The organism is Paenibacillus phyllosphaerae, assembly GCF_014192105.1.
Lineage (GTDB): Bacteria > Bacillota > Bacilli > Paenibacillales > Paenibacillaceae > Paenibacillus_Z > Paenibacillus_Z phyllosphaerae.
This window is the reverse complement of record NZ_JACHXK010000019.1, coordinates 115343-160456: the sequence shown is the minus strand read 5'-3', so window position 1 is coordinate 160456 and position 45114 is coordinate 115343. Positions and strand designations below refer to the sequence as shown.

The window sequence follows — 45114 nt, the reverse complement described above, 5'->3', positions numbered from 1 at the left end:
GAGGTGGAAGTGCAGCAATGCATGCAGCTGACGAATACTAATCGGTCGAGGGCTTATCCTAAGAACATTCGGAGAATGTTCACTTCGGAAGCATAAGCTTGCTTCGGAGGAATATCTTCGGACCCCGGTGTGAAAACCAGGGACAAGATAAAACACAGCTAAAGGTGTTAGTTTCATATCCAGTTTTCAGTGTGCAAACACTGTATATGCCGCTGTAGCTCAACTGGTAGAGCAACTGACTTGTAATCAGTAGGTTGGGGGTTCAAGTCCTCTCGGCGGCACCACCATCAAGATCAGAGACCACACGGGTGGTCTTTTTTTTGTTAACTACGCTCTGTTTTTTTGATCACCTCTTGCCTCAGCGTACACTTGAAGTTTTAACCTAAGCGGCTAAATGATACAATCAGTAAATCCTCCACTAAACGCACATTCTAATTGAGGCTCGTCCAAGAGCCAAAAATGAAGGTGGAGGGATATCATTTGAATCAGAAAGCGTGCTTGTTAGCGTGTGGTCTTTCTTTAACTGCCATGTTGTTTACGGGCTGTGCGAATGACACGAATGATAACAACAACGTCACAACCAAGAACACCGGTCGTGGGCGAATGATTACCCACAACGTAGACAACAACAACAATTATAATGGCGGCAACTACACGACAAGAAGCACCGGATATCGCTCCTACGGCGTAACGACGCGTGACAATATGGATAACGGTCGTACGCTTGGTGAGGCCACGCGTGATTTAGGACGAGGCATTGCCAATACGACACGTAATGTAGGTGACGATATCGGCGAGGCTGCTCGTGATCTGACAGGCATGGACAACCGCAATAATACGCGTTATGGAGCGCGAAACGGTTATGGCAATGACATGAACAATGCAGGAGACAACATGCGTCAGGCAGGCCGTGACCTGGGCGACGCCGCACGTAACGTTGGCCGCGGGACGGTCAATGCGACACGGGACATTGGCAACAACCTCGGCCAAGCTGCGCGTGATTTGACGGGGATTGGTGAGAACGGCCGAAACACAACTCGCAGTTATGGCATGAATGGCACGGGGACTGGAACGGGGCTCGGCACATTGGGAACCGATATGGGTAACCGTGCAGGCGCCAACAGAGGGACTACCGGCACGACGATGAATGGCGCCACGAATCAAGATGCGCTTGTTCTGGGCAACCTCGTCATCTATGCGGGTAAGGGCAACAAAGGCACCGGTACAGGGACGACAGGCGGCACCGCGGCTGGCAATGGCAACTTGACTGGCGGCAACGGCGGACAAGTAACGATGACGGTAACGGATCAGAAGTCCATTGATGCTATTCACCGCGTGAACAAAAGCCTAAGCGGCAACAATGCTAAAGCAAAAGCAAGCACAATCGCGTCCGACATTCGCTATATCCTGAAACATGCGAAACCAGCGACGCGCTAATCTCAAGAAGAGCCATGACATGATCATGGCTCTTTCCTTACATAGGTGATGGCGAATGAATACATATACATTTAGAACGCTTGTCGAAGAAGACGAGATCTGGTGGCCGAACGCATGGGCAATCTATTGGGAGGCCTTCGGGTAACACGGGGGCAAAAACGATGCAATTATACACCGCATGTTCAAACGCAAACTTTGCTTCGTACAGCTATTGATCGATGGCGATGAAGTTATCGCGATGTCGCTCTCGGGTTATTCCCATGATCGTGAGTCCGTCATTATCGATTATTTGACGTTGAAAGCGGAGCGGCGAGGCCAGCACATCGGCAGCTTATTCATGGATCAGATCAAGTTATGGTGCCAGGATCAGTGCTTGAAATCCATCATTATTGAGGTGGAAGCGGACCCTACGCCCGAAAATCTGGCCCGCATTCGTTTCTGGGAACGTTGCGGCTTCCAACTGACGAGTTACGTTCATCATTACATATGGGTGCCTGAGCCATACCAAGCGATGCAGGCCATCCTCGATCCGTCCACTATACTTGCCGATGGTGAAGCTTTGTTCCGCCATATCACCACATTTCATCGAAAAGCTTATCGCAAATAGTCTAAGTCGTTCTATTGGAAAAATGTTATTGGGATGAAACTGGTGAACCTTGAAGGATTTTAGCGAAATATGAAGAATGTTGTAAGCAGACGAAATCATCCGAAAGGGCCGGTAGCATGAAACCTTATTTAGAATTCTTTTTTGAACGGCTGAAAAAGGGCGAGTTCATCAATCATCCCAATGTTTGCGCATTGCATCAAGGTCTAGCTTACACGTGGAAAGATCAGGAGCGCGGCGCACACTTGCTGTTCTTGCCGTTCGAATATACGGGACTCGCCTATATAGAGCCTAATCCGAATCCAGGGAATATCGTGAATATTGCTCCCTATTATATGGGCGAAATTATGTCGGACATCTTTATCCTGAGAGGTACGGATCTCCATAAACCGAAGACCGAAGAAGATACGCTAGCAGTCATGTATAAGAATGCCTATGAAATTAATCAGAAGGCAGAAGAGCTCGGTGGAAGTTTCGAAGATTATATATGGAAATTTAAGCAGTTGTGCGCATTCTTCCGGTATTATAATTCCGTCGTTTCCGTTCCTGTCCGCAGAGTTAAATCATAGTTTTTAACTTCCCCGTGAGCCTAGCGTTCACGGGTTTATTTTTTGGACGCTTCATCATCATGGCGAAAGGGACTTCGGCTGCTCATTATGTACCAAATCATAACCGGCATAGCGAAGTTAAGGCCGAGCAAGGTCCAAGCGATGCCCCACATAAACCAGCTTGTATTGATGATATGCGTGTAAATCCACCAGTGGTAGAACATCCTCTACACGCCTCCTTTCCCTGCAATTCCACCTTACTTACTATCCCCAATTGCTCCCAACTTACCCCGCCTCGCCGAATAGCACTGCCCTCGATTGGAAATAACAAGGAGAAATTGCGCTCGCATAGGTGGTAAAGATGACCGAACAGAAGAAGAAGGACGCTGTATTCACCAGCCAGCTGCAGGATAATACCGAGACTCTTGATGGCATTCTGGAGTTCAGCACCGATTTATTAAGACGTGAATTCGTGATTCATGCCGATTCCAACCGACATGGCATATGCTACTTAACTGACGGCCTCGTCAGCAATACAGATATTCAGCTCATTCTCAAAACGCTCTTGTTATATGGCCAGGCGATCAATGGAAATTGGCAGCAGTCGCTGGATTCATTCGAGCAGATCAAGCAACAGCTCATGGTCAATTGCTCAATCCGGACCGTTACGAAGCTCGACGATGGCATTAACGGTATTCTAAGCGGCGAGACCTTGGTTCTTCTTGATGGCTACGCTGAAGGGCTGCTTATCACGACGAAGGCCTGGGAATCCCGCAGTATTACAGAACCGGCGACGGATACGGTCGTCCGCGGGCCTCGCGATGGATTTACCGAAAACATTCGAACGAATACATCGCTCGTACGCAAGCGAATCAAGGATCCGCAGTTCCGCTTGGAAGCGATGGTCGTCGGGAACAAGACGAGGACGGACATCAATATCGCGTATATGAAAGGCACGGTCAAAGATGGACTGGTCGAAGAAGTGAGACAACGTTTGCAAAAAATCGATATCGACGGTGTGCTGGAGAGCGGCTATATTGAGGAGCTTATCGAGGATGCGCCGTTGTCGGTCTTCTCGACGATTGCGAGTACGGAACGGCCGGACAAAGTGGCCTCTGCGCTTCTCGAAGGCAGGGTGGCGATCTTCGTCGATAATACGCCGTTCGTATTGCTGCTTCCGACGTTCTTCTGGCAGTTCTTCCAGGCGTCAGACGACTACTACTCCCGTTACTGGGTAGGAAGCTTCTTCCGCATCGTACGTTACATTGCGTTCTTGATCAGCTTAATGCTGCCTTCGCTCTATGTAATGCTGGTCTCATTCCACCAGGAAATGATCCCGTCCATGCTCGCCTTCACGATAGCGTCCGGCCGGGAAGTCGTTCCATTTCCCGTGCTCGTCGAGGCGATAATGATGGAGCTTGCCTTCGAGCTCATGCGCGAGGCGGGGCTCCGGATGCCGAAACCAGTCGGTCAGGCGGTTAGCATCGTCGGCTCGCTCATTATCGGACAAGCCGCCGTACAGGCCGGCTTGGTGTCCCCGTTCATGGTCATCGTCGTGGCGGTAACGGGCATCGCCTCCTTCGCGATTCCGAATTATTCCGCTTCTATTGCGATCCGGCTGCTCCGTTTCCCGCTGTTGATTGCATCGGGCATGCTCGGACTGCTCGGGTTTGCCGCTGTATTTTTCATGGTGGTCATTCACGCCTTATCGATCCGTTCGTTCGGTGAATCGTATTTGGCGCCTGCAGCGCCGTTCCGGCCTTCGGATCAGAAGGATATCGTGCTGCGCTTCCCGTGGTGGAGCATTAAACGGCCGCCATCCTTCTCCAAGGAGCAACGTCGCCAGGGGAAGAATACAATGCCCAAGCCTTCAGGCGGCCAGAGCGGCGGGCCGGAACGAGGCTAGACAGGCAACGGTTGTGAGCGTTGGATTTTCTGCTTAGAAGGAGAAATGTACATGATCAATCGTACGATGCTGCTGGCTGTAAGTTTGCTCATGCTCATCATGTCGTCAGGATGTTTGGGGAAGCAAGAGATCAATGATCTGGCTATCGTAACTGCAGTCGGAATCGACAACGGAGAGAATAATCATGTCAAACTTAGCGTCCAGATCGTGCGTCCCGCTGACGCAAGGGGACAAACAGGCGCCCCATCAGGCGGAACCGGAGAACCGATCTATTCCATTCAGGCGACAGGGAGGACCATCTTCGAAGCTGCCCGCAACCTTGCCCGATTCTCTTCGAGGCGCGTCTATTGGGCCCACAATTTTGTCATTGTGCTAGGAGAAGGCTATGCCCGCAAAGGAATCGCCGATATGATCGATTTCTTCACTCGCAATCATGAACTGCGCATGACGACTTGGGTGGTCGTTACGCCGGAAGAGGCTGGCCAGGTAATCGCTACAATCACCGGGATGGAGGTCGTCCCGGGCGAAGCGATCGATAAGCTGTTCCGGTATAACCAGATTGTCGCGGAAGCGCCGGGAACGAATATGATGCGGCTGCAAGAGTCATTCCTGGCGGAAGGAACCGAGCCTGTTCTTGCCAAAGTTCAGCTGAGGCCGCGCGGGATATCGAACAAGAATCCCGATCAATTCGGGTCGCTGGATCAGGTCGTATTGTCCGGCGCTGCGGTTTTCGAAGGGGATAAAATGAAGGGATGGCTATCTCCCTCGGAGGCAAAGGGACTGCTGCCTTTTATAGAGGAAGTGGATTCGGAAATCATGGTCATTAATTGCCCGGACGACTCGAACAATCACGCCACGCTTGAGATCAAGTCGTTAGAGCAGCGCGTTAAGACGCGGTTCGTCAACAACCAAGTGAAAGTTCAAGTGGCTCAAACCGCTAACGCCAATCTGGTCGAGATGGGCTGTGAACAGCCATTCACGGAAATCAAGGACCAAATGACGCTAGCCTTGAAGCAGAAGCTCGAGAATCAGGTGCTGAAGACCGCCTCGGCCGCACAAAAGAAATACAAGTCGGATATTATGAAGATCGGCCAGGTCTTTCACAATACCTATCCGCTCGAATGGAAGCAGATACACTCCGAATGGAACCGCTATTTCGAGAAGGCTGAAATTACCGTCAGCGCAGATGCGAAAATATCGAGCCCTGTGCTGAAAATTCAGCGTTTTGTGAAGGGAGATGGCCTCTCATTAAAGTCCAAATAACGAACGGCATGTTGATGGCGCTCATCATGAATGTGATGTATGCGAAAGCAATCGGCATCACGCAGGGCATAATCGGACGCGAAGTAAACTCGGATATGTGGTTGTCGACCGTACTGGGCATTCTTCAGGGCGTAGCCGTAGCTTATATCGTGGCGAAGTTGATGCAATATGCGCCGGAATTCAGCATGGTGGAGATGGCAGGCAAGCTGATCGGGACTTGGGCCGGCAAAGGGATTGCAGTCCTGATATTTCTGTTCTTTCTTGGCACGTTTGCAACCGTTATGGTGACATTCGTTTATCATTTGATGGATTACTTCCTGCCTGAAGCGCCGACGATCCTGTTCGTCGTGGCTGCCTTGATGGTCGGCTTATATGGTGCCTACCATGGTTTAGAGGTAATGAGTCGCATGGCCTTCGTCGGCGTGTTCTCTATGCTTACCTTGAACATTCTCGTGCTCTTCGGATCTGTGCGCGAGATGGACGTTCGTAACATATTGCCGGTGATGGACAGCGGCCTTGTGCCAACTTTATGGGCCAGCCGTCACTTCGATACGGACTGGGCGTTCGCGGTCATGCTCATTGCGTTGCTGCTGCCACATGTCAAGCGCAGCGCCCGCTTAGCGCGCGTCAGCGCTGTTAGCGTGGGACTCGCCGGCATATCGATCGTGATGTGGCCGATAATGGAGTCGACTGTCTTGTCGGCAGAAGCGACGAGCCAATATATCGTGGCGTGTATGCAACTGGCACGCAGCGCGCATATCGGGTTATTCCTTCATCGGTATGAAATGATCATGATCGCTTTTTTCGCGACTTCCTCTTTAATTCAGGTTATGATGTGCCTGTTCTGCGCTTCCCTCTCAGCTTCCAAATTGCTAGGTTTAAAAGACTACCGTCCCATGCTGCTTCCGACCGGAGCGATTCTTGGCGCATTCGCGTACTGGATTGTAGCTGATCATATGAGAGCGATGGAGTTCACGGCACACCAATGGCCGTTAATATCCTTGCCGATCGTATTAGGACTGCCGCTCGTGATTGGCATCTTGTACTTATTCTTCAAGGACAAGCTTAAGGCGAACCAGACGCCGTCTTAATGCTGGAACCGGTTTGACCGGGAGCGGCAAGTTGTACCATAATGATGGAAGGGTAGAAATGCCTGAAGAAGGCAGGTGGTCAATTCATGCGAAAAGGTTGGAAGCTTGCGGCGGCGTTCATTATCTTCATCTTAGCCGCATGCGGCGGGCTGATCTGGTACATCGCTCCGGACGAGGAGCTGAATTTGGCATATGAACAAGTTCCGCTGCTCGAACGCGCGCTGGACATGGTGAAGCGGCAATCAACGGAATTGATTCTAACGAGCGGCGATCTGAATAATCTCGCCAAACGCGCATTGACGGCTCATTCGGATGTCAGTCCGGATACTCAGATCACCGGAGCGGACTTCGAGCTTGTGGGTGACGAGCTGTTCGCTGACGTCCATGTGATGTATAAGAAGTTGATTCCAGCCGGCGTCAAAGTCGTCTACAGGTTCGAATGGCAAGACCCGAATCTGATCGGTACCGTCGTGGAAGCGAAGGTCAAGTCGCTGCCTATTCCAAGCGAACGGTTCGAGCGCATCACGATACCGCTTGGCGAGCAGTTGCCCAAGCTGATCCATGTGAGCGATATCGCGATCCAGAACGGACAACTTCATATTCGATTCCGGAAGCCCAAATTATCGGACTTATTATAATTGGAGGAACGTGCAATGCATACATGGGAGATACCCAATTTAGACAAAACCTACATACTGGGCGTATTAGAACGGCTGCTGCAGACGCCAAGCCCGAGCGGTTACTGCATGGAAGCGATGAAGGTGGTCGAGGAAGAAGCCGCTAAACTCGGCTATACCGTTGCTTCGACGCCTAAGGGCAACGGCATCATTACGATCGAGGGCGAGTCTGCCGAAGGCGGGACGCTCGGCCTGTCCGCGCATGTCGATACGCTCGGCGCGATGGTTCGGTCGATCAAAGGAAGCGGCATGATCCGCTTTACGCCCGTAGGCGGCTACATGATGCATTCGGTGGAAGGGGAATACTGCCGCATCCATACGCGCGACGGGAGAAGCTACGAAGGAACGGTCCTGTCTTCCAAGCCTTCCGTCCATGTCTATACGGATGCGAGAGACTTCAAGCGCGAAGAGGCGAACATGGAAATTCGCATTGACGAGGTCGTGAAGTCGAAGGAAGACGTCGAGAAGCTCGGCATCGCGGTGGGCGACTTTATCTCTTGGGATCCGCGTACCCGCATTTTTCCGAACGGACTCGTGAAGTCTCGCCATCTGGATGACAAAGCGAGCGTGGCCGCGCTGTTCGGCGTGCTCGAGTGGCTGAAGCGGGAAGGGAAGAAGCCGAGCCGCACGGTGAAGATCATTATTTCGACTTATGAAGAAGTGGGCCATGGCTCGTCGCATATCCCTTCCGATATTACGGAGATGCTGGCGATCGATATGGGCGCGCTCGGGGACGATCTGTCCGCCACTGAATACGATGTCTCCATCTGTGCCAAGGACTCCTCCGGCCCGTATGATTACAATATGACGACGAAGCTGATTGAATTGGCCCGGAAAGCGCAAATTCCATACGCGGTCGATATTTACCCGCACTATGGCTCGGATGCCTCGGCTGCGCTGCATGGGGGCAGCAATATCCGCGCGGCGTTAATCGGTCCAGGGGTGCATGCTTCCCACAGCATGGAGCGCACGCATGCCGATGCCATCGTCAATACGGGCGCCTTAATCGCGCTCTATATGCGGGAAGCGTAAAATTCAAGTGCGCACAGGATAGACTTGAGGTATAATAGCTCGTATCGAGGCGGATTGCTCTGTCCTAGTCTGGCGGTTAACGTCGGCAAGGCGAGCATTCCGCTACTTCATTTTTCATGGGGGCGTAACAGTTGGCTCAGCTTTATTACAAGTATGGCACGATGAACAGCGGCAAGTCATTCGAGATTATTAAAGTGGCTCATAACTATGAAGAGCAGGGGAAGCAAGTATTGATCTTCTCGCCTTCGCTCGACACGAGAAGCGGATCCGAGCAGGTAGGCTCGCGGGTAGGCTTCCAGCGTCCGGCCATCCCGGTGCACGACGATACGGACTTGTTCGAGAGCGTGAAGGCGTATCAGCCGGATTCGGCGAAGAAGCAGATCTATTGCGTGCTGATCGATGAAGCGCAATTCCTGAAGAAGCACCATGTGCTGGAGCTGACGCGCGTGGTGGACGAGCTTAACGTGCCGGTGATGGCGTTCGGGCTCAAGAATGATTTTCAGAACCAACTGTTCGAGGGCAGCTACTATCTTCTCGTGCAGGCGGACAAAATCGAAGAGATCAAGACGATCTGCTGGCATTGCGACCGCAAAGCCACGATGGTCATCCGCTACCGCGACGGACAGCCCGTGAACGAGGGCGAGCAAATCCATATCGGCGGCAATGAAGATTATAAGCCGGTCTGCCGGCGTTGCTATAACCTGGCATTCGTCAATAACTAATACGAAGAGGGCTGAATCAACCATCGTCAGGATGGAAGGTTCAGCCCTTATTTTTTTATTGAGCAGCCAAGATGCTCTGGGCAATCCAGACGCCAGCAGCGCCTGCCTGCGCGAGACCTCGCGTGATGCCGGCACCGTCGCCGCCGCAATACAGACCTTTAATCTCGGTCTCGAGGGACTCGGTCAGCTTCGGCCGGGCGGAATAGAATTTGGCTTCTACGCCATAGAAGAGCGTGTGCTCGGAAGCGATACCCGGGGTCACCTTCTCCAGGGCTTCGACCATCTCGATTAAGCTCTTCATCGTGTTGTACGGAAGCACCAGACCAAGATCGCCCGGCACCGCTTCTTTCAAAGTCGGCTCCAGGAACCCTTCGCGGATCCGGCTCTCCGTGGAGCGGCGGCCGCGGATGATATCGCCGTACTTCTGCACGATTACGCCGCCGCTCGACAGGTCATTCGCCCGCTTGCAGATCTCGCGCGCATATTCGTTCGGCTTATCGAACGGCTCGGTGAATTTGTGCGAGACGAGCAGGGCGAAGTTCGTATTCTTGGAACCGAGTGCAGGGTCCTTGTAGGAATGCCCGTTGGCCGCCATAACGCCGCTATGGTTCTCGACGACGACGTGTCCCGACGGATTGCTGCAGAAGGTACGAACGCGCGTGCCGACCGACGTGTTGAAGATGAATTTGCCTTCATACAGATGCTCGTTGATCTCGCGCATCACGACATCGGACGTCTCTACGCGCACGCCGACGTCGACTTGGTTGTTGTACATCTTAAGCCGGCGCTTCTTCAGCACGGCGGTGAGCCAAGCGGAGCCGTCGCGGCCGGGAGCGATCATAACGCGATTCGCTTCATAGATCTCGCCGTTCTTCAGCTGAATGCCGGTAATGCGGAGCGCGCCGTCTTCTTTCACCGTCACGATGTCTTCGACTTCCGTCTTAAAGGCCATGTCGATACGGGTCTTCAAATATTCGAAGATTGATTTGAGAATTTCCAGGTTCTGCTCCGTGCCCAGATGGCGTACTTGCGCGCGCAGCAGCTTCAGTCCGGCCGCATATCCGCGTTGTTCGATATTCCGGATCGTTTCCGTCGTCGGGTCGGTAATGTTCGGCGTAGCGCCGTGCTCGAGATTGATATGGTCGACATATTGGATGAGCTCCAATACTTTGGAAGGGGCGAGATAATCGGTTAACCAGCCGCCGAATTCCGTTGTAATGTTGAATTTGCCGTCGCTATAGGCACCTGCGCCGCCAAAACCTGCCGTAATCGAGCAAGCGGGCAGACACCCTGCGAAATCCTTCTTGCCCGCAGGAGGAGGACAGAGCGTGATCTTCTCCTCGAGAATCGGGCAGCTTCTCCGATAGATGTCATGACCCTTATCTACGAGTAGTACCTTCAGATGAGGCGCTTTCAACGTCAATTCATAACATGCGAAAATTCCGGCAGGACCGGCCCCAACTACGATTACATCATATTTACTCACTGTTCATCGTCCTCCATAGCAATGGTTGTGTGGGTCTATTGTTCCTTCACGCATATCACCAATGGCTAGGTAAAACAGCACAAAAAAACCTGGCGCGTAACGGGTATGCGAAGGGCAACCCGTTCGTAGCCAGGAATTTGTGGTTCCTTGTAGAGACCCTCGGACCTTATCTCCGAGGTTATACGAACAGTCGATATGAGCTTGCTGCATGTTTGAGTTTAGCCTAATATGGCGAACGTGTCAACGATAAACCTTGAGAACATTCGTCTATTTAAGTGATAATCCATTATATCAAGAAGTATAATGCATATGATTCTATAAAAACCGAACATTATACTATTGTTTGATGAAGGCCATTTCGATGCTGATCGTATCGTTCCTGAACTTTCGGCTGTTCATAATTCAGCTATTACTGTTCAAAAATCCGGCACCTCATCAATTATTTTCTCGCCCAGGACAATTCCCCGTTATAATGGACATAGAGTCGATCAGCGTTTTAATTCGCCATGAGCGCAAATAAGGGAGTGGAACTTAACGATGAAAACAGGCGTACTTGCTCATCTCTTCGGCTGTCTGCCGCATCGGGAGCTAGCCAGGCAGATTGGCGCCGCAGGATATAACCATGTGCAGCTAGCCGTATGGAAAGCGATCAGCGACGTTGACAGCAGCGCGCCCGGCCAGTTAACGGCTGAAGCCGCGCAATCGGTCCGGGATGCTTTCGCGGCCGAGAATGTCCAAGTTGCGATACTCGGCTGTTACCTGCATATGTTCGATCGCAATGAGGAGCAGCGGAAGGTGAACATTGCCCGATTTAAGGAGTTGCTTCGTTTTGCGCCTGATTTCGGCTGCGGCATCGTTGCCTTCGAGACCGGGGTCAATCCGGGGCAGGATTACACGGATGCGGATTGGTCCGTCATGCGAAGCACGCTTGCCGAGCTGGCGGAGGAAGCGGGCCGCTATGGCGTCAAAGTAGGCTTGGAAGCCGCGGATCGGCACTTGGTCGGGAACGCGCAACAGCTGGATCAGATGCTCCGGGAGGTGGGCTCTCCGCATATCGGCGTCGTGCTTGACCCTGGCAACCTAATGAACGAGACAAACTTCAACAACCAGGATGAGGTGATCGATGAAGCGTTCCGCTTGCTGGGCAGCCGGATCATTGCCTGCCACGCCAAAGACCGTCTCTGGTCCGACAATGGACAATTGCTTGCGACGCCGGCGGGTTTCGGACAGATGAACTATGACCGCTACGCCAAGCATCTGGTCGATCTCGGTCTGGATGTGCCGATTATTATGGAGGAAGCGGCCATCTCCCAGATGGAGCAAACCCGCAGCTTCATCGAGGGCAAGATTCGCCAAGCAGCAGAAGCTCAGCAATCCCAAGTTTGACGATAGAGAGCAATATGATGGCGTTTGAGAGAATAGGATCCTCGACCTGAGGCCATCTTAAAATACGTGTCGATTAAGACGAGTCGGTGTAATAAATAGGGTAAATCTCTATGACGGTAGAGAGTTACCCTATTTGTCTTGAGATAGAAGATGCGTATCGTTCCCCGGAGTGAAGCGCGACTACGACGCGTTGACCGCGATAACGGGTTTACCTCGGGGCATGAACAAGGATCAGGGAGGGAAGGTCAATGGCCATGGAGCAAACCGCACACAAGCCCTCGTTATGGGCAATGATCAAGAAAGGCAACACATCCTCCGCAACAGCAGCGCTGGGCAACACTGGCCTCGCCATTCTCAAAGGAATCGCGGCCGCAGTGAGCGGCAGCGGGGCTATGTTCGCCTCTGCGATGCATTCGGTCGCGGATGCCGTCAATCAAGCCTTCGTCTTCGGCGGCAGCGTGCTTGCGGAACGCAAACCGACGGCCCGGTTCCCAACCGGCTTCGGGCGCGTCATTAATATTTTTTGCATGATCGCAGTAATCGTGGTGACGATTATGGCTTATGAGACGGTGCTCGAAGGCTTTCACCTGCTGCAGCATCCCGCGCACGCGTCCAACTTCTGGCTGAATTTCGCGGTACTAGTAGTTGCGATCGGCGTAGACGGTTTCGTGCTTATTAAGGCGATGAAGGAGATCGTCCGCGAAACCCATACCCAGCAATCCGGCTCGCTGTTCAGCGCTGCGCTTAAAAATGTCGGGCGGGCCGCGCCGCCGACCCGTCTTGTTTTCTACGAAGACGTTGTGGCGACTAGCGGAGCGCTTCTTGCCCTCATCGCGGTTGTGGTCGCGGAGTTCAGTTCGTTCCAGTTATTCGACGGGATAGCTACCATTATTATCGGAATCCTGATGGTCGGCGTTGCATTCAAGGTTGGCTATGACAACATGGTCGGACTGATCGGCGTAGCCGCACCCCAAGCGATCGAAGATAAAGTGGCTTCCGTCATTCTGAACGCTCCCGACGTGACGGATATCAATAAACTGCGTATTACGCAGGAAGGGCGCTTCTATCACGTGGACGGCTATATCGAGCTTCGCAAAGGTTTAACTTTGGCGGTAGCGGACGATATTAAGTTCCGTGTACGGGATCAATTGCTCGCAACTCCGGATATAACGGATGTCACGCTCGGCATCATCGAAGACAATGGCGTTCGGGATTGGCGCAGGGACTCGCAAGCTCAAATTACGCGTTCATGAGGGAAAGGCGGAAAGAAGATGAGTCAGGAGAAGGATCATAAGCTGGAGCAGGAATTGGCTGAACAATTGGAGCACGGTCCTATGAAGGACGGCACGGATCAGGCAGAGCTTACGAAGGACAAGCTGTCGCCCAAATATGAGGTGCGGATCCAAGCCGATTACGATCCGATCGTAGAGGAGACGGCCAAGTTCCGGGAGATGGCCAAAGAAGTGGATGATCGTTACGATGGGTATATGAATCGTGCTGAAGCAGCTCGGAAACCGAAGCAAGACTAAGCGGTTATGACGAGAGTAGTAACGCACAATACGCAGAACAAGGCTGCCGACTAGGGCAGCCTTGTTTGTCTTACGGGCGAAGCTTGGGCAGAAGCGGGCGCAGAATCGGGATCAGGATCAAAGCCACGACGGCTTTGACGGTATCGCCCGGCAGGAATGGATAACATGCGCCCACAAGCGCCTGCTGCAAAGACATATTGTCGCTCGTATGCGCGTACCACGGCACGCCTGTCACGTAGACCAGCGCAACGCCGAATACCATAAGAGCGGCGAATAACGTTATGTATTTCGTAAGATTGAATTTCGATCCGTTCCGGAACAAGCGATCGCTTACGAATCCGATAAACAGGGCCGCGAAGGGATACATCCAGATGAAGCCGCCCGTCTTGCCGAGCAGCAAGGATATACCGCCGTTACCGTGGAAGAGCGGCAGACCCGTCGCGGTTAACAAGACGACGATCGCGATGCTCCAAAAACCGTAGAACGCGCCGAGTAGGCCGCCTGCCAGCATAATTGCAAGCGTCTGCAGCGTGATCGGAACGGCAGTGAAGCCGAGCGGCACGCGCAGCCAGCTGAACGCGATGAATACGGCCGCGAACAGCGCAGTGAATACAATCCCTCGAATGCTGTAGACGGAGCGATTCGCCGTTGTGTACGATGGTGATGACGAGGTTGACATTGTCAAATCTCCTTTCGAATGTTAACCTATTATTTGGTTAATGGTTAACAATTCGGATTCTATCATGGTCTTCACAACTTGGGAAGAGGGAATTTTGGAATGAATGTTACTCAAGCTAACACCAACATAGATTCTGCGATATGCCTTGAAGGCGTCAAGGTTATAAGCGGTAACGATCGCGAGAGCGCCGTGGCAAGCCGCCTCGACATCAACCAGCTTGCTATAACGCGAGGGGAATGGGTCTATCTGGCCGGCATTAACGGCAGCGGAAAATCCACGCTGGCACGCTTGTTGGCCGGCTTAAGCATGGAGGGCGTGCATGGCGTGATCGATCGCGGCTTCGCAGGTGAGTTCCCCGCACCTTATGTGATGCAGCAGCCGGACAGCCAATTGTTCGGGCAGACGCCGCGCGAGGAGCTGTCGTTCGTACTGGAATGGCTTGGCCTTGCGCCTGATGAGGTCGAAAGGCAGGCGGCAGCCGTACTGCACCGGTTTCGGCTTGCTGCATTGGCCGATGAGCCGTGGGAGCATCTATCGGGCGGCCAGCGTCAGTTGACAGCGGTAGCGGCTGCCGTTGCCGGCAACGCTCCGCTTATTGTCTTGGACGAGGCGACTTCCATGTTGGATGATCATGCCCGAGAGCTAGTACGCGAAGTGGCGTTCGAGCTTCATCGTGAAGGAACCGCGATCGTATGGGTAACGCAGCGTCTCGAGGAACTGGAACCGGATCGCCGGGTGATTGCTATGCATCATGGGCGCATTGCATATGACGGGGAGACGAGGCAATTCCTCTATGGGACTGGCGATGGCGTGTCCCCATGCCTGGCATGCGGCTTGAGGCTGCCGTATATGGCAGCCGTCGCGATGGAGATGTTCCGGCAGAATAAGCTTGCTTATCCGCTTCCCATGTCCATGACGGAGTGGAGGGGAGCGTTGGGATGACGTCCGCACTAGGTGAAGATTTAGACATCCATGGATTAACGGTCGAAAGGAATGGCGAGAAGCTGAATGGGCTGCAGCTTCCGTGCGGAACGATTACCGTTCTAATCGGCGCGAACGGATCCGGCAAAACGAGCCTGATGGATAAAATAGCCGGGCTTCGCGCCGCCGAGGGAGTAGAAGTTCGTTATGGACAAGCGCCGCTGTGGTTGGTTAGTGGCCGCGGCCGGGTATTGAATGAGACGGCATTGCGTGCATACGCCTATGCCGGCCAGTCCGCCGAAGATCAATTGACGATGCGGTCCGTTCGAGATGAGCTCGTCCGTACATTGAAGCCTTACCCGCTGAACCAGGAGGACAAGGAAGCCCGCATGTTAAACGCGTTGACGGCAGTCGGATTCGATGCAGGCTGGATGGGCCGAATTCCGCTGCAAATAAGCGGAGGCGAGCGCCGGAGAGCGGCGCTGGCATGCGCATTGGCTGCACCGACTTCATGGCTCTTCCTGGACGAGCCGACCGCGGGATTGGACGCTAAGGCGCATGAACTGCTCAGCTCCTCCTTGTCCGGCTGCCGCGAAGCAGGTCAAGGCATATTCTTAATTTCGCACGATACGGATTGGTCGCTGCCGCTAGCCGATCAGATTTTAGTCATGCGGTTGGACGGATCACTGCGGATGTGCAGCAAGCTTGACTTGTTGGCGCATCCGGAGCATTTGCAGGAAGCGGGTATGGCTGTGCCCGAATGGCTTCAGTTTGCTCACGCCATGTACAGGTCCGGCGTCCCTGCAGAAGCCGTATGGGATCCGATCTCATTGGCGGGTGGACTGAACGGACAGCGAGCGGAATGCAGTGTAACGGAGCAGGCGGCAAGCTTGATCCCGACCGCCGTCACCACCTTGACCCAGGAAGCGCATTCTCCAAACCGACATCGCGTGGACACGCAGTCTTCGCCGCTAACGGCATTCGATCCCAAATCGGTCTGGGCGGGATACGTGCTCATGTCCGCCGGCATCATGCTGCAAGGGAAGTGGTCGGGCATCGCGATCGGGGCGCTAGCTACTGTATTGGTGCTTGTTATCGGCCGGATCCCGCTCGCCCGTTGGCGCGCGCCGATTCAGAGCATCACTTTATTCACGCTCATAACCGCTGTCTTCGCCGGTCTGCAATTTTCCAATTCGGCGGTCTCATGGGACTGGTCTTCGTTCACGGGCACGATACGCTCGCTCACGAAACCGTGGCTTGCGATGCTTATCGGATTCGGCTTGCCGCTCATTATTACGCCGCTTCGCTTGCGGAAGTCACTGGAGCAACTGCTTGCATACAAGGGACGATTATCCCGTTGGGCGCAAAACCTGATCCTGATCGTTACGCTGCTGCTCCGCTTCGTTCCGGTCTTCATCGCGGAGTGGGAACGATTCGACAAGCTCGCCGCCGCTAGAGGCAAGCAGTCCCGATTAACGTGGCGCCAAGCGCCTGGACGAATCCGTGACACCGCATTGCCGTTCATGCTCGCGTTGTTCCGGGTAGCGGAAGATGCCGCAGCCGCGTTAGAAAGCCGAGGCGTCGGCCGTCGACCCTATCCGATTATCCGCAAGACGCAGCGTTGGCAGCGGCGGGACTATGTGCTGGCTTGCTGTTCGATCGTATTTTTCATCGGCATGTGGTTATGGGATCGAGGCTAACGCCGTCGAAGATGGACAAAAATGTGCTGTCAAGATGGCGAAATGTCGAGCTAGCTGATAAAATGGGAGAAGCAAACAGGCAGTCGCATAGTACGGACAGCAGCGGCAAGGGGAAAGGAAGCGAATTTCGAGATGGCGGATAATCATGATCATGCCCATTCACATCGCCATAACCATTTGGTCGAGGATATGCTCGCGACCATGTCCAGGAATGGCTGGCGCATTACGGAGCAGCGCAAGACGCTGGCCAAGATTTTTGCGGAACAGGACGGCTACTTATCGCCGAAGGACGTCTATGACCAGATGAGCGCCGAATATCCGAGCGTCAGCTTCGATACGGTCTATCGGAATCTTCGGATGTTAAGCGAGATGGGCGTGCTGGAGCAATTTTATTTTATGGAGGGCGGCTTGAAGTTCAAAGGCAGCTGCTTATCCCATCATCACCATCATTTGATCTGCGTCAATTGCGAGAAGACGATGACGTTCGATTATTGCCCAATGGAGCAGTCGCTGGAGCTACCGGGTAACTATAAAATTCTGAATCACCGATTCGAGATCTATGGCGTCTGCGATCAGTGCCAGAATCAGAGCTAATGCGTAAGAAGGTGCCGGGAATGCTTGTGAATCAGACAAGCTATGCCCGGCTTTTCGTATTCCTGAAGGGTACATTGTTAGGAAACTTAATATAGAAAGTTGAGTCTCTTACTTCGGTGATGTAAACTTTAGAGGTCGAAGTATTAGGGAGAATCTTATACATTCCAATAGGTGTACTACGTCATCAAAGGAGTCCTGACTACAATGGCAGTGAATGAACGAATTCTTATTGTAACTTCCGTGGAAGCGGAACGGGAAGCGATTCGAAGGGGAATCGGGGACACGGAGCGATTCGAGGTGGCTGTTGTCGGCGTCGGTTCCGCATCGGCGGCGGCAGGAACAGCCGCGGCGCTGGCCAATGGTTCGTACCGGCTGGTGATCAACGCGGGAATCGGCGGCGGATTCGCGGGACAAGCCGATATCGGCACGCTTGTAATCGCAAGCGAGTGCGTGGCGGCTGACCTCGGAGCCGAGACGGCCGACGGCTTCGTGTTGATCGATGAACTGGGCTTCGGTTCGGCCCGGATACAGACCGAAAGTCAGCTATCCGATTCTTGGCAGATGAAGCTGGGGCAAGCGGGAATAACATCGATCGTTGCGCCGATCGTGACGGTTACGACGGTTACCGGTACGGCAAGCACGGCAAGCAAGCTGGAGACGCTCGTCCCAGGCGCTGCCGCCGAAGCGATGGAGGGCTTTGGCGCCGCGACGGCTGCCAAGCTGTTCGCTACGCCTTTTATCGAAATCCGCGCGATCTCCAATGCGGTCGGGCCTCGTAATCGCGAGGACTGGCGGATCAAAGACGCGCTTATGGCGCTGGAAGCTGCAAGCAAAGTACTCGTGGAGGTGGTCTAATATGGATATAGCATTCTCGCCATGTCCGAATGATACATTCGTATTCCATGCGCTGGTTCATGGTTTGATCCCAGGCGCGCCGAAGTTCGATGTAACCTACGCCGATATTGATATTACGAACCGGCTGGCAACCGGACCGGACGGTCTCGACGTGATGAAAATTTCTTATGCGGCGTTGCCATGGGTGCTCGATCAATACCGTCTGCTCCCGTGCGGCGGAGCGCTCGGCCGCGGCTGCGGACCGCTCGTACTGACCAAGGGCGGAACCGACGACCCTAAGACGCTGGCAGGCAAAAGGGTAGCTGTACCTAGCGATCGCTCGACGGCCTATCTGCTGTTCCGTCTATGGGCAGCGCAACAGGTTCCGGGAGGCGTGGGCGAGATCATCGTCATGCCATTCCATGAGATTATGCCTGCCGTTCGCGACGGGTTGATCGATGCCGGTCTTGTCATTCACGAAGCGCGCTTCACTTACCCGGAATACGGCCTGACCCTGATGACCGATCTTGGTAGCTGGTGGGAGTCCGATACGGGCCTGCCGATTCCGCTTGGGGCTATTATTGCCAAGCGCTCGCTTGACAATCATGAGGAAATATCCCAGTGGATCCGCGCTTCCGTAGACTATGCATGGACGCATGTTGAGCTATCTCAAGGCTATGTGATGGAACATGCGCAGGAGATGTCCACGGATGTAGCGAAGCAGCATATCGAGTTATACGTCAATTCGTTCACCGCGGATTTGGGCGATGACGGCTATGCGGCGATTGAAGCGCTTCTCGGGCGTGCCGCGCGCGAAGGCTTGGTGCCAGTGTTTGACCTTAGCCAGCTTCGTTAACCGTTGAGTGATAAGAAGTACGCGATAAGCTTCCTTGCCCATATGGGGTGAGGAGGCTTATTTGCGTGCTCAGGAATGGTCGCTGGAATGAGGAATTGTAAATTCGCGTCATCTTTTCAATACATGCCGCCATATACCTGTAATAAAAGCACGACGCAAGCAATCCCATTCCATCGCTACAGGAGGCGGCTCATGGAGCATATTACACGCGCTCAAGTGGATTCGATTCATCATGACGGTTGCAGAGTAGTGGACGTTACGCAATCCAAGGATGGGAAGACGGTCATCCTCTATACGGACAATGGTTTGCATCTGTTTGCCCGAATCGTCCATGAGTCCGGCACCGCGACCCGAAGATACATAAACGACCTGGCGATGTACGTTCAGCAGAAAAGAGATGAGAACGCATACAAAATTCAATATATCCGCATTCTCGGCGATAAGATTAATCAAGGCTTCGGTACGCTGATGATGAATCAGCTGCTGCGCACCGCAAGGGACAACAAGATCGATTACATCGACGGGCGGATGCAGGACGCCGGTACGGAGGAGCATGAGGCAAGGCTCCGACACTTCTATCATAAATTCGGCTTCCTGATCGACGAAGACCGACAGCTGCTATGGCGGCGCGGGGACGAACAGTAGGCTACGTGTCATAAGCAAGCATATGAAAAAGCCTCAGCGGCCCATTAAGCGGGCTGCTGAGGCTTCGTGCATTTGTAAAGTGACTGCGATTACTGCGAAGACGCTACATCGTCCTCTGTCTTGCGCGTCCCCAGATGGTCGTGCAAATCATCCGTATCGAGCGGCGCAAGGTTCAGCTTGCCGCGCACTTTCTCGAGCTTCGTCTCGAGTTCCGATTCGGAGACGTAGATATACGGACTGTCCCAGATGCCTTCGAATCCCATCAGTTCGACCGACTGCGGCTTCATGGATCGATAATGGATGATCCAATCGACGAGTTTGTCTTTCTCGATGTCGGTCTTGATGTGGTCGCCGACGATATCGAGGATTTTACCCCACTGCGTAATGCCGGATAGGGAACTCATCTTCTCCATGAGCTGGCCCAATACTTGCTGCTGACGTTCGTTGCGGGCCGTATCGGAGGATTCCTGCGTACCGTGATTCGACTTGCGATAGCGGACGAAATCGAGCACCTGCTTGCCATTGAGCTGCTGTTGGCCTTGCTTCAGGTCGATATTCGTGCCGTCCGCGGAATCCGTGTAACGCATATCCATATCGACATAGAGATCGAGGCCGCCCAGCGCGTCTACAATATCGCGCAAGCCTTCGAAATCGATGACGACCATGTAATCGATCGGGGTCTGCATCAGATCGCCGTAGAACTCCTTCATGTTCGGGATTACGGTATCTTTGTCCTTATTATAATAATAGGCAAAATAATAATTCGCCTTATGGGTGCCGTGATCGTCCGAGGCTACCTTCAAGTCGCGCGGGATGGACAGAAGCGAAGCCGACTTGGTCGCCGGATCGTAGCTGGCCAGCATCAGCACGTCGGAATTCATGGTACCGCCGCTGCCTTCCCGGTTATCGACGCCGGACAGCAGGAAGGAGATAGGCCTGTCGATCTGAGGCTCTTCCTGTGCAACAGGCGTGATCGAGTCCGTGACGGGACCCGTCGTCGTTGTCTCAGGTACCGAAATATTGTCCAAAGTCTGGTTCGCTTTGTAATACAGATAGCCAGCATATGCGCCCGTACCTATCAGAAAGGTAGTGGACGCGATCGCGACGGAAATGATCACTTTGCGCCACATCTTGCCTTTACCCTTCAATTGGGGGATAGGCGCAGCCGGATTCGTGTTAGGGGTTGAATTGGATTTGTGGTCTTGATCGTGCATAGCTCCTAGCGTTCCTCCATCGTTAAGATCAATATGAGTTGCAAGAAATTTCGTCAAAACATCCTATAATCATATCATATCTATCGGTTATTGGCTTACGGAAAGAAAGCAAGTTTGTGAACATTTTAATGGCAATGCTGCCAAGTCAAGCCTCTACGAGCTGCATGCCCATGAATAAGACGATAATTATGGTTATAATGGTTTATTTCTTGTAAGATTATGTAACTTACACATATTCCCACTCGAGATTAAAGGAGGAGAGACAGTGGCGATTCGCGGCGTATTGTTTGACTTGGACAATACCTTATTGAACCGGAAGCAGGCATTCGAACGGTATGCGCGATACCTGATCGAACAGTATGCCCATGTGAACAACGACGATGAGCTTGAGGCCTATGTTGCATCGATGATCCGCGCGGATCAGAACGGTTACCGCAGCAAGAAGGAGTTGTATACGGAGCTTCGCGACACGCTGCCGTTGAAGGATGCTGCGACGACTGTAGAGCAGCTGCTCCAAACCTGGTTTACGCAGTTCTCGAGCTTCACGGTACATATGGACGGGGCGCTGGATATACTCGAAGCGCTGCGCAATGACGGGTATCGCCTTGGGTTAATTACGAATGGATCCAGCGGATCGCAGCATGGCAAGATCGATCGGGCCGGGATACGACATTATTTCGATGCGCTTATCGTATCCGACGATGTCGGGGTGAAAAAGCCACAGCCGGCCATCTACGCGATAGCGCTGGAACGGCTCGGGCTGACGCCGGAGGAGTCGATCTATATCGGCGATCATCCGATTAACGATATCCAAGGCGCCAACGCGGCAGGTCTGCGTGCCGTCTGGCTGGAAGGATTCATGCAATGGCCGCAGGGGGGTGCCGCGCATCCTCACGTTATCTACCATTTGAGCGAACTCCGTTCTCTTCTCATGGAACTCAACCGAGGCGCATAACGCAAACGAGCGATCCGAATACAGCGGATCGCTCGTTTGACGTCTACGACGAATATTACGCGGATTGTTTCTTCACGTCCGACGACTCGTACACGCGTCCAGGCCAGAAGGCTTTGCGGCCGAGCAGGACGGTAATCGCCGGCACCAGGAACGGTCGGACGACGAAGGTATCCAGCAGGACGCCGATCGCGGTAATGATACCGAACTGCACGAGCACCTGGATCGGGAGCGTTGCCAGCACCGCGAAGGTCGCGGCAAGAATGAGACCGGCCGACGTAATAACGCCGCCCGTTTCGCTGACGCCTTCCTTGATCGCCTGCAGGAGCGGCATCGTTTTGCGTTTCTGCCAAATGCTCGAGACCATGAAGATGTTGTAGTCCTCGCCTAGGGCAACGAGGAACACGAATGCATAGAGCGGGATGGCGCCTTGAATGCCCTCTACGCCCATGAAGTAATGCAGGATGATCCAGCCAAGGCCAAGCGCCGCGCCATAAGAGAGCAGCACCGTTCCCATCAGGTACAGCATCGCGACGATGGAGCGCAGATAAGCGAGCAGTACGAGGGCGATAAGGACGATGACGGCAGGAATGATCATATTCCGGTCGCGGTCGCCGACGGTCTTCGTATCATGCTGTTCGGCCGTTTGACCGCCGATCCATACTTGCGGCGAGCCGATGCCGCCTTTGTCGCTCAAGAAGGTGCTGACTTGATCCTCCAATTCAGGAATGAAGCTCATCGCTTCCAAGGAGTAAGGATTCATGCTAAGCGTGATTTCGTAGGATTGCAGATTCGCATCCTTGGTCCCCGCGATCGGCTCCGTGACGCTGGCCACTTGCGGCAAGGATTGCAGGTACTCACGTAATCCGGTTTCCTTGCCTTCCGAATCGATGACCACCGTGACGGGCGCAAGCGAACCGGACGAGAAGGACTTGGCAATAATATCGAAACCTTCACGGGATTCCATCGTCTTCGGGAAGGAGGACAAGATATCGTAATTGTACTTGACCTGCGGAGCAAAGGCGGCCAATATGGCTAGCACCGCCACCGAGACGACGGTAACCGCAACCGGCTTGCGCGTAACCAGGTTGCCGATCCGCATGCCGAACGTTGTTTTGGCCGTCTGCGCAGGAAGCGGCTTACCCTTGGCAGCGGCACGCTGTTGTTTCATCTCCAATGTACGCGGTACGAATGGATAGAAGGAAGCACGGCCGATGATGGATAGGATCGCCGGAACGAGCGTAACGCTGGCAATGCCCATGACTAGGATCGACAAACTGAACGGTATCGCAAAACGGTGGTATGCCCCGTATTTCGCCAAGAGCAGCGCGAGTAAGGACAGCACGACGGTAAAGCCGCTCATCGCGACGGCGCCGGTAGCGTCTTTCATGGCGGTGAACAGCGCGGTCATCTTGTTCTCGTGCCGCAACAGCTCTTGACGGAAGTGGGAGATGAGGAACAAGCAATAGTCCGTACCGGCGCCGAACAGGAGCACGGTCATAATGGATATGCCTTGCGAGTCGACGGTAATCCAGCCTTCTCCCGCCATCCACCCGAGCAGCGGGCTTGTGATGCCGTAAGCGAAGCCGACGCCGACAAGCGGGATCAGGGCCAGAATCGGCGAACGATAGATAAAGAGCAGAATGACCAGGACGATCACGACGGTTGCGATCAAGAGCGAGACGTCGGCTCCGCTGAACAATGCGGTGGCATCGACCGAAATACCGACAGGACCCGTGATACGGGCACTGAGCTGGCCGTCTTCCGTCGCTTGTTCGAACGGATCATATCCAACATCGGCGGTCACGGATACTTTGATCGTTTCCAGATTCTTCTCCAGCGTCTCGGTATCGGTATTCTCCAAGAAGAAGATCGGTTGGATCAGCGTGGTCCCATCCTCCGAAACCTGGCCGAGCAGCGCTGCGTCAGGCAGTTGATGGAAAGGGGCTAGCCCGGATTGATTTTCGAGCGGCTGCTCGCTAAGCTGCGCAGCCAGTTTCTTCACGTGGGCCAGATCTTCAGCCGTTATTCCGCTAACATCATGCCATACGAGCAAGGCGGGCAACCCGGACGAACTCGGGAACTGTTCCTCAATAAGATGGTTGGCAACCATCGATGGTTCGGAAGCTTTCAAATTCGGTGCATTGTTGATTTCGTTCTCGCCTACTTGCGGCAAGGTCAAGCTTAATACTACGGTTGCTACGATCCAGACGAGTATGGTGATCCATCTCGTTCGTTTACCCGCAATAAGCTTGCTGTACTTCGTTAGCCAATTGTCTTGCGCCATTAAAGGTCATCCTCCATTTCAATCTCGAACGTACAGGTGTAAAATAAAAGTAATTCGTTATCATTATATCTACTCTGGGGTAGATATTTCAATCGGGCAATTCTTAAAACTTTATGACATAAGTGAGTGTGGACACAATGGAAGACAAGCTTACATCCAAATCCCGTACCGGACGCCCGCGCGGCAAACGCTCGGACGCGACCCGGAATCAGATTCTCATGACGGCAGCCAGACAGTTCATGGAGCTTGGGTACGACAAGGTCTCCCTGCAAGAGGTGGCGAACCTATGCGGCGTCACGAAAGCGACCGTCTATCATTATTTTAAGGACAAGGGCGCGCTCTTCACCGAATCGATTCTAAGGATGCTCCGCAATGCGTTAGCCCGCAGCGAAGAGATCGTGCAGGGCGAGCGAGAGCTCCCCATGCGGCTGCAGAAGCTTGCCGAGGGGCTGCTGCGGCATTCCCATGTCGAGTTCGAGACCATGATGCGCAAGGCATCCGACGTCTTGAGCGAGGAACAGATCGAGCAAGTCAGGCATCAAGAACAGCAACTGCACATCTTGCTGGCCGGGGTATTCCAGAATGCGATGGACGACGGCCTGATCAAAGCCCGCAATGCGATGTTCCTCGCGCATGCGTTCATGATGCTGATGCTGATGCGCAATCAGCCAGAACTGCAGGAGGGCATGCTGACGCCAAGCGAGGCGGCCGGAGAGATCGTGGAGTTATTCTTAATGGGGCTTATACCGAGGGCATGAATGAAGGCAAGGCGAGTTTATTCGAAAGGAATCGTCATATTTGGCGGTTAGCAGCATACCATTAGGCGAAGCAGCGCTATACCTTGCGAGTCGCACGATCCGCAAGCGATGGGAGGCGTGAAACGGATGCGTATGAATGCAATCGAAGCTCATCTTGTACAAATCGTTACCCGCTATTTGCCACAGGGAGCCGTTATTGTGACGATTGATCGTCCAGCTCCCCACCCGGCAGTCATCTCGGTCGACCTCAACGGTGACCGGGCGCCTGAGATCGCGGTTGTCTATAAGTATGACGATTCCCTATACTTACTCGTGCTGCGCGGTACGCCAAGCGGCTGGGAGGCCGTGCTGAATGAGAAGGGGCCAGGCTTCGGCGTTACCCTGCTGACTTCGGCTCCGATTACCGGGGCTGGACATAACAACCTGCTCGTCGGCTGGCAGCTCGGCGCAGTATGGTCGCAGCTGGGCGTATATGAGTGGCGGCCGAACGAGCTTGTGAATGTCGTGCAAGAGCCGCTCACCTACAGCTATATTGAAGTATTGGATCTACATGGGCCATCGGGTCCGGATGGCAAAGCCGAACTCGCCATCTGGGTACACGATACGGGTGAAGCTTACCGCGTCGAGGTGCTGCGTTACGACAACGGGCAGTTCGTGCCGGCGCATGATCTGTACCGGCTGTACTTCTTGAAAGTCGTCGCCTATTACGAAAGCATGGTGCGCCAGCATCCCGACTATACGTTTTATTGGTACTACCTTGCCGATGCGCAGTTCAAGGCAGGACTGTATCCGCAAGCGCTTCAAACGGTGCGCAAAGCCCAGCAGTTCACTTCGCCGTACCCGTCCAAAGAGGAGCTGCAGCAACTGGAGAAAGCGATTCTCAAAGCATGGAAGGGCGAGGATCTGACCCGGCTGTCAGGTTTGTTCCCGGCCGCGGTACGTACGGCTTCCGCCACCCAATGGGGATATATCGATCGCAACGGCAACATGTCGATTCAACCCCGTTTCACAATGGCAAACAGCTTCCAGGACAACGGACTAGCCGTTGTCCAGACGGAAGGGGGAGCGGGCCTGATCAACACGGCAGGCAAATTCGTCGTGCAGCCGATCTACGATTCGATTACCGGTTTCTCCGAAGGGCGCTCGTCAGTCATCGACAAGGAAGGATTCAAGGTAATCGACGAGGCCGGTCATGTGCTCACGACTAAGGCGTACAGCTACATCGGCACCTATCATGACGGTCGGGCAATGTTCAATTCTACTGAACCTGACGGCAACAGCAAATACGGCTATTTGGACCTGAGCGGCAACGAAGCGATTCCCGCCACCTTTATGTCCGCGAGCGATTTTAGCCATAACAAGGCGGTCGTTCAGGTGAAGGAGAATGAATATGCTTTGATTCGACCTAATGGCAGCCGCATCGCAACGTATGCATATCCTTACGTAAGTTCGCTGGGAGATGGCTTGTTGGCCTTCCAACAGGAAGCGGGAGGCAAGTACGGCTATATCAACGAGGCGGGCAAAGTGGTCATTCCGCCTGCGTATTCGATGGCAGGTCCATTCGAGGGCGGCCGGGCGGTCGTGAATACATCGGATGACTTCAAGTCGAATTATGGCCTCATCGACAAGAAGGGGATCTTCATCGTGAAGCCGACCTACAACGAGATCCGGCAGTTAGGCGAGCAGCGGCTGGCGCTCGGGCGGGCCATTGATGAGCAAGAGCCGTTCAAGGGTTCTCGCTTCGCCATCGCCGATAACAAAGGCGAGCGGCTGTCCGATTTCCTCTATTACGACGTGTCGGACTTCAAGAATGGTCTCGCGGCCGTCTATGATAAGACGCAGACTTACTTCATCGATCGCAGCGGCAACGCGGCATCCGGCTATCCGCGGGTAGACGGAAGCGGAACGCTTACCATCGAAGACGGACTAATTGCGGCGAACGTCGATCAACGCTTATCCTATTTGAAGCGTGACGGGCAAGTCGTCTGGAAACCGAACGCCGTCATCCCGCTGCATGAGCCGTATCGCGTTCGGGAAGTGAAGTATAAGCCGAATAAGGACTATCTGGTCTATTATCCGCAGGTTGAAGGGATGAAGCGCGCGGCGGAGCAGCAGAAATTGAATGCGAGACTGAAGACGCTGTCCCAGGTGAAGCCCGTTCCATCCGAGAAGCAGCTGGACGCCTCCTACTCCGGCGATTTCGAGGTCTCCTTCTTCAAGAAGGATTTGCTGCAGCTGCAGCTGACCGGCTACAATTATCCGTTCGGGGCCGCGCACGGGATGCCGACCATGATCTACGTACCGATCAATTTGACGACCGGCGATATCTATACCCTTAGCGATCTGTTCAAGCCAGGCAGCGACTATGTCAAAGTGCTCAGCGACATTGTCGGTCAACAGATCAAGGAAGATCCTAAGTACGATTATGTGTTCCCTGACACCTATAAAGGGATCGCGGCCGACCAGCCGTTCTTCGTGTCGGCGAATGCCCTGCATCTGTACTTCGCGCCATACGAAATCGGACCCTATGCGGCAGGTTTCCCGACCTTCAACATTCCGTTCTCGCAGTTGCAATCGATTCTGAATACCGAGGGCGCTTTCTGGCGCTCCTTTCATTAACCGGTTCGCGGGTCCGATCCGTTGTGTACAGCTCACCCTCTTGCCTCATATGGTAAGGGGGTATTTGCTTGTCCGCGCTGAAGATGCTACGATTAGTACAATTTGACTTGGACTGGCGTGAATGCCAGATCGTATGCAGGAGGGGAAACAACGGTGTCCGTTAATCAGAAATTGCTCGTATTCGCAGGCTCTTATGCCGAAACAGAGGACCATAGCATTTATTCGTTCGTCATGAATGAAGCGTCTGGGGAGTTAACCCAGCTGGATCAAGTATCGGGATTCAAGAACCCGACTTTCCTTAATGTCGATGCGGAACAAAGAAGGCTGTATGCCATCTCCGAAGCGACGACGGCCGAAGGCAAGAAAGCCGGCGAAGCCGCATCGTTCGCTTTTGACCCGATCAGCGGCTCAATCAAGCTGCTGAACCGGGCATTGACCGTATCCGGACCAACCTGCCATATTCAGCGGGACGACCAGAAGCCGTATCTGATCGTCGTCAGCTATCATGGCGGCATGGCAGGGCTGCTGGAGATAACGGATAACGGCGAGATCGGGCAGCTGCTCGACACGCAGCAGCACGAAGGCAAAGGCGCGCATCCGGAGCGTCAGGATCGTCCGCATCCGCATTCGACGTTCTTCAGCCCGGACGGCCGCTTCGTTCTCATTCAGGATCTGGGTCTCGATAAAATCTTCATCTATGCGATTGACCGGGAGAACGGCAAGCTGAACCTGCACGGCACGACCAACACGCATCCCGGGGCAGGCCCTCGCCATCTGGCATTCCATCCGAATGGCAACTATGCGTTCGTCATTAACGAAGTCGATTCTTCGATCACGTCGTATGCGTGGAATCAGCAAGAAGGAACGCTGACAAGCATCGAGACGGTCCCGACGCTGCCGGCAGGCGGATTCGCAGGAGAGAATACGACAGCGGAGATCGCCGTATCGAACGACGGGCGTTTCTTGTATGGCTCGAATCGCGGGCATGACAGCATCGTCGTCCACGCAATCGATCCGGAGAGCGGCAGACTGACGCTCGTACAGCATGAATCGACGCAAGGCGGACACCCGCGGCATTTTGCGATGACACCGAACGGACAATACTTGCTGTGCGCCAATCGCGACGGCAACAATATCGTGACGTTCCGAGTAGACCAAGAGAGCGGACGCATCAGCCCAACAGGCAACAGCATCACCGTCTCCAAGCCTGTGTGCGTGCAGCCGGTATATGTCAACGTCTAAATAGTGCGCCTTTATAGAAACACTTGTTTTATAAGCCTTCATGACATGACAACATGTTTTGAAGGCTTTTGTCATATTCCTGTAATAATAAGGGAAAAATATGACATGGACATTACAATCAACTGGGAAATATGTCATGTTAGTTGACACATCAGACAGAATGCTTTATTGTTAAAAGAACAGCTGCTGTAGAATCTTCCAAGATTTAATTGAAAATACAAATTGAGGTGAAGAATATGCATGATAACATGCTAGTATTGAACGAAATGGTAGAAAGAGCGAATGGGTTTACGCGCGTAATCTCGGAACTATTCCATACGAAGCCAGCCGGCTCGTGGCGGACCGACCGACGTTTCAAACAGGAGTTCGCTGAAGTATTGACAATTGCCGAACAGCTTCGTGCAGTCGAGGATGCGGATTATTCGATGTATGGCTTCCGCGTTCAATCGTTGATCAGTGAATTTATGGAGACGGATCTGTTGTATCATGAGAAGATCGTTCATCTTCGCGAGGTTCGCAATCAAGACGAGCTGCTTCAACTTGCTATGCTGCGTTCGAAGGAAGCTTATGCACACATTCTGATGAATAAGGAAGCAGATCGCAATGACCTGCGCAAATCGATCTAATATGCCTACAACTGAAGATCAAATGTGAAACGGACAACCTTTCCCCAACAGAGGAACAAGGTTGTCCGTTTCGTTTGCGTATGAGGCGATTACGACGCTGAAGATTTCGTTCTGCCATTGGTTAACAAGGCGAACAAGTAGGCAAAAAGAAATCCGCCCGCTAACCCGCCGAAATGGGCATAGTTGTCGATCCCAGGCACGACGAATCCGAGTATGACGTTCATCAATAGACCGCTATAGATCGAGAACCCCATGGTCTCTCCCCAGGTGTCAGGCTCTTTCATCGACAGATACAAGAGCGCCCCCATCAGACCGAAGATTGCCCCCGATGCCCCTGCCGATATGGAAGGGGAGAATAGATAGCTGGCCACATTGCCGGTGAACCCGCTGAACAGGTAAAGGAACAAGAAGGTGACAGGGCCGATGACGCGTTCGATCCTGCCGCCGAGCGATAACAGCGCGACGGTGTTGAACCAGAGATGAAGACCGCCGATATGCAGGAAGATCGGCGTGATCAGCCGCCAATACTGTCCTTCGTTAATCAGAGGTCCGTATTTGGCCCCGAAATCGATAAGCGTACGCGTACTCGTCGATCCCCCGTAATAGGTCATAAGCAGCCAGACGATCACATTGATCACGGTAAAAGCAATCGTGAGCGGCGCTCCGCGCTTGCGGCCGGCTTCCTCGAAATCCTTCACCCGGTCATGCTGTACGTGCAACATCTCATGGTGCCATTGATTGATGACATCGTACAAGCGGTGCTCGTCATAGGGAACCGGCTCGTTCTTAGCGGTGAATTGCTCGATCGCTTCGAGGCCGGGGATGAGCACTTTGGGAACCGTAACTTCATGCTCAATCAAATCGATGAGTCCGGCTTCGACCCGGTGGCGATCGGTCAGTGTAGCCAGCTGCAGCGATTTGAGCTGTTCGCCGGTCATTTGCTTGCCTGCATCGGTGCGGATGTACAGATGAATCATGCGATGGATGACGGCAGGGCGGCGCAAGCCGACCATTTTCATCCAGTCCATCGAATGCTCCAGCTGTTCGCGGATAATCTCCTCTTGATTCGCGGGAGAAGAACCATATATTAACGGCATTAAATACAAATAGGTGACACGAATTCCGTCCCGCCGCTTCAAAGTCAGCATGCCCTCGTCATTATCCATCAAGCTATAGCGGTGATGGTGAACAAGTTCGCGTGCTATAGTCCAGATCGCATAATTCAGCTCATGAACGTTCACGGGCGTAACACCTTTCCAGTCAGAATGGTTGTAGTATTCGCCGAACGGGCGGATTCATGAAGGTAATTAATAGCGTTTCGGTGCCGATTCGCGCGCTAAGCCTGTGATGTAGCTCCAGAAGCCTTCGGCATCGAGATCGTAGACCAGATTGACAGGTCTGCCGTCTTCCTTCACGATTGTGCGTCCCTGACTGATGCCATCCGGAATGACTTCGCAATGGACAAGCTTCTTGGTTACCAGTTCAGGCTTGCCGACGGAAGCGGTCGTGAGCACGTCCCACAAATAGTAGGTCGAATTCGTCTCCATGTAGACGAGTGGCGGACAGCAGGCATAAGATTGGCCGAGGAAATCGATGCCTTCATAATTGCGTTCGGCAGCCCAACGGTTACGGACGGCCAGCGTAAGCGGCACTTTGTTCGTGCTCTCCAGCGCTACCAAGTCGACTTCAATTTGGCTCTTGAATACGCGGTCTGCCGCTTCAGGGTCCCAGAATACGTTCCACTCCGCGGATCCGTCATGCTCGGGCTCCTGTACATTTCCCTTCTCGAAGGTGCCGCCCATCCACACCAGCTTCTCGATCTTGGCTTCAATGTCGGGCGCTTCATCCAGCGCGCGGGCCAGATCGGTCAGCGGACCCGTGAACAGCAGCGTCGTCGGGGATTGTTGCGCGCGGATCGCCTGAATCATATGCTGGTGAGCCGGCAGCGGCGAGAGCGGTGCTTCCATCGTACCGGACTCGTTCAGGATGGGCAGCGCGTCCACGAAAAAGGTATGCATCCGCCATGCGGCAGGGAACGGATTTTTGCCGCGGGAGTTGGATTTGGCGACTTCGACGGTATATTTGCCGAAGCGGTCGATGATTTTGCGGCTGGCATCCGCGCCGGGCTCCAGATAGCCGTCAGCCGGGATTACGGAAACGCCTGTCAGGTGTATGTTGTCCATCTGCAGCAGTAGAAATAAGGATACGAGATCGTCCACGCCTGCGTCATGATTAAAGTATACGTTCTTGGTCGTCATAGAAATTCGTCATCTCCGATCTAAGGTTGCTAAGGTAAACCATGCACTATCTATTATGACCGAATCCCGCGATAAGCGTAAATAGCCTTGGACAATCATTCAAGGCAGTTCGGTGAAGCTTGCCTTGCAGCCCGTAATACGCAATACTGTTATAGCTAAGGGCAAGAGGAGGTATGGGCATGGTATTAAAAGCGGAAGAACAAATCCAGCTGACGCGAGCGTTCGTTCGCAAGGCGATGGAGGCAGACTCCAGCGGCCATGATTGGTGGCATATTGAACGTGTTACGAGAAGCGCAAAACTGCTGGCCGAGCTTGAAGGCGCCGATCCGTTTACGTGCGAGATGGCGGCTCTGCTTCACGATATAGCGGATGAGAAGCTTAATCCGAGCAAGGAAGAAGGGCTCAAGCGAGTCGTTGATTGGCTGTCCGAGATTGGCGTGTCGTCCGAGGCAAGCGAACATATCCTCTTGATCATCTCGACGATGTCATACAGCGGGGGAGGCGGCGCGCCAATGGAGACATTGGAAGGATGCGTGGTGCAGGACGCTGACCGTCTGGATGCGATCGGCGCGATCGCTTCCGCTCGCACATTCGCCTATTCGGGCTGGAAGGGGCAAGCGATGTATGACCCCGACATTCGCCCTCGTGCCAGCTTTACCAAAGAACAGTACCGCAATGAGAAAAGTACGGCGATCAACCATTTTTTCGAGAAGCTGCTGAAGCTGAAAAGCTTGATGAATACCGATGCGGCCAAATCGCTCTCGGAGCAGCGGCATGCATGGATGGAACGGTTCGTCTCCGACTTCGACGCCGAGTGGGAGCTGGGAAACCCCAATTATCTGGAAGAATCCGCATATAAAGAACGAATGGGGAACCGTATACATATTGTGTTCAACGACAGTGCCGCACATAGCTTAAGACAGGTGATCAAGGATGAGAGGGTTGTGTCGCTATGCGACAACCAGACGATCGGCCCGCTGCAATCCACGCATAATCCTGCCAGCTTGAAAATCCGCGAGTATTGGATGGACGCGCATCTGCTAGGCGGCCGTCACGACCATATGCGTGAGCGGCTGCTCCTAGACGCCATTGCGTGGCGTTCCTGGCCGCAGCGGCTTGGCGGAAGTGAAGTCGTCGTCTGGGCAGGTGATAGCGTCTTCGAGCAGATCAATCTTAGACGTCTGATGGAAGAAATTCCGGATTCGGCTGCCGTTTCGGTCGTGAGAACGACGAAGCTGTACGAGCAGCGGACGATGGGGGCGATTCGTTACGCGCATACTGGGGAGATGTCTCCGGATCATCTGAGGGAGTTAAGGGCTGAAGCGAAGCCGCTTACGCAGGCGATGCGCAACCGTTATGCCAAAGAGTGGAAGCAACTTGTAACAGCAGATGGAATGCTTCGTATATGGACTGGCGAAGAATTAAGAACGGTTCCGGTGGACCATTGGGATGAAGCGATTCTGGAAACGATCGAGCAAGTTCGCCGGCCTGGGGCCAAGTTCGTTCCCGTGAGTCAAGTTGCCGGTCGCATGTTCAGCCATCAGGAACAACGAATCGATGAGCGTTTCATTTACTATCGCATTCAGGCATTGATCGATCAAGGCAAGCTCGTCGTGGAAGAAGAGAAAGCGTCTATTCTTGAGCAACAGGTCCGCTTAGCCGTAGAAATGGCGAATACGAAGGAGCAGGCAATCGCCGATGTTAAGCAATGGGCAGCGGAGTCGCTCCCGGCATTAGAGCGGCTGCTGAATCAGCTTGAAGACCTGGAAGCACGGGAAACGTCCGCAATCGGGCAGCTCAATCCTTTGTTGGCCGAATTCCAACACCATATCGGCGAGAGCGGCAACGGTCTATTCAATACGCTCGTTGACGAGTACATAGAAGGTCAGCAAGCCCAGTTTGAGCGCCGCAAGCGACTGGCAGCCATCGTATCTAGTTTTGTGCAGACAGGCGAAGATCAGTCTACCCGTGAATAGAAACCGAACAGCCGCCCGCTGAGGCGGCTGTTCGGCATAGCATCCAAACTTCGAATATGCAACAGGATGTCGTCACACCCAGAAGGAGGAGTCGATTACTCTTCTTCCTTCGTCACGTATTGATCTTGATCGCTACCCCAGATGAAATCGACGGAATAATCCAATCCACCGCTCGTTACATTCGCCTGCGCGGCATTAGCTGCCCCTGCAGACTGCTCCTGCTGTTGTTCCTGCTCATTCCCAAGATTCGGTTGATCCACCATACTAACCCTCCTTTGCTGCCCGTATTATGACCTGCCTTCCGCCTCGTTATTCCGCATCGTTGTTCCGGCATTGGGGCAACTTACAAGCAAATAAACGCGATAAGGTGGTTGACGATGCCAAGAGATCTTCCGATCGGAAACGGGAATCTACTGATCAATTACGATGCCCGCTACAATCTGCGAGAAATTTATTATCCTTATGTCGGGTTGGAGAATCACACGCTTGGCAATTGCTGCCGGTTCGGCGTATGGACGCCGGAAGGTTTCAGTTGGCTGGACGATCCCGCTATGAAGACCGAAGCGCTCTATCAAGAGGATACGTTAGTCACGAAGGCGATAAGCAGGCACGATCGGCTAGGATTCGAGCTGATCATCGAGGATGCGGTGGACGCGCATACCGATTGCATGATCCGGAAGGTGACCGTTCGTAATTTGCTCCCGCAATCGCGCGAATTTAGGCTGTATTTTCATCTGGATCTCGAGATCTACGGGTCTGCCATCGGCGATACGGCCTACTTCGATCCGGATCTGCACTCCCTCGTATTCTACAAGCGCAACCGCTATTTCTCCCTATCCTGCCAGCCAGAAGGGGCGGAAGGGCCGGACCCGAGCAGCTTCACGACAGGGAAAAAACGGTCGAGCGGCATGGAAGGTACGTGGAAGGATGCGGAGGACGGTCAGCTCGGCCGCAATCCGATCACCCAAGGATCCGTCGACGGGACGATAGAGATGACGCTGCATGCCTCCGGCAGCCAAGAAGCAGTCGGCTGGTTCTGGATCGGTCTTGCCAAATCCGAGAAGGAGCTGAGGCGCAGAGAGCGGGAGATACGCTCGGAGTCGGCTTCCCGCATGCTGGAGCGGACGATGGCCTACTGGAGGGAATGGGTTCAGCAGGATCAGCATGACCTGAGCGAGCTTGATCCGAAACTTGCGTCGCTCTATAAACGAAGTCTGCTCATTATCCGGACGCACTTTGACAATCGAGGCGCGATTACGGCTGCGAACGACTCGGATATCCTGAAATTCGCGCGCGATTCGTACTCCTATATGTGGCCGCGAGACGGGGCGCTCATTGCCCATGCCTTGGACCGTAGCGGGTATAGCGACCTCACCTCGCGTTTCGTGGCCTTTTGCGAGAAGGCACTGACGGAAGACGGTTATATGATGCACAAATACAATCCGGACGGCTCGCCGGGCTCCAGCTGGCATCCGTGGATCAATGAACATGACGAGAAGCAGTTCCCGATCCAAGAGGACGAGACGTCGCTCGTGCTTTATTCGATGTGGCATCATTACCAGATGGCCGGGACGCTCTCGGAATCGAAGAAAACGTACGAGGAATTCGTTATTCCGGCGGCGGACTTCCTCATTCGCTACCGCGGGGCTACCGGACTCCCGCTGCCTTCCTACGATCTGTGGGAGGAACGCTACGGCGTTCATGCCTTCACGGTCGCTACGGTCTATGCGGGCTTGCTCGCCGCTTCGAATTTCGCCAAGTTCCACGGGGACAGCGTAAGGACGATCTACTATCGGGATACGGCGGCGTCCGTGAAGAAAGCGGTCGAGGAGCAAATGTATTCCAAGGAGCTAGGGCGTTTCTTGCGCGCGCTGTATTGGAACTCGGAGAAGGCTTCCTTCGAACCCGATTTGAAGCTGGACGCAAGCATGTACGGCCTGCACGACTTCGGTATGTTCCAGCCCGACGATCCGCGGATCGTCAAGATGATGCAGGATATGTATCTGGCGCTGTCGGTTAAGACCGAGGTTGGCGGATTGGCGCGTTACGAGAACGACTATTATCATCAGATCAGTCAGGACATTCAACGAATTCCCGGCAATCCGTGGATCATCTGCTCGCTCTGGTACGCGGAATGGCAGCTGGCAACGGCGAAGAGTGAAGACGATCTGAAGCCTGCGCTCCAATGGTTATATTGGGCCCATGGGCATGCGCTCCCTTCGGGCGTCATGGCTGAGCAGGTTCACCCGACTACGGGAGACCCGCTGTCCGTATCGCCGCTTGCCTGGTCGCATGCAACCTATGTGAAGGTCGTGCAGGAATATATCGCCAGAAGCAAAGAGATACACGGCGAACAGGGCGATAAGCGGAAGACGGATGTATCCGACGAACAAATCCTGACGGCTGCCGTGCATTAAGCTGGCAAAGGAGTTGACGCTAATGAAAGCTGTGAAGATTACCGGGATGAACGGCGACGGGAATGGCAAAGGGAAATCCGTCGTCGTTACCGAGCAGGAGCGCCCGACCATACGTCAGCCGAACGAGGTGTTGGCGAAAGTGCTGTGCGTCGGCCTGGACGGGACCGACCGCGAGCTGATTAACGGACCGTACGGCACGCCTCCCGCGGGCGAGACGGAATTGATTTTCGGCCATGAGGCGCTTGGCGTCGTCGTGGAGACCGGGAGCGAAGTCGGACTTAAGAAGGGCGATCTCGTCTCGATCGTCGTTCGTCGAGCCTGCCATGAGCCTGCATGCGTCAATTGCCGCAATGGCCGGAGCGATTATTGCCAGAGCGGCGCATATACCGAACGGGGCATCAAAGGCGCTCACGGCTATCTGACGGAATATATCGTGGACGAGGAACGGTTCTTCATCAAGATTCCGACGGAATGCCGCGATTACGGGATGTTGGCTGAACCACAGAGCATTGTCGAGAAAGTATGGGACGAAGTGCAGCATATTCAGCAGCGCCTCATCTGGCAGCCGAAGGAAGCGCTGGTACTCGGCTCCGGGCCGCTGGGATTGCTCGCGGCGCTCACCTCGCGTTGCTTGGACCTTAATGTGCATGTGTGGTCCATGTCCGCGCCGGATAGTCCGGAAGCGCAGCTGATCGAGCGGATCGGCGGCGTCTACCATCAGGCAGGCAAGGGGGATGGCAGCCAGACGCTATCCGACTATGTGAAGCAATTAGGCCTCACCGTCGATTTGATCTGGGAATGCACCGGGTACAGTCCGCTCGTATTCGAAGCGATCGATGTGCTGGGCCCCAATGGCGTATTGGCCATGCTCGGCTTGTCCGCCGGCGGTCGTAAGACAGAGCTTGCGACCGACCATCTGAACATGGAGATGGTGCTAGAGAACAAATGCGTCGTCGGTTCCGTGAATGCGGCACGCAAACATTTTGAGACCGGTATCTACCGGCTGCAGCAGATGAACGAGAAGTTCCCGGGAATCTTCAGCCAGCTGTTAACCAAACGGCTGGCGATCGAGGACGTGCCGACCTTCCGATTCGAAGAGGCCGGTATCAAAGCGGTCGTCGACCTTGTCCCGCCGTCCATGTGGGAGCGGGAAGCGAACAACCATCAAGCGGTCGAGTACAGTTTCTCGGTATAACAGAATGAAGATTGCCTATGCCGTACAGCGCGCTGTGCGGCTTTTTTGTTAACAATCGTTGAATATGAGGTGATAAAAACGGTCTGCATCTTGTATAGTAGGGACAGGACCTAAAGACAGGGAGGGCAAGTCAGATGGAGTTTCGATCCTTACATAGCTATTCGCTCGAGGACGTCGTTGCCTTATGGAACGAAGGCTTCAAAGGATATTTCGTAGACTTGACGATGACGCCGGATGCCTTCGTGAGACGCTTGGCAGGCGATCAGTTGTCCTTGAAGCACTCATTTGCGCTCGTGAAAGACGGAGAGCCGATCGGGTTTGTGCTGAATGGTTTGCGCCGGATCGACGGGAAGCTGGTGGCCTGGAACGGCGGGACGGCGGTCATTCCTGAATACCGATTGCAAGGAATAGGCAAGCTGTTAATGGAAGAAGCGCTTAAGCTCTACAAGCGGGAAGGCGTGGAAGAGGCGAGGCTGGAAGCGATCAAAGCCAATGAACCGGCCATATCGTTATATAAGCGATTCGGCTATCGGGTTGTCGATCTGCTCGCATTCTATCGTCATGAAGACACGCTGGCCACGGATGCGTTCCTAACGGAAGAAGCCTCAAAGGCAGCAACTAATTGTAATCTAGTTCAAGGAATCCCGCAGGACGTCCAACGGTTAAGCTTCTACGCTGCTGAGCTGCCGTGGCAGTCCCAATGGTATGCCATCCAGAATGGCCAATCGTACGTTGCCTATGAACAGGGTCAGGCTGTCGGCTATGCGCTCTTCAAACGGCTGTTCGACGAACAAGGACGGCACACGTCGACGCTGCTCTATCAGTGCGTCACTGCACCAGGCTATGTACATGGGAATGATATGAAGGCGCGATTGCTCCAACAAGTCTTCGGCAGTCATGAGCCAATAGCGCGAAGGACGATGAATTGGTCATCGTCGCACCAGGAAGTTGTAGCGCTGTTACAAGAAGCCGGATTCGGTATTCAGACCGAGCAAGTACATATGAAGCTAATCATGGTATAATACATATTAAAGATTATGTTAACTAATGGCATTCAACTACGAACATCAGAAGGAGTCTACATCGATGAATTGGTTTCGCAGACAAGATCGTCCGATTAAGAGAGACGGGATCGGGATACTCGTTCCGGTCCTATTACTTCCGATTCTATTTGCTTTTACGCTCTATCAGCTGCGGCATCTTCCGGACTTGCCGTTCATTCTTCCCGCGATCTGGGAAGTTACCGTCGCGGCGGCGCTTGGGCTCATGTTCGGCACCGTGATGCTCATTCATACCGCCTACGAGAAGCGGGAAGACGGTCATGTATACCCGACCAGGAACAAAAATTTCAAGTACATCCTCATTGCGATCATCGTGATTCGCTTTGCATTAACGGAGTACTTGCGAGATATTGACCAGACCGTGCTCACCGTGCTCGCGATGGTGCTGGCGTTGACGTACGTATGCGTGTGGCGCATCGGCAGCTATATGAAATATAAAGCAGCAACTAAACTCGAGCTCGCTCCGGTCGAGCCCGCCATTGAGGAAGAGCAGTCAGCGTAGATTTCTGCGCTGGCTTTTTTAATGGAATAATTCATGTACAGAATATAACTAAACATCACAAAATATATCTAAATATAAAATAAAGGTATCGTTATTTCTCTCAGCATGCTACTATAGCACATAGAAAAAGATAGAAAGCGGGATGAGGATATGAAGAAACAAACCATACTGGGTTTACTGCTGACCACCGCGATGATTGGACTTGCCGGCTGTTCGACCGGCAGCGACCAAGAGAAGGCAAGCGGCGCTGCCGAGCCCGTCACGCTCATCATCTCTACCGCGGCAAGCTTGCAGGATGCTATGGAGGACATTAAGCTGGCTTACCATGAGGCGCATCCGGAAGTTGAGCTGACCTTAAACTACGGCTCCTCCGGCACGCTGCAAAAGCAGATCGAACAAGGAGCCCCGGCAGATTTATTCTTCTCGGCGGGCACCAGTCAAGTCGATGCCTTGACGGAGCAAGCGCTAGTCGAAGAGAGCACTCCGCTGCTGCGTAACGATCTGGTGCTGATCGTGCCGGCAGATCGTGAACTTGCCGCGGACGACCTGACTATGCTGGAATCGGACGAGATGAAGAAAATCGCCGTCGGACAGCCCGAATCGGTGCCGGCCGGCAAGTACGCGCAGGAGACGCTGCAGAACGTAAAATTGTGGGATAAGCTCCAGCCGAAATTGGTGTTCACGAAGGACGTTCGCCAAGTGCTGACCTATGTAGAAAGCGGCAATACGGATGCCGGCTTCGTCTATCGGACCGATGCGCTCGCGTCGACGAAAGCGAAGATCGTATTGCAGGTGAAGGAGGAGCTGCATCAGCCGATCGAGTATCCGGCCGCGCTGCTCAAAGATTCCGATCATATGGAGGAAGCCAAGCAGCTGTATGATTACCTGCAAAGCAAGGAAGCGCTGGCTATCTTCGAGGAATATGGATTCACGTCGGCTTCAGGTAACTGAGAATAGAGATTCAAAAAAATAGATGTGCATATTGATTAATGACATTAAATATATGAGATGTTTAACGTCATTAACCAATGACTTGATTTACTGAAGAAAATGAAGGAAATGTAGATGGTTCCTGAGTTTTCAATGTCCTCCTCATTTTAATTAATGGCGTTAAATATAGCCTGAAAAAAGAGGAGTTCGCCCTCGCCGACTGGCAGGATGAACTCCTCTTGTTGCCTTTAGATCTTAGCGGCGTATTCGCGCACCATCTCTTCCGTCACGAATACACGTGTAGGAGAGATCCCTTTGCGGGCGTGGGCGTTGATCTGCGCCGTAATCTCGTTTATTTCATTCACGCTGAACGTTTCGCCTGCCTTGCAGAGGCTTGAGCAGCGTTCAATTGCTTGCTCTCTCAGCTCGTCGAGCTCGGCGAAGTGTACGAGATGGCGGTTCTGTGCGGAAACATGTTTGGTTATGGCTTCATGTGCGGATAGCATGGTGGAGCTCCTTCCAGATTGTTTACCGCTTATTATAGCACAGCGGAACAAGCTGCCTAGGCATTAATTTTGCGGCCTGCTGCCGCTTCGCTGACCGACACGTACGCATAGCCTAGCGCTTGGGACACGGCTTCGTACGTTACCGCGCCATTCATGACATTCACGCCGCTTGCGATCGCCGGATTGTTCTGAATCGCCGCAAGAGGCGATTGAGCCAGCTGAAGAGCATAAGGCAGCGTAACGTTGGTCAAACCGATCGTCGATGTGTGCGGAACAGCCCCCGGCATATTCGCGACCGCGTAATGGATGACGCCATGCTTCTCGTAGGTAGGGGCATCGTGCGTTGTAATTCGGTCGATCGTCTCTACGATCCCGCCTTGGTCGATCGCCACATCCACGATAACGGAACCTTGGCGCATCGATTGGACGACCTTCTCGGGCACTAGCGTCGGCGCCTTGGCTCCGGGGATCAGCACCGCGCAGATCAGCAAGTCTGCTTCAGCTACGGCCTGAGCAATATTGCCAGTCGTGGATACAAGCGTCTGAATGCTGCGGCCGAAAATCTCTTCCAGCTGGCGAAGGCGGTTCACGTTCGTATCAAGAATCGTCACGCTAGCTCCGAGCCCAATCGCAATGCTGGCCGCATTCGTCCCGACGACACCGCCGCCGATGATAGCGACCTTGCCGCGCGGCACGCCTGTAATGCCGGAGAGCAGGATGCCTTTGCCGCCGTGCGGACGCTCCAATAATTGGGCGCCAATCTGAACCGCCATTCGGCCGGCGACTTCGCTCATCGGCGTGAGCAGCGGCAAGGTGCCGCCAACTTGGACGGTTTCGTACGCGATGGCCGTTACGCCATTGTCGACCAGTGCTTGCGTAAGTTTGGGGTCAGCTGCCAGATGAAGATAGGTGAACAGGATCAGACCTTCGCGGAACAACGGATATTCGCTTTCGATCGGTTCCTTGACCTTCATAATCATGTCCGCTTGCTGCCACACCTCTTCGGCGGTGGCGATAATCCGAGCGCCTGCCGCCGCATATTCCTCGTTAGTAAAGCCGCTTTCCAGACCGGCGTTGTGCTCGACGGCTACCGTATGTTGATTGCGCACGAACTCCGCTACACCTGCAGGCGTTAAGGCGACGCGGTTCTCATTGTTCTTCATCTCTTTCGGAATCCCGATTCTCATTGTTCATCACCTCGGCGTTTGGTTGCTTTCATCGTACACCTAAGTGAGATAACTTAACATCTTACGAATTGTCTAACGTTTGGCCCAAAAAACGGACGAAATGGATGATGCCTACACTATACATTTTGTATAATGTAAATAAGGTGAAATACGCAGTAGGCGTATATCATTAGACATTATGCAACAGAGCGCAAGGAATGAATTATGTAAGGGTGATGGTATGGATTCGGAATCCGTCTTGCGGATACAAGACTTAATGAAGCGGCCCGTCTTCAAGGAAGCGAAGATGATGGCGGGCAAGAAGGGGATGGACCGGATTGTCAAATGGGTCCATATTCTGGAGATCACGCATGTCGCCCCTTACGTCAGCAAAGATGACCTCATACTATCGACAGGACTGTGGATGAAAGAACAAGGCAGCGCCAGCATTACGTATTTGGAGCAGCTTATTCGGCAGGAAGCTTCGGGCCTCTGCATTGAGCTGGGCACGACGATCGATGCCATCCCGGAGGAGATCGTCGCTTATTGCGAGGCCCATCATTTTCCGCTGATCGTGTTCGATAAACCGGTCCGTTTCGTCAAGATTACGCAGGACATTCACGGCGTATTGATTAATCAGCAGCATCAGCGGCTCAAGAGCCTGGAGCAATTCTCCAGGCTGTTCCAGAAATTGACGCTAGCAACGACGGATATATCGGCTGTGCTGCGCCTGCTGCATGAATTCACGACTCGGCAAGTCGTCTATTACTCGCACGTGGAGACGAACCGATTTTACCCGAAGACGACGCCTGCCCAATCCCACGCGATCACCGCGGTCATCGGCCATCATCTCGATCAGACGGGCAGCCAACTGAACGAACCGGTCACTATTCGGCTGGACGAACAGCAAGATCTAATGCTGCATCCCATTATCTGCTTCGATCAGACGCTCGCTTACATCGGCACTCAACATAATCGGCACCAAGAGGCGACCGACACGTTAGTCGTCATGCTCGATTACGCCGCGCAATCGATCGGCACGATGCTGCTGCGGACGTTATTCAAGGAAGAGAAAATTCAGCGCGATCAGAGCCAGCTGATCCTGGAGCTGATGGAACGGCGGATTCATAGCGAGGAAGAGGCGCTCGCAAGATTGGGACTGCGCGTGAGAGGGAAGGAGACGTATCTGTTCGCATGCGGCGTGCTGGAGCTGCTCTTCGGCGACCCGCAAATCGCTCAGGAGCAGAAGGAGTCCGACTTTCAGGATTTTGTCGTGCTGCTCCGCGCGCTGATCAAGAAGCAAGGACTGTACGGCCTGCTTGCCGCTTCGGGCAATCGGGTATATCTGCTGTTTGCGAAGGATCGCATCAACGACCATTCCTATAAGAACCTCGAGAATGCGCTCGAGCGGCTCAGCGCGGAGTTGAACGATTTTGCCGCCAGTCGTCCGCAGCCGATCGTCTTGCGTACGGGGGTCGGGCGATTCCGAAGCCATCTGTTGGAGTCGGATGTGAGCTATCGGGAGGCTATGCAGGCGATGGAGGTCGCGAGGGATGTACCGGCGATGCAGCAGACGCTGTTCTACGACCGGATGGGGATTTACCAGCTGTTGAAGGCCATTCCGGAGGGTGCATTTTATACGTCATTCATCGATACGCACCTCGGTGTGCTAATCGCTCATGATCGCGACCACAGCTTCCGGCTCATCGAGACGTTAGACGCCTATTTCAAGTGTTCCGGGTCCAAACAGGATACCGCGAACCGTCTATTCATTCATCGTCAGACGCTGTACCACCGACTTGGCAAGCTGAACGAGATCCTCGGCGAAGACTTCTTCCAGCCGCAGCGCCGGATTTGTCTCGAGATGGCCTTATTGATGTATCATGCTTCGCGGTAATCGGATGCTTATAATCGAACAGGGCTAATCCCGCAATGGGGTTAGCCCTGTTTTTGCCATTGTTATAGAAGTCACGCTTGCTTCTGGCCCAGCTTGTCACGGCCAATATTCCGGCTTGCCAAGAAGACGCCGCCAAGAATGAGCACAAGTCCTGCGCCGAGATTCCAGCCGATCGGTTCGTCGAGCAGCGTATAGCCCCAAATCATGGCCGTCGCCGGAATTAAGTAAGTCACCGATGTTGCCAGCTCCGGGCTGCCGTTGCGGAGGATATGATTGAACAGGATGTAAGCGACGCCGGACCCGAGCAAGCCCAGTCCGATCAAGGAACCGAATGCGGGCAAACGGAACACCGCTTGAAGAGGGACTTCCTCCAGGCTGAAAGCAAGCAGGCCGCTTCCTAGCATGCCGCCGAGCAGCGAGCTGAACGTCATCTGATAGACGGAAAGTCCGTTCAAGAATCGCTTGGTTAGCTGAGAGCCTACCGCGTAGCATAAGGTGGCGAAGATCATAAGGATCGCGCCATACAGGTCAACGGACATCGTCGCGTTCGGCGTTAACCCGATTAAGACAACGATTCCGATGAACGCGACGCTCATGCCGGCCCACTGCACTCGAGTGAATACCGCACCGAAGAATAACAGGCCTACCAACATCGTCCAGAGGGGCGTCGTGGCGTTCAAAACAGATGCGAGGCTGCTGGCCAATCGGGTCTCGCTGTAAGCGATAAGCGCCCAGGGCATCGACATGTTGACGATAGCAATCGACAGAGCCGGGACCCAAGGAATCTGTCTTAACCCGAAAGGCTTGCGCATGACGAGCATGAACGCGGTAATGAACAGAAACCCGAAGACCGCTCGCATGAAGGCGATGCCAAGCGGCCCGAAGTCCTCCAGCAGTATTTTGATGAAAAAGAACGAGCCTCCCCAAATAAGGCTTAACGCCAGAAGCGAGGCATAGATAGAGCGCTGCACGGATGATTCCTACTTTCTCATCAGGGAAATGTGAACACTAGCATTATAGCTCGTTTGTCAATGCTAGTAGATGGAAAATTCAAGTGGAATACATATAAATAATTATGTAAACCGATTAAAGCGGATATAGAAACGTCCAGCCAAATTTTGACTTCTATCCGGGTCTGGCGTTTAATAAGAAAGGAACGTTATCTAATGAGGGAGGAATGGACATGAAGTATCGGCGTTTGGGCAAAACGAAGCTTAACGTATCGGTTATCGGCGTAGGGACATGGCAGTTCGGCGGGGAGTGGGGCTTGGAATACGCGCAGAATGAAGTGGATGCGATCTTGGACCGCGCGGCGGAGCACGGGATCAACCTGATCGATACGGCCGAATGTTACGGAGATCACTTGTCCGAGGCGTTCATCGGCAGTTATCTGGCACGGCGCAAGCGGGAAGATTGGATCGTCGCCACCAAGTTCGGTCATCAATTCCATGAACGCTTCACGCGCACGGACAAGTTTGCCCCGCAGGATGTGATCGGCCAGTTGGATGCCTCCCTAAAGGCGCTGCAAACCGACTATATCGATCTCTATCAATTCCATTCCGGACCCGATTCGGTATTCGATAATGAAGAACTGTGGG

Annotated in this window: 42 protein-coding genes, 1 tRNA gene and 1 riboswitch (1 of these 44 running past the window's edge); of the genes, 32 read left to right on the top strand and 11 right to left on the bottom strand. The window is 53.6% G+C overall.

All coding sequences use genetic code 11. From position 1 onward, the window contains the following. Positions 1–208: 208 nt before the first annotated feature. The 4 genes from FHS18_RS27750 (at position 209) to FHS18_RS27735 (ending at position 2610) form a co-directional block, all read left to right on the top strand. Positions 209–284 (top strand) — tRNA-Thr (locus FHS18_RS27750). A gap of 196 nt (positions 285–480) precedes the next feature. Then, a complete protein-coding gene (locus FHS18_RS27745; protein ID WP_183603638.1) occupies positions 481–1437 on the top strand; it encodes a hypothetical protein in 957 nt (318 codons plus the stop codon). Between the two features lie 178 nt (positions 1438–1615). Further along, complete coding sequence (locus FHS18_RS27740; protein ID WP_183603637.1) at positions 1616–2044, top strand: GNAT family N-acetyltransferase; 429 nt, start codon at positions 1616–1618, stop codon at positions 2042–2044. Positions 2045–2160: 116 nt separating this feature from the next. Next, complete coding sequence (locus FHS18_RS27735) at positions 2161–2610, top strand: hypothetical protein (RefSeq protein WP_246427947.1); 450 nt, start codon at positions 2161–2163, stop codon at positions 2608–2610. A 35-nt stretch (positions 2611–2645) separates the two neighbouring features. Here the strand turns inward: FHS18_RS27735 and FHS18_RS27730 are convergent, their stop codons facing one another. Beyond that, positions 2646–2813: a hypothetical protein gene (locus FHS18_RS27730; protein ID WP_183603636.1), complete on the bottom strand. Its 168-nt coding sequence runs from the start codon at positions 2811–2813 to the stop codon at positions 2646–2648. A 137-nt stretch (positions 2814–2950) separates the two neighbouring features. Between FHS18_RS27730 and FHS18_RS27725 the strand changes: the two genes are divergently transcribed. The 6 genes from FHS18_RS27725 to FHS18_RS27700 all read left to right on the top strand — a co-directional run bounded on the left by FHS18_RS27725 (position 2951) and on the right by FHS18_RS27700 (position 9280). Continuing rightward, positions 2951–4495: a spore germination protein gene (locus FHS18_RS27725; protein ID WP_183603635.1), complete on the top strand. Its 1545-nt coding sequence runs from the start codon at positions 2951–2953 to the stop codon at positions 4493–4495. A 51-nt stretch (positions 4496–4546) separates the two neighbouring features. Then, a complete protein-coding gene (locus FHS18_RS27720; RefSeq protein ID WP_221401486.1) occupies positions 4547–5758 on the top strand; it encodes a Ger(x)C family spore germination protein in 1212 nt (403 codons plus the stop codon). A gap of 26 nt (positions 5759–5784) precedes the next feature. Further along, a complete protein-coding gene (locus FHS18_RS27715) occupies positions 5785–6849 on the top strand; it encodes a GerAB/ArcD/ProY family transporter (protein WP_246427946.1) in 1065 nt (354 codons plus the stop codon). A gap of 86 nt (positions 6850–6935) precedes the next feature. Then, a complete protein-coding gene (locus tag FHS18_RS27710) occupies positions 6936–7487 on the top strand; it encodes a hypothetical protein (RefSeq protein ID WP_183603634.1) in 552 nt (183 codons plus the stop codon). A 15-nt stretch (positions 7488–7502) separates the two neighbouring features. Then, the gene (locus FHS18_RS27705) at positions 7503–8558 is read left to right on the top strand and encodes a M42 family metallopeptidase (RefSeq protein WP_183603633.1); all 1056 of its coding nucleotides are present in this window, start codon (positions 7503–7505) and stop codon (positions 8556–8558) included. Positions 8559–8689: 131 nt separating this feature from the next. Then, positions 8690–9280, top strand: coding sequence for a thymidine kinase (locus FHS18_RS27700; RefSeq protein ID WP_183603632.1), 591 nt, complete (start codon positions 8690–8692; stop codon positions 9278–9280). Between the two features lie 55 nt (positions 9281–9335). On the opposite strand, the gene FHS18_RS27695 is transcribed toward FHS18_RS27700, so the two are convergent. Then, positions 9336–10766, bottom strand: coding sequence for an FAD-dependent protein (locus FHS18_RS27695; RefSeq protein ID WP_183603631.1), 1431 nt, complete (start codon positions 10764–10766; stop codon positions 9336–9338). 106 nt (positions 10767–10872) lie between these two features. Beyond that, positions 10873–10972, bottom strand: a riboswitch (purine riboswitch). Positions 10973–11303: 331 nt separating this feature from the next. On the opposite strand from FHS18_RS27695, the gene FHS18_RS27690 reads away from it, so the two are divergent. The 3 genes from FHS18_RS27690 to FHS18_RS27680 all read left to right on the top strand — a co-directional run bounded on the left by FHS18_RS27690 (position 11304) and on the right by FHS18_RS27680 (position 13681). Next, positions 11304–12152: a sugar phosphate isomerase/epimerase family protein gene (locus FHS18_RS27690; protein WP_183603630.1), complete on the top strand. Its 849-nt coding sequence runs from the start codon at positions 11304–11306 to the stop codon at positions 12150–12152. 254 nt (positions 12153–12406) lie between these two features. After that, positions 12407–13405, top strand: coding sequence for a cation diffusion facilitator family transporter (locus FHS18_RS27685; protein WP_183603650.1), 999 nt, complete (start codon positions 12407–12409; stop codon positions 13403–13405). Between the two features lie 18 nt (positions 13406–13423). Then, positions 13424–13681 (top strand): hypothetical protein, encoded by a 258-nt coding sequence (locus tag FHS18_RS27680; RefSeq protein ID WP_183603629.1) that lies wholly within the window; start codon positions 13424–13426, stop codon positions 13679–13681. Positions 13682–13751: 70 nt separating this feature from the next. Here FHS18_RS27680 and FHS18_RS27675 read toward each other — a convergent pair whose 3' ends face one another. Beyond that, complete coding sequence (locus FHS18_RS27675; RefSeq protein WP_183603628.1) at positions 13752–14360, bottom strand: biotin transporter BioY; 609 nt, start codon at positions 14358–14360, stop codon at positions 13752–13754. 99 nt (positions 14361–14459) lie between these two features. Between FHS18_RS27675 and FHS18_RS27670 the strand changes: the two genes are divergently transcribed. The 6 genes from FHS18_RS27670 (at position 14460) to FHS18_RS27645 (ending at position 19910) form a co-directional block, all read left to right on the top strand. After that, on the top strand, positions 14460–15302 hold the full coding sequence (locus FHS18_RS27670; RefSeq protein ID WP_183603627.1) for an energy-coupling factor ABC transporter ATP-binding protein: 843 nt from the start codon (positions 14460–14462) through the stop codon (positions 15300–15302). Next, positions 15299–16981 carry an ATP-binding cassette domain-containing protein gene (locus FHS18_RS27665; protein WP_183603626.1) on the top strand — a complete coding sequence of 561 codons (1683 nt, stop codon included), beginning with the start codon at positions 15299–15301 and terminating at the stop codon, positions 16979–16981. Before FHS18_RS27670 ends, FHS18_RS27665 begins: the two co-directional genes overlap by 4 nt. Positions 16982–17113: 132 nt before the next feature. Beyond that, the gene (locus tag FHS18_RS27660; protein WP_183603625.1) at positions 17114–17575 is read left to right on the top strand and encodes a Fur family transcriptional regulator; all 462 of its coding nucleotides are present in this window, start codon (positions 17114–17116) and stop codon (positions 17573–17575) included. A gap of 204 nt (positions 17576–17779) precedes the next feature. Then, complete coding sequence (locus tag FHS18_RS27655; RefSeq protein WP_183603624.1) at positions 17780–18430, top strand: futalosine hydrolase; 651 nt, start codon at positions 17780–17782, stop codon at positions 18428–18430. A gap of 1 nt (position 18431) precedes the next feature. Then, complete coding sequence (locus tag FHS18_RS27650) at positions 18432–19265, top strand: 1,4-dihydroxy-6-naphtoate synthase (RefSeq protein WP_183603623.1); 834 nt, start codon at positions 18432–18434, stop codon at positions 19263–19265. 192 nt (positions 19266–19457) lie between these two features. Continuing rightward, on the top strand, positions 19458–19910 hold the full coding sequence (locus FHS18_RS27645) for a GNAT family N-acetyltransferase (protein WP_183603622.1): 453 nt from the start codon (positions 19458–19460) through the stop codon (positions 19908–19910). Between the two features lie 89 nt (positions 19911–19999). On the opposite strand, the gene FHS18_RS27640 is transcribed toward FHS18_RS27645, so the two are convergent. Next, positions 20000–21124: an LCP family protein gene (locus tag FHS18_RS27640; RefSeq protein WP_183603621.1), complete on the bottom strand. Its 1125-nt coding sequence runs from the start codon at positions 21122–21124 to the stop codon at positions 20000–20002. A 265-nt stretch (positions 21125–21389) separates the two neighbouring features. Here FHS18_RS27640 and FHS18_RS27635 point away from each other — a divergent pair, with 265 nt between their 5' ends. Continuing rightward, complete coding sequence (locus FHS18_RS27635; protein ID WP_183603620.1) at positions 21390–22079, top strand: HAD-IA family hydrolase; 690 nt, start codon at positions 21390–21392, stop codon at positions 22077–22079. Between the two features lie 55 nt (positions 22080–22134). Here the strand turns inward: FHS18_RS27635 and FHS18_RS27630 are convergent, their stop codons facing one another. Then, on the bottom strand, positions 22135–24363 hold the full coding sequence (locus FHS18_RS27630) for an MMPL family transporter (RefSeq protein WP_183603619.1): 2229 nt from the start codon (positions 24361–24363) through the stop codon (positions 22135–22137). Positions 24364–24500: 137 nt separating this feature from the next. Here FHS18_RS27630 and FHS18_RS27625 point away from each other — a divergent pair, with 137 nt between their 5' ends. The 4 genes from FHS18_RS27625 to FHS18_RS27610 all read left to right on the top strand — a co-directional run bounded on the left by FHS18_RS27625 (position 24501) and on the right by FHS18_RS27610 (position 29608). After that, positions 24501–25121: a TetR/AcrR family transcriptional regulator gene (locus tag FHS18_RS27625; protein ID WP_183603618.1), complete on the top strand. Its 621-nt coding sequence runs from the start codon at positions 24501–24503 to the stop codon at positions 25119–25121. A gap of 126 nt (positions 25122–25247) precedes the next feature. Further along, positions 25248–27740, top strand: coding sequence for a WG repeat-containing protein (locus FHS18_RS27620; RefSeq protein ID WP_343060704.1), 2493 nt, complete (start codon positions 25248–25250; stop codon positions 27738–27740). A 153-nt stretch (positions 27741–27893) separates the two neighbouring features. Next, on the top strand, positions 27894–28982 hold the full coding sequence (locus FHS18_RS27615; RefSeq protein WP_183603617.1) for a beta-propeller fold lactonase family protein: 1089 nt from the start codon (positions 27894–27896) through the stop codon (positions 28980–28982). Positions 28983–29218: 236 nt separating this feature from the next. Beyond that, positions 29219–29608, top strand: a complete 390-nt coding sequence (locus tag FHS18_RS27610) for a hypothetical protein (protein ID WP_183603616.1) — start codon at positions 29219–29221, stop codon at positions 29606–29608. 89 nt (positions 29609–29697) lie between these two features. Here the strand turns inward: FHS18_RS27610 and FHS18_RS27605 are convergent, their stop codons facing one another. Both FHS18_RS27605 and FHS18_RS27600 read right to left on the bottom strand, forming a co-directional pair. Further along, positions 29698–30849 carry a rhomboid family intramembrane serine protease gene (locus FHS18_RS27605; protein ID WP_183603615.1) on the bottom strand — a complete coding sequence of 384 codons (1152 nt, stop codon included), beginning with the start codon at positions 30847–30849 and terminating at the stop codon, positions 29698–29700. Positions 30850–30915: 66 nt separating this feature from the next. Beyond that, the gene (locus tag FHS18_RS27600) at positions 30916–31866 is read right to left on the bottom strand and encodes a nucleoside hydrolase (RefSeq protein WP_183603614.1); all 951 of its coding nucleotides are present in this window, start codon (positions 31864–31866) and stop codon (positions 30916–30918) included. Between the two features lie 179 nt (positions 31867–32045). On the opposite strand from FHS18_RS27600, the gene FHS18_RS27595 reads away from it, so the two are divergent. Next, positions 32046–33842: a DUF3658 domain-containing protein gene (locus FHS18_RS27595; RefSeq protein WP_183603613.1), complete on the top strand. Its 1797-nt coding sequence runs from the start codon at positions 32046–32048 to the stop codon at positions 33840–33842. A 95-nt stretch (positions 33843–33937) separates the two neighbouring features. Here FHS18_RS27595 and FHS18_RS27590 read toward each other — a convergent pair whose 3' ends face one another. Continuing rightward, a complete protein-coding gene (locus FHS18_RS27590; RefSeq protein ID WP_183603612.1) occupies positions 33938–34105 on the bottom strand; it encodes a hypothetical protein in 168 nt (55 codons plus the stop codon). Positions 34106–34219: 114 nt separating this feature from the next. Here FHS18_RS27590 and FHS18_RS27585 point away from each other — a divergent pair, with 114 nt between their 5' ends. From FHS18_RS27585 to modA, 5 genes are all read left to right on the top strand, one after another. Next, positions 34220–36259 (top strand): glycoside hydrolase family 15 protein, encoded by a 2040-nt coding sequence (locus FHS18_RS27585; RefSeq protein WP_183603611.1) that lies wholly within the window; start codon positions 34220–34222, stop codon positions 36257–36259. 22 nt (positions 36260–36281) lie between these two features. Then, positions 36282–37454 carry a glucose 1-dehydrogenase gene (locus tag FHS18_RS27580; protein ID WP_183603610.1) on the top strand — a complete coding sequence of 391 codons (1173 nt, stop codon included), beginning with the start codon at positions 36282–36284 and terminating at the stop codon, positions 37452–37454. A gap of 134 nt (positions 37455–37588) precedes the next feature. Then, the gene (locus FHS18_RS27575; protein WP_183603609.1) at positions 37589–38476 is read left to right on the top strand and encodes a GNAT family N-acetyltransferase; all 888 of its coding nucleotides are present in this window, start codon (positions 37589–37591) and stop codon (positions 38474–38476) included. A 64-nt stretch (positions 38477–38540) separates the two neighbouring features. Further along, positions 38541–39017, top strand: coding sequence for a CcdC protein domain-containing protein (locus FHS18_RS27570; RefSeq protein WP_246427945.1), 477 nt, complete (start codon positions 38541–38543; stop codon positions 39015–39017). A gap of 150 nt (positions 39018–39167) precedes the next feature. Then, on the top strand, positions 39168–39968 hold the full coding sequence (modA, locus tag FHS18_RS27565; RefSeq protein WP_183603607.1) for a molybdate ABC transporter substrate-binding protein: 801 nt from the start codon (positions 39168–39170) through the stop codon (positions 39966–39968). A gap of 227 nt (positions 39969–40195) precedes the next feature. Here the strand turns inward: modA and FHS18_RS27560 are convergent, their stop codons facing one another. Continuing rightward, on the bottom strand, positions 40196–40453 hold the full coding sequence (locus FHS18_RS27560; protein ID WP_183603606.1) for a DUF2533 family protein: 258 nt from the start codon (positions 40451–40453) through the stop codon (positions 40196–40198). A 56-nt stretch (positions 40454–40509) separates the two neighbouring features. Continuing rightward, a complete protein-coding gene (ald, locus tag FHS18_RS27555; RefSeq protein ID WP_183603605.1) occupies positions 40510–41640 on the bottom strand; it encodes an alanine dehydrogenase in 1131 nt (376 codons plus the stop codon). Between the two features lie 256 nt (positions 41641–41896). On the opposite strand from ald, the gene FHS18_RS27550 reads away from it, so the two are divergent. Further along, a complete protein-coding gene (locus FHS18_RS27550) occupies positions 41897–43516 on the top strand; it encodes a PucR family transcriptional regulator (protein ID WP_183603604.1) in 1620 nt (539 codons plus the stop codon). A 71-nt stretch (positions 43517–43587) separates the two neighbouring features. Here FHS18_RS27550 and FHS18_RS27545 read toward each other — a convergent pair whose 3' ends face one another. Continuing rightward, positions 43588–44487 (bottom strand): EamA family transporter, encoded by a 900-nt coding sequence (locus tag FHS18_RS27545; protein WP_183603603.1) that lies wholly within the window; start codon positions 44485–44487, stop codon positions 43588–43590. Positions 44488–44699: 212 nt separating this feature from the next. On the opposite strand from FHS18_RS27545, the gene FHS18_RS27540 reads away from it, so the two are divergent. Further along, positions 44700–45114: the start of an aldo/keto reductase gene (locus FHS18_RS27540; protein ID WP_183603602.1), read on the top strand. 509 nt of this gene lie beyond the right edge of the window; only the first 415 of its 924 coding nucleotides appear in the window; its start codon is at positions 44700–44702; its stop codon lies off the right edge, out of view.

Coding starts and splice junctions, on each gene's coding strand:
- modA (WP_183603607.1), top strand. CDS start 39,168: ATGAAGAAACAAACCATACTGGGTTTACTGCTGACCACCGCGATGATT.
- FHS18_RS27740 (WP_183603637.1), top strand. CDS start 1,616: ATGTTCAAACGCAAACTTTGCTTCGTACAGCTATTGATCGATGGCGAT.
- FHS18_RS27580 (WP_183603610.1), top strand. CDS start 36,282: ATGAAAGCTGTGAAGATTACCGGGATGAACGGCGACGGGAATGGCAAA.
- FHS18_RS27715 (WP_246427946.1), top strand. CDS start 5,785: ATGAATGTGATGTATGCGAAAGCAATCGGCATCACGCAGGGCATAATC.
- FHS18_RS27705 (WP_183603633.1), top strand. CDS start 7,503: ATGCATACATGGGAGATACCCAATTTAGACAAAACCTACATACTGGGC.
- FHS18_RS27640 (WP_183603621.1), bottom strand. CDS start 21,124: ATGCACGATCAAGACCACAAATCCAATTCAACCCCTAACACGAATCCG.
- FHS18_RS27670 (WP_183603627.1), top strand. CDS start 14,460: ATGAATGTTACTCAAGCTAACACCAACATAGATTCTGCGATATGCCTT.
- FHS18_RS27585 (WP_183603611.1), top strand. CDS start 34,220: ATGCCAAGAGATCTTCCGATCGGAAACGGGAATCTACTGATCAATTAC.
- FHS18_RS27595 (WP_183603613.1), top strand. CDS start 32,046: ATGGTATTAAAAGCGGAAGAACAAATCCAGCTGACGCGAGCGTTCGTT.
- FHS18_RS27560 (WP_183603606.1), bottom strand. CDS start 40,453: ATGCTATCCGCACATGAAGCCATAACCAAACATGTTTCCGCACAGAAC.
- ald (WP_183603605.1), bottom strand. CDS start 41,640: ATGAGAATCGGGATTCCGAAAGAGATGAAGAACAATGAGAACCGCGTC.
- FHS18_RS27720 (WP_221401486.1), top strand. CDS start 4,547: ATGATCAATCGTACGATGCTGCTGGCTGTAAGTTTGCTCATGCTCATC.
- FHS18_RS27655 (WP_183603624.1), top strand. CDS start 17,780: ATGGCAGTGAATGAACGAATTCTTATTGTAACTTCCGTGGAAGCGGAA.
- FHS18_RS27660 (WP_183603625.1), top strand. CDS start 17,114: ATGGCGGATAATCATGATCATGCCCATTCACATCGCCATAACCATTTG.
- FHS18_RS27645 (WP_183603622.1), top strand. CDS start 19,458: ATGGAGCATATTACACGCGCTCAAGTGGATTCGATTCATCATGACGGT.
- FHS18_RS27600 (WP_183603614.1), bottom strand. CDS start 31,866: ATGACGACCAAGAACGTATACTTTAATCATGACGCAGGCGTGGACGAT.
- FHS18_RS27590 (WP_183603612.1), bottom strand. CDS start 34,105: ATGGTGGATCAACCGAATCTTGGGAATGAGCAGGAACAACAGCAGGAG.
- FHS18_RS27735 (WP_246427947.1), top strand. CDS start 2,161: ATGAAACCTTATTTAGAATTCTTTTTTGAACGGCTGAAAAAGGGCGAG.
- FHS18_RS27570 (WP_246427945.1), top strand. CDS start 38,541: ATGAATTGGTTTCGCAGACAAGATCGTCCGATTAAGAGAGACGGGATC.
- FHS18_RS27650 (WP_183603623.1), top strand. CDS start 18,432: ATGGATATAGCATTCTCGCCATGTCCGAATGATACATTCGTATTCCAT.
- FHS18_RS27730 (WP_183603636.1), bottom strand. CDS start 2,813: ATGTTCTACCACTGGTGGATTTACACGCATATCATCAATACAAGCTGG.
- FHS18_RS27550 (WP_183603604.1), top strand. CDS start 41,897: ATGAAGCGGCCCGTCTTCAAGGAAGCGAAGATGATGGCGGGCAAGAAG.
- FHS18_RS27675 (WP_183603628.1), bottom strand. CDS start 14,360: ATGTCAACCTCGTCATCACCATCGTACACAACGGCGAATCGCTCCGTC.
- FHS18_RS27630 (WP_183603619.1), bottom strand. CDS start 24,363: ATGGCGCAAGACAATTGGCTAACGAAGTACAGCAAGCTTATTGCGGGT.
- FHS18_RS27690 (WP_183603630.1), top strand. CDS start 11,304: ATGAAAACAGGCGTACTTGCTCATCTCTTCGGCTGTCTGCCGCATCGG.
- FHS18_RS27575 (WP_183603609.1), top strand. CDS start 37,589: ATGGAGTTTCGATCCTTACATAGCTATTCGCTCGAGGACGTCGTTGCC.
- FHS18_RS27680 (WP_183603629.1), top strand. CDS start 13,424: ATGAGTCAGGAGAAGGATCATAAGCTGGAGCAGGAATTGGCTGAACAA.
- FHS18_RS27625 (WP_183603618.1), top strand. CDS start 24,501: ATGGAAGACAAGCTTACATCCAAATCCCGTACCGGACGCCCGCGCGGC.
- FHS18_RS27665 (WP_183603626.1), top strand. CDS start 15,299: ATGACGTCCGCACTAGGTGAAGATTTAGACATCCATGGATTAACGGTC.
- FHS18_RS27710 (WP_183603634.1), top strand. CDS start 6,936: ATGCGAAAAGGTTGGAAGCTTGCGGCGGCGTTCATTATCTTCATCTTA.
- FHS18_RS27725 (WP_183603635.1), top strand. CDS start 2,951: ATGACCGAACAGAAGAAGAAGGACGCTGTATTCACCAGCCAGCTGCAG.
- FHS18_RS27610 (WP_183603616.1), top strand. CDS start 29,219: ATGCATGATAACATGCTAGTATTGAACGAAATGGTAGAAAGAGCGAAT.
- FHS18_RS27685 (WP_183603650.1), top strand. CDS start 12,407: ATGGAGCAAACCGCACACAAGCCCTCGTTATGGGCAATGATCAAGAAA.
- FHS18_RS27620 (WP_343060704.1), top strand. CDS start 25,248: ATGCGTATGAATGCAATCGAAGCTCATCTTGTACAAATCGTTACCCGC.